Origin of the sequence: Streptomyces chattanoogensis, assembly GCF_001294335.1 — a bacterium.
Taxonomy (GTDB): domain Bacteria; phylum Actinomycetota; class Actinomycetes; order Streptomycetales; family Streptomycetaceae; genus Streptomyces; species Streptomyces chattanoogensis.
Map to the genome: position 1 here is coordinate 1 of NZ_LGKG01000159.1, position 56278 is coordinate 56278.

Sequence of the window (56278 nt, forward strand, 5' to 3'; positions counted from 1 at the left end):
CGCTGCCGGACAGCCCCGCGCAGCGGCAACCAGCCCGCCGCAGGCGCAACGGTGGGAAAGCCCGACACGTCGGCCCAGGCAAAGCGCAGCGGACGGGCCGCAGGCGCAACGGCGAGAAGACACCGCGGCGCCGCAGACGACAACGTGGGGAGAAACCTCAAGCGCAGCGAACCGGTTGCGGCAACTCCATCAACCGCGCCACCAGCTCCGCGAACATCCCGTTCTCCGGCTCGTCCGCCAGCATCCGGCGGACGACCCCGGCCATCTGCTCGTCGTAGGTGGCGCTCACCGCCGCCAGCGCCGCGAAGTCGTGCACCAGCTGCCGCTCCAGCTCCGCACGCGGCACCTGCCGCCCGTCCAGCCACAGCAGCGCGGTGGTCTCGGCCAGCGAGATCCACGAGCGGACCACCAGCGTCAGCCGCGGAGGCGGGTCGGGGACGCCGAGATGGGCGAGGATCTGGTCGTACGCGGCCTGCCGTACGCCGTCGATCAGGGCGCCGGTGCGGCTGCGCGAACCGGTCGCCGGGCCGCCCCGCATCAGCGCGGAGAAGCCGGGGCCGTGGTCGTCCACGAAGTCGAAGAAGCGCTCCATGACGCGCAGCAGGCGGGCGCCGAGCGGGCCCTCGTGCGGTTCCACGAAGCGGGCCGACAGCTCGTCGGCGGCGCGCCGCAGCGCCGCCTCGTACAGCTGCTGTTTGCCCGGGAAGTAGTGGTACACCAGCGGCCGCGATATACCGGCCGCCTCGGCGATCTCGTCGATCGACACATCCTCGGGAGAACGATGGCTGAAGAGCTCGAGTGCGACGCCGATGAGCTGCTCGCGCCGCTCCTCGACGCCCATCCTGCGGCGCGCCCCGGTCGTCATGCGCACCACCCTAACGACCCGGGGCGCCGCGCGGAATCGAACGGTCCCGCCGCAGGGAGGGGGCAGCGCCCCCGGCGTCACCAGGGGTAGGCCGGATCCTCGGTGATCTTCACCTGCTGGGGCGCGTACCGGGGGAAGGTCCAGATGCGGCCCGCGGTACTGGTGGCCGTCACGGCGGTCTCGTCCAGCGTGACCTCGGAGAACGGGTTGGAATAACAGGAGACCGCCAGCCACTCCAGGGTGCGCTCGTCGTCGTCCCGGGCCAGGGCGACCCAGCCGATGCTCCCGTGGGCGCTTGATTCGCCGGCCATGGCACGGCTTCCGGCGTGCGTGCACGAGGCGAACATCCCGTCGATGTCCAGCCAGCCGGTGGGGGTCCACGCCGTGGCCCGCAAGATCTCCTGCCAGTACCACTCCTCGGCCCGCCGGTCGTTCAACCGGTCGTGCGGGGAGGTCCGTACGAGCTCCATCACCGACAGCGAGCCGTCGGAAAACACGATGAAGTCCCCGTACGGAGCCTCCCGGGCGCGCCAGCGGTCGTGTACCGGGCCGGTCACCAGGTCAGCGCCGAGCGGCGCGTTGAAGGAATCCACCTGCACCATGATGACGGTGCGGCGCGGTGCAGGGCAGCGCAGCGCGACCGCTGTCACAGGTCGAGGACGAGCCGTCCGCCGTCGCGGGCCCGCGACACGCAGATCAGCAGTGAGTCGTCGCGCTCGGCGTCCGTCAGGAGTTCGTCGCGGTGCGCCACCTCACCGGCCAGCACCCGCTGTTGGCAGGTGCCGCAGAAGCCCTGCTCACAGCTGTACGGCAGATCCGGCAGCGCCTGGTCGCGGATCGCCCGGAGGATGCTGGTGCCGGCGGGCACGGTGACCGTGCGGCCGGTGCGGTGCAGTTCCACCTCGAACGGGACGTTGTCGGCGGCCGGGGCCGGCGAGGGGGCGGCGGCGGGGGCGAACCGCTCCGTGTGCAGGGTCAGGCCCTCGGGGGCGTCGGGCAGCAGCGCGGCCACCGCGTCCATCAACGGCTCGGGGCCGCAGCAGTAGACCGCGGCATACGGCGGCGCACCGGCGAGCAGGGCCGCCAGATCGGGCCGCCCGTCCTCGTCCTCGGCGACCACCGTGACCCGGTCCGCACCGGGCGCCGCCAGCTTCTCGATCTCCTCCAGGAACGGCATCGAGGCGCGCGACCGCCCGGCGTACAGCAGCCGCCACGGCACCCCTTCCCGCTCTGCCCGGCGCACCATCGGCAGGATCGGGGTGATGCCGATGCCGCCGGCGAGGAAGACATAGGCGTGGCACTCGTCCAGGCGGAAGCGGTTGCGCGGGCCGCGGACCTCCACGGCCGTGCCCTCGTGCAGCCGCTCGTGCACCTCCCGGGAGCCGCCCCGGCCGTCCTCGATCAGCCGGGTGGCGATGGTGTACGAGCCGGGCGTCGCGGGGTCTCCGCACAGCGAGTACTGGCGTATCGCCCCGGAGGGCAGGACCAGGTCGATATGCGCTCCGGGTTCCCAGTCCGGGAGACCGTCGCCCGCCAGGCGCAGCCGGACGACGCCCGCGGCCTCCTCCGTGCGCTCGGCGACCGTCAACTGCCGTGATGTGGTGGTGACTTGGGCATCCCGTCCTTTTCCCGAGACGGGGGTCTCGAGGGCGGGCATGGGCCACAGCGGGGACGCCTTGATGCGGTGGCGCAGCGCCCGGCGGGCCACCAGGGCGGCCGCGGCCGCCACGGCGACGGTGCGGACGGCGCGGGCGGTGCGGGCCGTGGGGGCCTTACGGATCCGGGGTGTACGGGGCATCTCAGGCGCCTCCGGGCGTACGGGATTCGGCCGCCGTCGCGGCGGGGGATCCGGCGAGATAGGCGGCGGCCTGTGCGGTGCTGCCGTACCGGGACGGGTGGTAGGTGCGGCTGAGGTACTGGGGGATGGAGCGCGTCATGGCCCCGGCGGTCGGCAGCACGCCCTGCCGTCCGGCGCGGAGGAACTCCCGGAAGCTCGCCTTTCCGTCGATCAGGGTGGGGTCGTTCTCCATGAAGAAGCGGATGCCTCTCTGCCAGAGAAACACCAGCGCGGTGAATGCGGTTGCCCACGTCCGTACCCGCCGCCGGTAGCCGCCGTCGAGATGGACGAAGAGATCGAAGGCCACCGAGCGGTGCTCGACCTCCTCCGCGCCGTGCCAGCGCAGCAGGTCGAGCATCGTCGGATCGGCGCCCCTGGCGTCCAGCGCCCCGGCGTTGAGCACCCAGTCGCCCAGGAAGGCGGTGTAGTGCTCGATCGCGGCGATGAGGGCGACCCGCTCCAGCAGCCACCACTTGCGCGCCCGCCCCGGCGGCAGCGTCCGGTCGCCGAGCAGCTTCTCGAAGAACCAGTCGACCTGCGCGGTGTACGGGGTGGGGTCCAGGCCCTGCGCCCTGAGGTGCGGCAGCACTCCGTCGTGTGCCTGGGAGTGCATGGCCTCCTGGCCGATGAACCCGATCACGTCCTCGCGCAGCCGGGCGTCGCGGACGTACGGCAGCACTTGCTTGTAGACGTGCACGAACCAGCGCTCGCCGGCCGGCAGGAGCAGATGCAGGACGTTGATCGTGTGGGTGGTGGCGGGGTCGCCGGGGATCCAGTGCAGAGGGGTGTCCGCCCAGTCGAACGCGACGTTGCGGGCCTTCAGCGGGATGTGTTCGGACGCGACCGGCTCGGGCCGCAGCGAGGCCGTATTAGACATGGCGTCAATGTACTGAGGGGTAAGGAATGCCGGTACCCCTCGGACGCGCCTTTCCGGACGCACCTTTCCCGCAGAGTCCGGGGGCCGGGCGCGGGACCTCGGGCGGCCGGGGATCCTCAGCGGAGCGCTTCGACCGTGCTCCCGTCCGCCAGCCGCCCCGTCAGCCGCGCCTGGGCGCCCGCTGCCGCCCTGACCGCCAACAGGCGGCCGGGCTCCTGGCCCCGCACCCCGCCGGCGGCCTTGAGCGAGGTGACCTTCTCGCTGCCCGCGGCCAGCAGCCACCACCGGCCCCCGGCGGCCTTCCACAGGACGCCGGCCAGCGCCCGCGGTGCCCGCGGCCCGCAGGCCGGAGTGCCGTCGACGCGGGCCGCCACCGTCCCCGGTGCGTACGGCCGGCCGCCCGGTGCGGGGGCCAGGAACTGCGCCAGCGTCCGGCTGCCCGGTCCGCGCCAGGTCTCCGCGCGGGTGCACACCCAGTCCGCGCTGCCCGCGCCCCCGGGCAGCGGCTGCTGCGCGAACTTCCAGGAGTTCACGCTCCGTACGCCCTGGCCGCGCACCGCTGCCAGCGCGCAGCCGCCGCGCGCCCAGGCCGTCCTGGCCTGCGGAGTGTTCACCTCGCCCGGACTGCGCGGGGGGCCGTAGGTGAGCCGGGCCGGGGCCAGCTCGCCCAGGTCGGTCAGCAGACGGCCGCCCATGCGCAGTGCGGGCCAGGTGGTGCACTTCTGCTCGGGGCGGGGCATCGGTACGGGGTCGGTCAGGCCGCCGGCGTCGATGCCCACCTGCTGGTCCTCCCCGTCCGGCTTCAGCAGGTCGACCAGGTGGACGGAGGTCACCCAAGGGGCCGTCAGATAGCGGATGTTGCCCGTCGTCCGGTTCACGACCAGGGCGCTCGACGAGGCCGCCGCCGCGCCGTCCGCACGCGCGAAGTCCAGCGCCGCGCCGCTGCCCTCCTCCCGGCCCTCGCCGTCGGCCGCCTCGGCGTAGCGCACCACCCGCAGGCCGTCGTGGAAGAGCACGACGACGGAGTGGTCGACGGCGCCCGCGAACAGCAGCTGCGGGGGACCGGCCGCGGGGCCCGTCGGGGTGCCCGGCGTCGCCGAGACCGGAACCCCGGCGCCCGGCCTGGCCCAGACCGCGAGCGCCCGGCGCAGCAGCGCCCGGTCGCCGACCCGGTCGCCGCGGGCGGGCCACGCCGAGAAGTCCTGGCGCGCCGCGTCCTTCCAGGCGCTCGCCGGGGCCGCCGTCAGCCTGCCGGGATCCAGGGCCGCCTCGGCCGCCGCGTTCTGTGCGTACGGGGGAGCGGCGGCGCCGTCCCGGCCCCAGCCGTCACCGGGCAGCCCCAGCAGCGCCCCGCACACCACCACGGCCGCGCCCGCCGCCAGCGCCGCCCGGCCGTGCTGCCGCCGCCGGATCAGATCCGTCGGCCGGGCCTGCAGCGCGCACGGGTCGAACTCCGCCGACTCCAGCAGCGAACCGTCCCGGCTGCCTGCCGGGAGCTCGGTCCGCCCGGCCTCGTCCAGTGCCTCCTGGGGGTCGGCCACCCCGGCGCCCTCCAGGAGCCGGGCCGTCTCCCGGTCCGTCAGCCCCTCCAGATCGCGCAGCACGAACGCCGCCCGGCCCGGTCCGGACAGCGCCGACAGCGCCTGGTCCAGGGCGAGTTCATCGGCGCCGCCGGAGCGCGGGAAGAGGCGCAGCCCCCAGACCTGGGGGAGGAGGGGCGGGAGCGCGGGGAGGCGCCGGCGGGGCCGTCCGGTGGCGAGCGCGGCCTTTAGCACACGGTGGCGGAGAACGGCATAGCCGGGATCGGCGGTCGCGTCGCCGTCGGCGCCCTGGGCGGGGATACCGGGTCCGGGCGCGGGGGTGTTCCGGTGCGGCAGGGCGCGCTGTACCACCGCATGGGCGGCCAGCACCCGGCGGCCGCGGCCGTCGCCAGGCGGCAGGACGAGATAGGCGAGCCGTACCAGCCGGGGATAGTGCTCCACCAGCGCCGCCTCGGCCTGCTCGACGTCGATGATCCCGTCGACGCCGGGCTCACCGGCGCCGGCCTCACCGGCACCGGCGAAAAGCCCCGGAGAAGTGCGGTCACGGTCCGGACGCGGGGATGCCGCCTGCTGCTGCTCCACGTTCGGTGGAACGAGTGAATCCTGTGATGGTCACCCGTAGTGCGTCTGTTCGCCCCCACGGGTGACCGGCCATCAGGGGGGGCCGGGGGGCGTGGTCACATTCCCGTCGTTCGCCCGTAGGGCGGGGCGCGCGGCGTCCGGTGCGGTGCATCGCAAGGCGGAGGTGCGCCCGCAAGGGGGTCCCCCCGCGCCCTTTAGACGTGGGGGAGGTTCTCTGCGGGTGTGCCGACAACGCCGCGAGGTGCCGTGTCAGGCGCCGCGCGCCAGGCGGGAAGGTGACGACAGCCGCTACGCCAGGTCGAACTCGCCGTCCCGCGCGCCGAGTACAAAGGCCCGCCATTCCGCCTCGGTGTAGCGCAGGACCACATCGGGGTCCGTGGAATTGCGCATCGCCACCGCGCCGCGCTCCAGGAACGCGATCTCCACCGCCTCCTCGGCGTCGCCGGGCGGGCGCTGCCAGACGGCGTCGGAGATGTCGAGGCCGTAGAGCCACTCCTTCTCAGCTGCGGAACCCATACGGTTTTCCCCTCGCTCGTGATGCGTTTCGGCCAGCGTACGCCGTGGTCCGGCGACCGCTCCAGTGGATCGCAGGCGGCCGGTCAGGACATCCGCCAGCGGCGGAATTCGGCCGTTCCGCGGTGCCCCGTCGCGGAGTTGGCGGCGCACTGGTGCAGGCCGGCGTCCTGTGCGGCGGCGGCCCCGGGGACGGTGACGGTGGCGATCTCGCGCCAGGTGGCGCCGCCGTCGGCGGAGCAGGCGCCGGTGTACGTACCGGCGCCGCCGCCGTCCCGTCCGCGGGTGAGGCGGAGCAGCGCCGGGGCGGCGATCCCGGGGAGCCGCCGGTAGGTGTCCAGGGTGCCGTCGCCGGTGGCGTCGTAGGAGAGGACGGCTCCGTTGGCGGGCGTCACGGAGAGGTTCAGGAAACCGGGGGAGGCGGGCCTGGCCAGGTCGTTGCGGACGATGATGCCCGCGCGGGCCCAGGGGCCGGTGCCGTCCTCCTGGCGGGTCACCTCCACCGTCACCGAGCCGCCCGCCCGGAGCGCGCCCGGCCGGTAGACGGCGCCGAACTCCTCGGTCCCCTTCCACAGATCGGCCCCCGCGCCGTCGATCGCGAAGCGCCCGTCCAACTGGCCGAAAACCGCCCTATTGGTGGTGACGGTCTCGAGATCGTCGTCCAGCGGACCGGCCACGAACAGCACGCCGTGGGTGACCGCGCGGACGCGGGGCTCGCCCTTGGGCCCGTACTCGGCCGTCAGGCCGTACGGCAACGGGCGCAGCGGATCCTGCGGCGGCCCCGAGGGGGCGGCCACCCGCCAGCGGGCCTCGCCGGTGCCGCCCGGCGGGAGGGAGGGGAGGGAGAGCGGGCCGTCGGCTCTGGCCTCGAGGCCGGTGAGGGCGAAGTCGACACGGCCGGTGGCGCGCAGGCCGTTGACGTTGCGCAGGGCGGCGGTCAGCGTGGCGTGGCCGCCCGGCGGCATCGCGTGCGGGGCGGCGGTGACCGTGACGGTGCCCTGGTACGGGGCGGTGGCGAGGGTGTCGTGGACCCGGCGGGCGGTGCGGTGCGGATCGGCCGTCGGGCGCAGCGGGTAGTCGTTGCGCCGGCGGGTCCAGGGCTCCTCCATGGCGTACCAGTCGAAGGATTTCGGCGGGCGGTCATCCGCCAGCGCGTCCTCCAGCTCGTCCAGGTACGCCTGCCACTGGGGGAGATGGACGTCGCCGATCAGGCCGTGCCAGTCGCGGTTGGCGTAGTGGGCGAGCGCGCCTCCGTCGGCGGTGGGCCGGTCCGCCCAGGTGGTGATCAGCGCGCGGGCGCTGTGCTCCAGCTGCGCCGCCTCCGCGTCGCCGGACGCCATCGCGCGGGCGTCGGCCAGCCAGGGCCCGAGCAGGAACTGCCGGTGCGCGCCGGTGACCTCGTCGCTCAGCCGCATCAGCCGCAGCCACAGCCGCGCCAGCTCCCGGAACGCCGGGCGGTCCTTGCGGCGGTAGGCCTCCTGGAGCTGGGGGATCAGCTGCCAGGAGCGGTTGGCGAGGGCCTGCCGGGCGGCGTCGGTCAGATCGTGGCGGTAGGCGTCACTGTCGCGCAATGCCGGGCGGATCTTGAGGAGTGCGGCTAAGGCGGTGTCGAAGGCGGCCAGGTCGAAGGCCGGGGTGTGGGTGGCGTAGCGCGTGCCGGAGCGGGCGGCCAGGTCCGGACGGGCGGCGAAGACCGAGTCGTGCGGGCGGCCGTCCGCGCTGCCGATCGCGTACGCACTGGTGCACAGCGCGGCGAAGGCGGCGCGGGCCTGGTCGTCGCGGGCGCCGTAGCGCAGATCGGCGTACCGCGCGAACCATGCGGTGCGGTCCACCGGGCGCTCCCGCCAGGCCAGTTCGCTGAACAGCTCGAAGGCGGCGGGATCACGCTCGGCGGCCTCCGGCATATAGGCGGTCCCGGCCAGCCGGCTGCCCTCTTTGTCCCGCCATACGGTGAAGCGCTTCGCCCACATATGGGTCTTGGCGCCGATGGTGGTCCGGCCGCCGAAATTGGGGATGGAGCCGAAGGCGTACGGCACCCCGCCCCAGTCCCGCTCCCGGTCGGTGACCCGGTCCAGATCGCTCAGGCCGTCCACGATCAGCATCCGGTCGTGGTCGACGGCGTTCAGCAGATCGCGCCGGGGGTTCTCCTGCCAGCCGAGGATCACCCACGTGGCGCCGGGGCGGGCGGTGCGCAGCGCCTTCTCCACGGCGCGGGCCGCCTCCGGCACCGGTACGTCGCCCGGGTCGCCGCCCTCGTGCAGCAGATCCATCTTGAAGTGGTCGGCGGGACCCAGGAGTTGCTGCTGATGGCGGTAGAACGCGGCGGCGACGTCGGCGAAGACGCCGGTCCGGGGGTCGAGCCAGTCGGGGCGCCGCAGGCCGGACCAGGTGCCCTGGGGGACGGTCCGTGCCCCGGGGTTGCGGGCGGCGAAACCGTCCGGGACGGTGCCGAAGTAGCCGGGGAGCACCGGGTGCATGCCGAGGGCGCGCAGCCGGTCGGTGATCCTGCGGCCCAACTCGGCGCGCTTGGCGAGCAGTTCAGGGCTGACGGGGCCGCCGTATCCGCTCATGTTCTGCAGCAGCCACCACGGCTGGTGCGACGGCGCAGGGAGCCACGTACGGGCTTCGGCGTCGGAATAGCCGAAGTCGGTCAGCAGGCGGTGGTAGACGGCTTCGGTGCCCGGGGTGACCAGCACCTCGTTGACGCCGTGCAGCGCGAGGACGTCGATCAGGCGCTCCCAGCGTGCCCAGGTGGCGTAGGGGGCGGTGTAGCCGTCGTGGGTGTCGTTGAGGGCGAAGCGGTGCGGCAGTGCGGTGGACCGCTCGGACGGACCGGCGGGGGCGGGCAGCCGGGCGGGCAGGGCGGGCTGGTCGCCGGCCCAGGAGAGGTGGGCGTGGCAGGTGTATTTGAGGTACCAGTGGACGCCGGTCAGGAGCGTGGCGGGGGTCGTGCCGGCGACGGTGATCCGGCCCGCGGTGCCCTCGACCCGGAAGCGGTCGGTGGTGCCGTCGGGGGCCAGCGGGCGGAGCCGGAACTGACCGGCGTGGCCGGGCAGCAGCCGTTCGAGGGCGGCCCGCGCCGGGGCCGTGTCGAACGGGGCGGCCTGCCCTCGGCGGGCCCCCGGCGGTGGCGGTCCGCCCGGGGCGGGGGCGGCGGCGCCGAGTGCGGCCCCCGCGCCGATCGCTCCGGCGGTTCCCAACAGCGTGCGTCGTGACGGCTGGCTCACGTGTGCCCCCCACTGCTCGGCAGTAACAACGGACCCGTGCGGGGGGCACGGTAACGCTCGGCCGGTCTCGCTCCAAGTAGGCCGCAACGGCCGTCGGCGACCAGTGTTCCGCGGACCCTCATCCGTACGCTCCCTGCGCTTCATGCGCCCGGCCGTCGGGCACGGGAACAGTTTCCTGCGAAGAGAAGGCCAGGTCATTGGGGTAAACCACAGATTTTCGGTGGTGCGCACACCACCGTCCAAGGAGGGCTTCCATGCGCTCGGCACCGACCGCGTCCACCGCCGCCCCGGCACCCGCCACTCCCGCCACTCCCGTCTCTCCCTCCCTTCCCTCCCAGGACACCGCTCCCGCCGCCGACCCGGCGGCTGCCCCCGGCTACACGGCCGTGATCGCCGACACCCAGGAGCAGATCCGCGCCGCCCAGCGCCTGCGCCACCGCGTCTTCGGCGAGGAGATGGGCGCCACCCTGCACTCGCCGCTGGCCGGCCACGACATCGACGCCGTCGACGACCTCGCCGACCACCTCGTCGTCACCCACACCGCGACCGGCGAGGTGGTCGGCACCTACCGGCTGCTGCCGCCCGGCCGCAGCCCGCGCCTCTACTCCGACGGCGAGTTCGACCTCTCCGCCCTGGAGGAGCTGCGCCCCTCCCTCATCGAAGCGGGCCGCTCCTGCGTCCACCCCGACCACCGGGGCGGTGCGGTGATCAACCAGATGTGGGCCGCGCTCGCCCGCTACACCCTGCTCTCCGGCCACCGCTATCTCGCCGGCTGCGCCTCCGTCCCGCTCGCCGACGGCGGCACCGCCGCCGCCCACGCCTGGGAACTGGGCCGCACCCGCTACGCCGCCCCGCACGGGCTCCGGGTCACCCCGCACCACCCCTGGCACTCCACCGTCCCCGTCCCCGACCGCCCCAGCGCCGCCCAGCTCCCCCCGCTGCTCCGCGGCTATCTGCGCATCGGCGCCGTCATCTGCGGTGCGCCCGCCCATGACCCGGAGTTCGACGTCGCCGACTTCTTCGTCGTCCTGGACATGGAACGGCTCGGCGACCGCTACCGGCGCTTCTTCCTGGGGGAGCGGTGAACCCGGCGGCCGCCCCCGGGCGCGCGGTGCACGGACCCTGGGACGTCTGGTCCGGCTGTACGCCGGACTGTGCCACGCACGCGCTGCCGCGGGTTCCGGCGGCCGAAACCGCCCGGCGCACCGCCGCGTTCGCCCGCCGGGTCGGCCGCGCGCTGACGGACGGCGAGCGGCTGGCCGATCCGGTACGGCTGCGCGCGCACGCCCGCGGGCTGCTCGATGCGCTCGGCATACGGGTCGAGGGGGCGGCCTCGCTGACCGCGGGCGGCGGGCCGGGCGGCGGGCCCGGCACCCTCATCGTCGTCAACCACATCTCCTGGCTCGACATCCCCGCACTGCTCGCCGTCGAACCGGTCACCCTGCTCGCCAAGCGCGAGGTCGGCGGCTGGCCGGTCGTCGGCGGCCTCGCCCGCCGCGCCGGTACGCACTTCATCGACCGCACCAATCCCCGCCAACTTCCTCATGCCATAGACGAGTTGACCGGACTCCTCGCCTCCGGGCGTTCGGTCGCGGTCTTCCCGCAGGCCACCACCTGGTGCACCACCGGCCAGGGCACCTTCCGCCGGGCCACCTTCCAGGCCGCCCTCGACGCGGGCGCCCCGGTCCGGCCGGTGACCCTCGGCTACACCCAGGGCGGCCGCCCCAGCACGGTGGCCGCGTTCTGCGGCGAGGACACCTTCGCCGCCTCGCTGCGGCGGGTGCTTGCGGCCCGCGCGCTGGCCATACGGGTCACCGCGCATCCGGCACCGGCGGGGGAGGGGCTCGACCGGCGCGGCCTGGCGGCCCTGGCCGAGCGCGCCGTACTGGGCGGGCGGGGACCGGCCCGGGAGGGCGCGCCCGCGGTGTCCACGTCTGCGGTGTCCATGCCTGCGGTGTCCGCGCCCGTGGTGCCGTCGCCGCGACGGCACCCCGAACCGGCGGCCCGCCACCATGTCTGACCTGCTCGGCCAGCTGGCGCAGCTGGACCGGCTCGCCGAGCCGCTCCGGGACCTGCTGCACTCGCCCTGGCTGTGGCTGGTCGTCCTGCTGGTGTCCGGCCTCGACGCGCTGCTGCCGTTCATGCCGAGCGAGACCACCGTGGTGCTCGTCGCCGTGCTGATCGGCCCGCATCCGCCGCTGCTGGCGCTGCTGGCCGCCGTCGCGGCGGCCGGCGCGCTGGCGGGCGACTGCCTCGGCTACTGCGTCGGCCGCTACGCCGGTCCCCGCGCCACCGCCCGGCTGCTGCGCGGCGAACGCGGCCGGGCCCGGCACGCCCGCGCCCGTACGACGGTCGAACGGCACGCCGCCACGCTCGTCATCGCCGGCCGCTTTCTGCCCGGCGGGCGGGTGGTCGCCGCGCTCTCCACCGGGAGCGTGCGCTTTCCGCTGCGCCGCTTCGTCCTGCTGGACGCGGTGGGCGCCGCCCTCTGGGCGCTGTTCAGCACGGCCCTCGGGGGCCTCGGAGGGGCGGCGCTCACCGATTCCCCGGTGACGGCGCTGCTGATCGCTTCGGGCACGGGGCTGGTGGTCGCGGCAGGTGTGGCGTCCTGCCGGCGGAGGGGTCCGTGGCGGGTTGTCCGGGAGGGCGTACGGGACGGGGCCTGACCCCGTCCCGCCTGCTCATCCGGAGTCGCTCAGCCCTGCACGCCGGGCACGTACTTGTAGCCGACCCGGCGTACGGTCACGATCGACGCCCGGTGATCGGCGCCCAACTTGCGGCGCAGCCGGGCGACATGGACATCGACGGTGCGGCCGTCGCCGACATGGCCGTACCCCCACACCGTGGTCACCAGCTGGTCGCGGGTGTGCACCCGGTGCGGATGCGCCACCAGGTGGGCCAGCAGCTCGAACTCCAGGTACGTCAGGTCCAGCAGTCTGTCCTGGACCCGTACGGTGCGCTGCTCGGGATCGATCCGTACGATCCCGTCGCCGGTCCACGCCGCGGACGCGGCCCGGTCCGCGGCCGCCGCCGTCGGCTCGGCGGCCGACTGCGGGGCGGCGGTCTGCGGGGCGGCGGCCCGGGTGGCCTGTTCGGCCGGTACGAGGACCAGGTAGCCGACCATCGGCGGCTGGCCGGGCAGCGCGGGCAGGCTGTGCTGGGGCGCCGGCAGCCAGGTCGCGCCGGAGTTCAACAGCTCGGCTACGGGCGGTACTTCGTCGGGGGACACGGCGCGCAATCGGTGGCGGTGCGCGGTGGTGCGGTCGGACAGGGGGGCCGTCGCGGAAGTGGCAGGAAGGGTACGGACGTTCGTCATCGGGATCAGCTCTTTCGCGCAGGGGGCGTCGGGGACGTCGTGCGCGCGGGCAGGGCTGGGGACGCCGGTCAGCGGCGTCGGAGAGGCATGTGCGGGCCCGCGCTCAGTGCGCGCGGCAACACAGACGATCGAAAGCGTGCGCCTGCCGGGACGGCCAGAAGGGCTCGAGGTCGCTGCGACCCGTCGCGGTGTGAGGAAGGCTGGCCATGGCCCTATTGAACCAGACGGCCGAGGCGATGGGGAACGGAGTTGACCGACGTCACGGCGCTGTCCCGCATCGTGGACCGTGCTACCGCGGCCTGTTGCGGGCCGGACGTGTCCCGGCCCCCGCTGTCCCCGCCCCTGCCACCCCGGCCGTCCGTATGCCCGTGCCCATCGCCGCCCCGAGCGCCAGCGCCGTCAGATGGCCGGCGTCGGTGAACGTCCGCCCCCGGCGCAGCACCGGACGTATCCCCAGCGCGAGCAGCCCGGCCGTCGCCGCGGCCCGCGCGCCGCGGTGCGGAACGGAGGCGGCGAGGGCGCCGAGCGTGGCGTTGAAGCCATAGCTCGCGCCGACATCGACGGCCCGCGCCGTCGCGTCGGGAGGGTCGGTCCGGACCCGTCCGCGCAGGCCCGCGTAGACCAGCAGGCTGGCCCCGATGTGCCCGGCCGCGAACACCCCGGCGGCGCGTGCGGTGCCCCAACGCGCCTCGGCCGTACCGAGCGTGGCCAGCAGCGCGGCGCCGTACGGCAGCGGCAGCGGCTCCTCGACGAAGGCCGCGCTGGTGACCAGCGTCCGCCACCGTCCGGCCCGCAGATTCGCGACGTTGGTGGAATGCGCCCGCAGCACCTCCGTGCGCCGCTCCCGGGGCAGCCGCGCCATGGCGTACGCGCCGAGCTGGAGGGCACCGACATACAGCGGCGCCGCCCAGGGGACCACCGGGCGCCTGCGGTACGTGGTCATCTCAGGCCCCCGTCGGCAGCCGCTTGCGCCACTCCAGCGGGGCGACTTCGATGACTTTGTTCGGATTGCCGTCCCACTCCACCGGCAGGCCCGCCTCGGTCAGCGCCGCCGACACCGTCCGCCCGACCTCGGCCCTGTCCTCGTCGGAGCCCCCGTACGCGCCGTACCGGACCGAGAGGCCATGGCCCGCGGCGACCGACTCCGTGTCCTGGTAGTGGAAGAAGACGAAGCCGTGGTCGGCCTCGGCGCGCTCGGCGCCGATCTCGGCCAGCCCGCAGCCGCTGCAGCAGGTGAAGTTCATCCGCGCCGTCAGCCCCTGGCGCTCCAGCGCGGCGAACGCCCCGGCCACCCGGTCCGCGTCGGTCACCTCGGGCCATGCGGCCTGCTCGGCGAGGCGTTCCTGCCACGGGCCGGTGGCGATCCGCGCCGCCTCGTCCATCGAGAGCGAGGACACTCCGGGGTCGTCGAAGACGTCACAGAGGTTCTGTGCGACCTGATGGAAGGTCCAGAAGCCGGACCGGACGGCCTTGCGCGCCTGTTCCTCGGCGTCGGCGCGGAGCTCGGGCGGCACGCCGGGGGTGGACACCAGGTCGTCCAGGTGCCACTCCAGCGCCGTACGCCAGGACTCCCCGCCCCGGGCCCAGTCCAGGAACACCGCTATGACCTGGTCGGCATCGGCACATCCGGCGCGGAAGTGCTGCTCCGGGCCGCCGTCGCGGTACTCCACGGTGAACGGCCCGTCGTCCTCCCGCCAGGCCTGCAGGAACTGCCGGGGCTCCTCCGGGATCCGCTCGGCGACCGCGAAATGGTCGTCGTCGGCGCCGATCCGCCGCAGCAGGGCGGTCAGTTCGGCTTCGGCCGGCCGAACGAGGTCCGGTCCGCTCTCGGTCTTGACGGTGATCGCAAGCATGTCCACAGCCTGCCACCCGCCACTGACAACCGGCCCCCGGCCCGGTACGCGGAAGGGGCCGGACCATGGCGGCCCGGCCCCGACTCGGCTTTTCCTGCGGTGTCCTGCGGGTCTCGGAACGGTGTGTCTCAGACCTGCTCGCGCTTGGCCAGCTCGGTGCAGCAGGTGTCCACGATCAGGCGGGTGACCACATACGGGTCGACGTTGGCGTTCGGCCGCCGGTCCTCGATGTAGCCCTTCTTCTCGACCTCGACCTGCCACGGGATCCGCACCGAGGCGCCGCGGTCCGAGGCGCCGTAGGAGTACTGGTCCCACGGGGCGGTCTCGTGCGCGCCGGTCAGGCGGTCCTCGATGCCGGTGCCGTACTGGCGCACGTGCTCCAGCGGCTTGTCGCCCTGGCCCAGCGCCTCGCAGGCGGTGATGATCGCGTCGTAGCCCTCGCGCATCGCCCGGGTGGAGAAGTTGGTGTGCGCGCCCGCGCCGTTCCAGTCGCCCTTGGCCGGCTTGGCGTCGAGCGAGGCGGTGACGCCGTACTCCTCCGCCACCCGGTGCAGCAGCCAGCGCGCCACCCACATGTGGTCCGAGACCTCCAGCGGCGCCAGCGCGCCGACCTGGAACTCCCACTGGCCGGGCATGACCTCGGCGTTGATGCCGGACAGGCCGAGCCCGGCGGCCAGGCAGAGGTCGAGGTGCTTCTCGACGATCTCCCGGCCGAAGATCGCGTCGGCGCCCACACCGCAGTAGTAGTCGCCCTGCGGAGCCGGGTAGCCGCCGCCCTCGGGGAAGCCGAGCGGGCGGTCACCCTTGAGGAAGGTGTACTCCTGCTCGATGCCGAAGATCGGCTCCTGCGCGGCGAACTTCTCCGCCACCGGGCGCAGCGGGGCGCGGGTGTTGGAGACGTGCGGCGTGAGGTCGGTGTTCAGGACCTCGCACAGGACGAGAAGGTGGTCGCCGCCGCGGATCGGGTCGGGGCAGCTGAACACCGGCTCCAGGACGAGGTCCGAGGAGTGGCCTTCCGCCTGGTTGGTGCTGGAGCCGTCGAAGCCCCACCGCGGCAGCTTGCTCGCGTCCGTAAGGATCTTGGTCTTGGAGCGGAGCTTGGCGGTCGGCTGGGTGCCGTCGATCCAGATGTACTCGGCCTTGATGGTCACGGGGTCCTCATATACGGGTAGGTGCGGGTACGCGTGCGGGCGTACGGCTGCACTCTGGCAATGGGCCGTTTCCCGTCCGTTGCCCGTATGTGAACCACAGGTTACTCAATCGGACATCGGGTTACCCTTTGATTTAGCCGCTGCGAGCCCTCTGTTTCCTTGCATTGTGTTGCCGGGTGGGGTGTGTGGCCTCGAAGATGCCCCTTCAGTGGCCCACCGCCCCTCCGGTACGCCCGGCGTACGGCGTTGTCAGTGGTGCGCGCGACACTTGCTCCATGACCACTCCGGCCCCGGCTCCCCGCATCGGACTCCTCGGCACCGGCCCCTGGGCCCGGCGGGTGCATGCGCCCGTCCTCGCCGCCCACCCCGACGTCGACCTCGTCGGCATCTGGGGGCGCAGACCCCAGGCCGCCGGGGAGCTGGCGCAGGCCCACGGCACCCGGGCGTACGCCACCCCCGAGGAGCTCTTCGCCGACTGCGATGCCGTCTCCCTCGCCCTTCCGCCGTCCGTCCAGGCCCCGTTGGCGATACGGGCCGCCGAGGCCGGCTGTCACCTCCTCCTGGACAAGCCGGTCGCGACGACGGTGGCCGAGGCACACGCCGTGGCCGATGCCGCCGAGCGCGCGGGCAGCGCCTCGGTCGTCTTCTTCACCGCGCGCTTCGGGGAGCGCGAGGGCGAGTGGATCGCGGCCCAGGAGGCGGCCGGCGGCTGGTTCACCGCGCACGCCGACTGGCTCGGCTCGGTCTTCGCCGAGGACAGCGACAGCCCGTACGCCGATTCGCCCTGGCGCCGTGAGAAGGGCGCCCTGTGGGACGTCGGCCCGCACGCCCTGTCCGTACTGCTCCCGGTCCTGGGCGACGCCGAGACGGTCACCGCCACCCGCGGCCCGGCCGACACGGTGCTGCTGGCGATCCGGCACGCGAGCGGTGCGGCGAGCTCGGCGACCCTCAGCCTGACCGCCCCCGGGCCCGCGTCCGGCGTCGAGGTCACCCTGCGCGGCACCACGGGCACCACCGCGCTGCCCCGCCGCCTGGCGGGCCCGGAACCGGCCTTCCACCGGGCCGTCGACGCCCTGCTGACCGCCGCCCGTACGGGGCTGCCGCATGCCTGCGGCCTCCGCTTCGGGGTGCGGGTGACCGAGATCCTGGCGCGGGCGGAGGAGCAGCTGCGATGAGCGGACGGCTCCAGGGGTGGCCGGGCCCGCCGGGGCGGTTACTTGATCACCGCGTTGGCGACCGCGATCGCCACCCCCAGGGCCAGGTCGGCCGACCCGATCAGCACGGCACTGTGCCATCCGTAGCCGCTGCGCCGCGCCGACAGCGCCCCCAGCCCGAACAGCAGCGCCGCGTTCAGGCTCAGCCCGGCCAGCGTGCTGGACTCCTCGGGCCAGCCGGACACCCCCGCGGCCAGCAGCAGCATCACCGTCGGCACACAGGCGGCCACCAGCGGCCACTCCGCCCACAGCCGGCGCGCCAGGATGCGCCAGCGGTGCCCGGCGGACTCCTCGCGGTGCGCGGACATGTGGTGGGCGTACCCGTGCGCCAGCGCCGCCATGACGGCCGTGACCAGCACCCACATGGCGTCGTAGTACGGCGTGTACATCTCGCCCGCTCGCTGGAGAGCGGCCAGCAGCGCGCTGGCCAGCAGAGTTCCGTAGACAGCGCTGAACAACGCGCGGCGGGCCGCCGTCTGCCCGGGCGTCATGTCCCGGGGCGTCAGGTCTGGGGACGCCATGGACCGACCTCCGATCTCGCCGCGCCGGTGCGCCGCGTCCTGCGATCCTCGGGGCCGGCCGCACCAGGCGGCGCCGGCGCCGCCTCGCCTCGGCGAACCGGCCCGGATCAACCAGCCGAAAGGGCGACAGCCCTGCGCCGCCCGACGTCGTGGAAGATCGGACGGACGGCCGGACGACCGGCCGCCTTCACCAGCCCACCCAAGGAGCCGCGCCCATGACACACAGCGCCCAGGCCCTCCCCGCCAGCTACGTCCAACCCCTCCTGGCCGCCCTGACCCGCGACCCCGACCGCCCCGTACTGACCGGCGCGGACGGAGCCCAGCTCACCGCCGGCGCCTTACACGCCACCGTGCACCGCATGGCGGCCGTCCTCGCCGCACGGGGCATCGGCCGCGGCCGGACCGTCTCCCTCCTCAGCGGCAACCGCTCCGAGGTGCTCGCCGCCCGTTACGCCGCCAACCTCCTCGGCGCCCGCGTGGTCTTCCTCTACGTCGGCATGGCCCCCGAGATCCTGGCCCGGATCGCGGCGAGCGTGGAGACCGCCCTCCTCCTGGCCGACCCCGACCTGCACGACACCGCACGGGCGGTCCTCGGCCACCTCGACGGGCCGGCCCCCGAGGTCATGACCCTCGGCCCGCTGCCCGCCCCCGTACCCGAGGCGCCGCAGGACACGGCGGCCCTCGGCCCCGACCTCCTGGCCGCCTGCGCCGCCCTCCCCGCCACCCCCGAGATCGCCTGCGCCGCCCGCCCCGAGGACGAGTGGTGCATCCGCCACACCGGCGGAACGACCGGTATCCCCAAGGGAGTACGGATGGCCAACGGTCCGTACGCCGCGATGTTCGCCCAGCAGCATCCGGTGGCCACCGGCGAACGGCCCCGTTTCCTCGCCTGCACCTCGCTCGCCCACCTGGCGGGCGTCCTCACCGACGTTGCGCTCGCGGCCGGCGGCTCCGCCGTGCTGCACCGCGACTTCGACCCCGCCGCCGTGCTCGCCACCATCGCCCGCGACCGCATCACCCACCTCTGGCTGCTGCCCCCGCTCCTCTACCGCCTCCTGGACGACCCCGCCCTCCCCGGCACCGACGTCAGCTCGCTCACCAGCATCACCTACGGCGGCTGCGCGGCCTCCCCGTCCCGGCTGGCGGACGCCGCCAAGGCCTTCGGCCCGGTGCTGTACGGGATATACGGCATGTCCGAGGCGATGTCGATCACCGTCGCCCTCCCGGAGGACCACACCGCGACCGGCCCCGGCGGCCGGATCACCGCCGGCCGCGCACTGCCCGGCGTCGAGCTCGCCATCCGTGACGCGGACGGGCGGGACCTGCCTGCGGGCGAGCAGGGAGAGGTGCACGTCCGCTCCGACGGCGTCATGGCCGGCTACTGGAAACAGCCCGAGCTGACCGCGCAGGCGCTGACCGGCGACGGGTGGCTGCGCACCGGTGATGTCGGCTGCCTGGACGGCGACGGACGGCTCTACCTCGTCGACCGGCTCAAGGACGTGATCATCGTCGTCGGCGGACATGTCCACCCGGCCGATGTCGAGGACCTCCTGCACACCCATCCGGCCGTCGCGGAGTGTGCGGTCTTCGGCATCCGCACCGCGGACGAGACCGAGGAGGTCCATGCCGCGATCGTCGCCGCCCCCGGCCATGACATCGACCCGGACGCCATCCGCGCTTTTGTGGAAGCCCACAAAGGCGCCCTGTACGTCCCGACGGCCGTCCACGTCGTCGGCACCATCCCCCTCACCCCCGTCGGCAAGCCCGACAAGGCCCGTCTGCGGTCCGCCGTGACGGGCTCCTGAGGCCTCCCGGAACCAGCCGGGAACGGGGCCCGGACCGGCCCCGTTCCCGGGCTGCCGAAAGTCCCCAAATCCCCGCTGGCCAGGGGCTTTTGTCAGTGCCCGACGGTAGAATGGGAAGCAGTCAAGGAAGAAGTACCCGGGCTCGCCCAGCACTCCAGGAGGTCGCCGATGGCCGCTGCCGCACTCATGACGAAGCCGCTCCCGACCCACTCGCTGCCCAAGAAGCCGCTGCCCGCCGGATGGCCGCGTGAGAAGTACGAATCCCACAACCGCCGCCTGAAGGCGATGCGTCTGGCCATAGCCCTGCTCGACACCGGCGTCTACCGCCCCGAGCAGGCCCACAACCACAGGATCCGCACCACCGCGGCCGCCATAGGCGTGCACGCACCCTCCGACACGACCTGCCGCCTGGTCCGCGCCCTGATCTACGACAACTGCTGACGGGCGGCCGGTGCGCGGGCCGGGGTCACTCCCCGGCCCGCACGCCGGTGTCCGCGCCCGAGCCGGCCTCCCCGTCCGCCTCCGCGTCCATGTCCGCGACCTCCGCCAGCGCCTCCTCCAGCCACTGGACCCAGAAGGTCTCCAGCCCGATCCCGGCGCGCAGGACGAGCCGCCGCAGCCGGTCCTCCGGGTCGGCCACGGCGCCGAAATCGCGGCTGTCGATCTCCTCGTACTCCGCCAACTGCCGTTGGTGCAGCGTCAGATGCCGCCGCAGCTCGTCGTCGAGTCCGGCGCGCCCGACCACCGCCGCCGCCCGCAGCCGCAGCACCAGCGCATTGCGGACCGGCTTGGTGTCCTGCTCGCCGGACGCCCAGGCGGTCAGCTCGGCGCGCCCCGCGGGCAGCACCTCGAACTCCTTCTTCTGCCCACGGGCCGGCCGCTCGGACGGCAGCGCGCGAATGAACCCGGCCTGCTCCAGCTTCCCGAGCTCCCGGTAGATCTGCTGATGCGTGGCCGGCCAGAAGTACCCGATCGACCGGTCGAACCTGCGGGTCAGCTCCAGTCCCGACGACGGCTTTTCGAGCAGGGCGGTGAGAATCGCATGCGGAAGGGACATGGGGGAATCCTAGGCACGGCCGCGGCCGGCCACCGTGCCCAGGATCGGCCCGCCGCGGTCACAGGGCCGCCGCAAGCTCCGTCCCCTGCTTGATCGCGCGCTTGGCGTCCAGCTCGGCGGCGACATCCGCACCACCGATGAGATGCACGGCCCGCCCTTCCGCGCGCAGTTCCTCGTACAGATCCCGCCGCGGCTCCTGCCCCGTGCACAGCACCACCGTGTCCACGGCGAGCGTCGTGGCCTCGCCGTCGACCGTGAGGTGCAGCCCCTCGTCGTCGATCCGCTCGTACGTCGCCCCGGCGACCATCGTCACGCCGCGGTGCCTGAGCTCCGTACGGTGGATCCAGCCGGTGGTCTTGCCGAGCCCGGCGCCGACCTTCGAGGTCTTGCGCTGGAGCAGATGCACCCGGCGCGGAGCCGTGGGCCGCTCGGGCGCCCGCAGCCCGCCCCGCTCGCCGTACGCCGTGTCCACACCCCAGGCCCGGAAGTAGGTCTCCGCATCCCGGCTCGCCCCGTCCCCGGCATCGGTCAGGAACTCCGCGACATCGAAGCCGATCCCGCCCGCCCCGATGATGGCGACCCGCTCGCCCACCGCCACGCCCTCGCGCAGCACGTCCAGATAGCTGACCACGCTCGGATGCCCGATCCCCTCGATCTCCGGGACCCGCGGCGTCACCCCCGTGGCAACGACGATCTCGTCGAACTCACCGAGATCCCCGGCCGTCACCGCCGCGCCCAGCCGCACCTCCACACCGCGCAGCCCGAGCTGTGTCCGGAAATACCGCAGCGTCTCCTCGAACTCCTCCTTGCCCGGCACCCGCTTGGCGATGTTCAGCTGCCCGCCGATCTCCTCCGCCGCGTCGAACAGCGTCACCGCATGCCCCCGCTCGGCTGCCGAGACCGCACACGCCAGCCCGGCCGGCCCGGCCCCGACCACCGCGAGCCGCTTCCGGCGCCGCGTCGGCGAGAGCACCAGCTCCGTCTCATGGCAGGCCCGCGGATTCACCAGACACGACGTGATCTTCCCGCTGAAGGTGTGGTCGAGGCAGGCCTGGTTGCACCCGATGCAGGTGTTGATCTCCTCGGCCCGCCCCTCCTTCGCCTTGCCGACGAACTCCGGATCGGCGAGGAACGGCCGGGCCAGCGACACCATGTCCGCCCGCCCGTCGGCGAGCAACTCCTCCGCCACCTCGGGAGTGTTGATCCGGTTGCTGGTCACCAGAGGCACGGAGACCGCACCCATCAGCCGCTTCGTCACCCAGGTGTACGCACCGCGCGGCACCGACGTCGCAATGGTCGGGATGCGCGCCTCGTGCCAGCCGATGCCCGTGTTGATGATCGTCGCTCCCGCCGCCTCGATCTCCTTGGCGAGCGCGATGACCTCCTCCAGCGTCGAACCGCCCGGGACGAGATCCAGCATGGACAGCCGGTAGATCAGGATGAAGTCGGGCCCGACCCGCTCCCTGGTCCGCCGCACGATCTCCAGCGGGAAACGCACCCGGTTCTCGTACGAGCCGCCCCACCGGTCCGTACGGCGATTGGTCACCCCGGCAATGAACTCATTGATCAAATACCCTTCCGACCCCATGATCTCCACGCCGTCGTACCCGGCCGACTTGGCCAGCTCGGCCGCCCGCACATAGTCCTCGACGGTCCGCTCGACCTCGTCGTCCGTGAGCTCATGCGGTGTGAAGGGGCTGATCGGCGCCTGAAGCGCGCTGGGAGCGACCAGTGCGGTGTGATACGCGTACCGCCCGAAGTGCAGAATCTGCATCGCGATCCGGCCGCCCGCCGCATGCACCGCCTCCGTCACGACCCGGTGCTGCGCCGCCTCCTCCTCGGTGGTGAGCTTGGCCCCGCCGTCGTACGGCCGCCCCGCCTCGTTCGGCGCGATACCACCGGTCACCATGAGCCCGACGCCGCCCCGCGCACGGGCGGCGTAGAAGGCGGCCATCCGCTCGAACCCGTTCTCGGCCTCCTCGAGGCCGATGTGCATGGACCCCATCAGCACCCGGTTGGGGAGCGTGGTGAATCCCAGGTCGAGGGGGCTCATCAGGTGGGGGTACGGGCTCATGCGGCGGCTCCTTGGGCGGTGGTCGTCAGCAATGTTGTAGACGAGTCGAAGGCCGTTCTGCAACAAGTTGCATAAACCTGGGCCCGCGATGAAGGTCACAACCGGAGGAGCCTTCGGCCTCCAACGAAAAAGGGGACCCCCACAACCGCACTGCGGGCGGGTCCCCATGCGGCCGACCACTCGACCGCGGCACGCGACGGGCGGCCGGCCTGGATTCCATGCGTACGGAAGACGAGACGCCAAGACGCTCCCGGCTTCACGCACGCTCGGTCAGCACCCCGTCACGTCTCCATCTCCGTGACCAGCTCGGCGAAACCGAGCGCGCGCAGCACGCTGCCTGCCGCGTCGACCACCCGCGCACTGCCGACGATCGGCGCGATCGCCACACAGACGGCCTTGGCGTCTTCGGCGGTCAGCCCGGCTTCCTTCGCCACGCTGAGATTGGTCAGGTACGAGGCGGGCGCGGCATCCATCGCGATGAGCGAAGCCAGCCGTACGAGGTGGTAGGTGCGCTCATCGAGGCCGGAATTGGGCAGCGTTTCGATGGTCATCCGCGCGAGCTGCTCAAAGACCGGGTGCTCACCGTGAGCAAGGGCGCCCAGGGTCCGTTCGGGAGCTTCTGCTGTCATGATCGCCACCTTCTCGCTCGTTGTGTCGAGGACGGTCGCGAGAGGAGACGGGTGCACGATGCACCCTTTGCGCAGCAAGGTCCTATACGGGTGATTCCATTGCTCACTCGCCTCAAACCGGCGGAGGCCGCCGCCCCGGGGGTGGGGCGGCGGCCTCCGTGGTGTTTCTGACGTCGATTTAGATGTCGAAGTACAGCTGGAGAAGTGCTCTGACCTGCACCGATATCTTGCTGATGGGCAGGACGGTGCACAAGCGGTGCACTGGAGGAGCGTTAGACGGAATCGGTACGTCTCTTGTGGCGTCGGCGGTGTGCCTTGCGGTACTTGCCAGCGACTCGTCGCTGCCGTACGACCGTCCCGACGGTGCGGCGGCGGTGCTCCAGGATGGCGATCCACCATGCCAATCGGTCACTGGACTTATCTGGGATGAGCAGTCGCAGGGCCCGGAGACAGAAGAAGACCAGGCTAGTGAATGCGACGACCAGGCATGCTGCCCACCAAGGCATGCTGGTGCCCACGGTCCCAAGGATCTCGATCACGACGCGGGTGCTTTCTGTCGGTAGCTCAGAGGGACGAATGGTGTGCGGCGGCTACGCACGTCGCGAGCGAAGGCGGAGCGTAGCGTTTCCGAGCGTGATGGCGAGATGGTCGGGTGCCGATACCGTCCTGGTCCCGGGAATGCCGATGATCGGATCAGTCATCGACGCGGCCAGGTCGTCCGGATAGGGGTATGAGTCCCATCGCAGCTCCCAGCTGTCACCGGCCCCCTGAAGCTTCCGGTCTTCGCCAAGACTGCGGTCGCTGTCGAGCCAGCCTGGGCGCCGCAGGGGGTCATAGAACCAGTTGCCGATTGCCCACCTGCGGTGAGGGTCTCGTGCTGAGATGCGGCAGAAGACGCCAGCCAGAAGACACTGTGCGTGCTCAGTCATGGGAGGCACGCTGGCCAGCTGTTCGCGTTCGGCAGGAGTGAGCGGAGCATCCATGGTGAAGAAGTCGACGTAGGACTCGCTTCGTGCGCCGGCAGGTTTCCCTGATGGATTATCCGTGACTACGAACTGCGCGTTGGTAGGCAGATGCCGCATGATGTAGGTGCCGTACCCGCGATGTTCCTCAACCCGCAGACCCGGCAACCCGCCAACCCCATTCGGCTCCGGGAGCAGGTAGTCGACCACGTTATGGGGCACGTCAGTGATGAGCACCATGCGATCGAATCGTGGGGACGCCGTGATGGTGTACGCGGAGAGGGCGGCCATGTGCCACCCGGCGGGAGTGCTGTAGTCGTACCCGCGGTTCAGCAAGCCGAGCGCGAGCAGCGCACGTAGCTCTCGTTGCCCCGGGACACAGACATCCACCCCGATGGAGTGGTCGCGGGCGATGCCGGCTTTGGCTGCGGCGAACTTCTCGCCGGTGTATAGCGAACGAGTGCGGGCCGCCATGTTTCGCTGGCTTTCGGGCATGCTTCACCTCACCGCTGCCCGGTCAGCGCATCAGGGCCACATACCTTGTGAAACCACGCGTCGTCTGTTGCGTCGCGGAGTAGGTGCTCCACACCCTGCACAGCTTCCGTGAGTACCGGGCTCACATACTTCTGCTGGCGACCGGGCCTCCGCGGACCGGCATCTGCTCGCACTCTACCTGACGTCTGCCCGGTTTCGCGTTGAGTTGCCGGAGGTCTCAGCGTGAGAGGGACGTTCGTCTCTGCCTCTGGCCTGCATGATGCGGAGAGCAGTGCCCATGGGGTTTGGGGCCTGGCCAGGTGCGCATATTGCCGTTCATGACCGACTCGCCGAAGGAAGACCTCGACGCCCTGATACAGGCTGTCGCAGAGCTGCATGGGTCCAATGTCCGGGGCAAAGAAGCCCGAGCCGCGGCGGAGGCCGCGGCGAACCTCCACTCCGCAAGTGGGTTCCTTTATGCACCCGGGGAGGTGTTGGACACCTTCGACCGGGCCATCGAAATCGGCTATGCCGCCGCACTTCGAGGAGCCCGTGAGGGGAAGTTCGACGAGGAAATCCGGGTCTGGCGTCCGGGACTCATCGGCTGAGGCACCGTCATGCGTGAGAGGCCAACGAGGTGCTTTGGCCCCGTCGGCCCCTCCTCCAGTGGCGCTTTTGGCGATTAGGCAGCCAGTCGGTAGCGGTGCCCGATTGCCTTGCGTGCCTTCTCCACAGCGCCGGTCACACGGTGTACGTACCGCCGCAACGTGAACGCCGGATCCTCGTGGCCGAGCAGGTCGGCGAGCGTGTAGACGTCCACGCCCTCGTTGATCGCCTCCGAGGCGAAGAGGTGCCGGAGGGCGTGCATCATCTTGTCCCGGCAGGGCTCCCACCTGCGGCCTTTGCCGGTCGGCTTGTCGTTCACCGCCTCGATGGCACCGATCGCCTCAAGGGCCGCCTTCCAGAGGTAGTTGAAGTAGTTCTTGTTGAGCACCTTGCGCTCGCGTGTGGTGAACATGAGGCATACGGTGACCAGCTCGCCATCCTTCTCCAGCCACGGCAGCGTGACCTTGACCGGAGGAAACTCCCGCATGTGCTCGCGCAGCAGTGTCGCCAAGTCCTCGTCGAGGGGGACGTAGCGGTCTTTCGGATCGTCCTTGGTGCCGCCCTTGGGCGGCGCGAAGACGAGCGTGCCGCGGTGATGCGTGATCTGACGGCAGATGCGGACGGTCTTGTCGTCCTCCGACCAGTCCACGTCGTCCGGGCTGAAGCCGAATATCTCACCTTGCCGCATACCGAGCCCACGGCCACAGTCGACCGTGGCTTGGTATCGGTCCGGCAGCTGCTTGCGCAGGTCATCCGTCTGCTCCCAGGAGAGCGGCACGTTTTTGGCTGACTTCTTCGACCGCCTGGGCTTCACGCGCTTGACCGACCCGGTCTCGCACGGGTTCTTCGGGACCAGGTCGTCGTCCACCGCCATGGCGAGGATCGACGACAGGTGGGTGAAGATCAGGCCGACAGTCGTCTCGTCGAGCACCTGTAGCCGGCGCTTGATCCAGGTCTGGATCGTGGATGGCTTGACCTGCCGCAGCTTGAGATCCCCCAAGGGGCCAATGACGTGGTTGCGGACACGGGATTCGTACTGGTGGTACGTCCGGGGGTTGTCGAACGTCTGGTTCGTCAGCCACTGCTCGGCGATGCTCTTGAGTAGCGTGTCGCCCTTCTTCGGGGCGATGTACGTACCGTCGTCGACGGTCCCCAGCATCCGCGTCAGGTGCTGCCGGGCATCCTCATACCGCTCGAAGCTCTCGCTCTGTTGCTGCCCGTCGGGGTCCCGCCAGCGTGCCAACCAGCGCTTACCGCGCCCGTGCTCGCGGGATGGCACCTTGCCGTGGGCCCTGCACTTCTCCTCCCCCGACTCCGGCCGCTTCTTGTGCCAGCGGTCGTAGGGCTCAGCCACGGTGACCCGCTTCCTGCACGGCGCCCGATGGCAGCAAGAGGGCCATGGGAGAGATGCCGAGGGCAGCAGCGATGGCGGCGAGTTCGTCGACGTCGCAGCGTCGACGGATGCGCTCGATGCGAGAGATCGAGGTGTGGGGCAGGGGGTGGCCTAGCTCGGCGACGAGGGCGGAGAGCTGGCGTTGGCTCACGCCGTGAGCGCGTCGGAGGCTTTTGAGTTTGTGGGCGGTTTGGATTCCAGTGGGGCCGATTTCGACGGGGTGTTTTGGCATGGCGATGTTGTAGCTCGCGTTCCCGGGTTTGGGGAAACTGTATTTCCGCTGTATAAGGAGGCGCCCTTCGCGCCGCGTGGGTACTGTCGCTGTGCGTCTGAATGGTTACGGAATTGGCGGCCGGATTCTGTGATATGGTCCCGCACCTTTCGCCCGCAGGGGGTTGCCGGTGACTCGTTACACCTCCATGGCCTGGCACTTCGGTCAGGATCCGGCGTGAAGCGGAGCGCACCAGCAGGGCATCACGAAGCTGACACCAGGAAGTGGACTGGTCGCTCTCGACTGTGTGGAATGGGGCTCACTCTCACTGCTTCGACGTCCTGTGTGGATGCTGTTTGGTGCGGCCGTGAATTGTCTGCAAGATAGCGCTGGATGTTGCGGAAGATGCGTGGCTATGTTGGCCACACCGCCCGCCCAATTCAGCGAAGGGAAGCAAATGAAGCACACCGAGTCCCGCCAGGACGCTGGCAAGCACCGTCGCGCGCTGGCGAGTCCGCAGGAGATCTCCGACTACCTCTGCATCCCGGTGCGGACGCTGTACCAGTGGAAATACCGGGGCACCGGCCCGAAGGTCCACAAGGTCGGAAAGCATCTGCGTTACCGGTGGACGGAGGTCGACGCATGGCTCCAGACCCAGTCCCTGGATCTGGTCGCCTGAACCGCCGGATGACGAAGCGGCCCTCGGCGCGCCAACGCCGAGGGCCGAAGAGTCCCCAACCGACCGCCCGTACCTGAACGATGATGACGGTGGTGCGGAGCCTGCACGCTTCGTACCACCGGGTGAGGAACGTCCTTGAACCACCCTATGACGGCGCAGCCCGCCGTCGCATCCCACCAACCCGCCTGGCCACCGGTCGCCATCCCCGGGCAGGCCGGTGCCCACCGCGCTGCAGTGCCCACCGGTGACCGGGATTCGTCGCCCCCACCGGGCAGTGCAACGAGTGCCTCAGACACCGACGACATCCTGGCCGAGAACCGGTCAACGGATAGCACCGACCGCCCCGCCACTCCGTTCGTTGGCCCACTGACCGAGGGCGCTGACCTGCTGGCTGAACTGCGGTCAGCGATCGAAACGTTCGTGGTCTTGCCCCACCGGCAAGCCCTGGACGCGGTCACCTTGTGGGTTGCCGCCACACACCTGCAGCCTGCCTGGCAGCACGCCCCGCGCCTGGCGGTGGTGGGCCCGGCGAAGCGGTGCGGCAAGTCGAGGCTGCTGGACGTGTTGCACGAGACCGTCCACGACCCGTTCATCACGGTCAACTCGACCCCGGCGGCCATCTTCCGCTCCATCACCGCCAACCCGCCCACCCTCCTGGTGGACGAGGCGGACACCATCTTCGGCAGCCCCAAGGTGGCGGAGAAGAACGAGGAGATGCGCGGTCTGCTCAACTCCGGCCACCACCGCAACCGGCCGACCACCCGGGTCGCGGGAAATGACCACCAGCCCACCAAATTCCGCACCTTCGCGATGGCTGCCCTGGCCGGCATCGGGGACCTTCCCGACACGATCATGGACCGGTCTGTGGTCATCCGCATGCGCCGCCGTGCACCGGGCGAGAAGGTGCGGCCCTACCGCTCACGCCGCGACACTCCTGCCCTCAACGCCCTGCGGCATCGGCTGGCGGCTTGGCTTGGCCCACACCTGGAGGAGGCTGCCGACTCCGAGCCGGTCATGCCGGTCGAGGACCGCGCGGCTGATACCTGGGAGCCGCTGATCGTCGTCGCCGACCTGGCGGGAGGCCCCTGGCCTGCCTGGGCCCGTACCGCCTGCCAGATGATGACCGCATACGAGCAGGGTCAGGAGGAGGACCACGGCGGGCTGAAGATCCGCATCCTGACGGACATCCGTCAGGTCTTCGCCTCCTACGGCAACCCCGACGCGCTGCCGACCGAGAGCCTGCTCGCCGCCCTGCGAGTCGATGCGGAAGGGCCTTGGGCCGAGTACGGCAACGGTGGGCTGAGCGCACGCGGCCTGCAACTCCTTCTGGCCGACTACCAGATCAGGTCCGCCAACCACCGCTTCGGCGACATTGGCCAGCGCAAGGGCTTCTCACGCAGCCAGTTCACCGACGCCTGGATGCGTTACTGCCCTCCACCCGCACGCACTGCCCCGTAACCCGGCCTCACTCGTCCCACTCGTCCCCGCGCAGGTCAGCGCGGGGACGACTCTCTGCGTGGGACGAGTCCACCCGTCCCGCATATCGGACCGACCTTGCGCCGATACGAGTCGACCCGTACCACCGGATGCGACCCTCCGCGCCCTGACCAGGCATGCAACGGGTGGGACGGGTGCAAGGCCGCCCGGCACGGAAACTGACGCGGCTGCCACGCCCCAACCCACGCAGCAAGCTGTAGCTTCCGAAACTCCTCCGCAGCCCGTGGCCGCGGAGGAGTTTCGGAAGCGCATGCCCCGCCCGGGAGGGGCGGGGAAGCCCGGCACCAGCGGGCGCTGGGGGTCGAGGCAGCGACCGGGGGCGGATCGCAGCGAGAAGGGCACTGCTCAGCATCTCGCCGTTGCTGCAGTCCCTGCATCGTGGAGTGGCTTCCCAGTCGCCCACTTCCGCACCGTCGCCAAGTGCTCCGGTAGCAGCCCGATGTACGGATCCGGCTGTACGAGCAAGGTAGGGGTGCCGCCGGCATCGCGCTCCGCTGCCCATTCCTGGTCGAGGTCGGTGAAGTCGTCGTCGATCCAGGCGACCGGCGCGTCCGCGATCCAGGCGTCGACGTGGTCGCGTTTCCACAGGTAGCCGTTGGGGTGGCTGGTGGTGATCTGCGGACGCGGGAGGTCAACGTACGGGAAGGACGGGAGACAGAGGAGCGGTCCGATCAGGGTGGTGGCGTCCTGGCGCCAGCTGGTGCACCAGACCGGGGTGACCAGGCCGCTCCGGATCACATCCATGAGCAGGGGGCCATGGGCAGGGTTGAGCCAGACCGTGACCGCGTCGTCGGCGCTACGGCCAGCGGGGACGACGTCGTGGCGGGCATGAGTCGGCGGGCTGGTCCCGATGGCGGCGGGGAAAGGTATGAGGACGCCGTCAATGTCGAGGAGCAGGTAGGGCAGGCGCATCCGTTCCTCCGTAGGGAGCCGGGGCGGGGTCAGAGTTTGCGCGCGGTGATCAGCAGGGTGGTGGGCCGGCGGCCATTGCGGGCGTCGTTGAACTCGTGGGCCGAGGTGAGCGAGAGGCCCGCGCGAGCGAGGTGCTTGTCCCAGCGTTCGGTGTCGAAGTCCCAGCGGGCGATCGGGAGCCGGGTGCGGTCGGGGAGCGTGACGAAGTCGCGGCGAGGCCGGTCGTCGGTGGCGCGATGCCGGTGGCCGCGCTGGGGGTGCGGAACGGAGAAGGCAAGCGTGCAGCCGGGCTTGAGGCGCTGCGCGATGGCCGGTAGCAGGAGTTCGGGAGCGACGAGGCCGATGGCGCCGAAGACCGAGTAGATTGCGTCGAACTGCTCATTGGACGCCTGCAGGTAGTGAAGTGCGTGGCCGGCGACGAAGGTCAGGTTGTTAAGCCGTCCGTAGTGCGAGCGTGCTCGGCGAATCTGAAGACCGACCTGGTCGACGCCGGTGACACGAGCACCGTGACGGGTGGCGAGGCACGCGGCGTTGTGACCAGGCCCGCAACCTAGTTCCACCACACGCTTGCGGCGCAGGTCGGGGCCGAGGATCTCGGCGCCGGGGCCGTTGCCGCGCCGTGTGGTCCATTCCACCCGTGCTGGCACGGCCAGCGGCTCGGCAGGGCTGGCCGCAGTGCGTTGCAGCGCGTGGGCGTACCACGGAGAAGTCTGGGCGAGCACCTAGACAGCCAGAAGTTGGAGGACGTCGGCCAGGTGACGGCGTACCGTCCTGATGTACGCGGGGTCGTGGACGGGGCAGTTGATCCAGCGGATGGACTGCTCCATGAACCACTCGACGGCCCACATGCGGTGCCAGCCCAGCGCCCATTTTTCAGCAGGAAGCCCACCGCGCTCGGCGAGGGCTTCGGGGGTTCCGCCCTCGGTGACGTATGCCTCCAGGAAGACGCGCAGGCGTACGGGGTCGGGGGCATCGAGGGTGCCGTGGTAGCTGGCCAGGTCGAGCAGGCCGGGGCCGGTGAAGGCGCGGGCGAAGTCCAGCAGCCGCCAGCCGCGCTGGCCGATGTGGAGGCTGGTGGGGTGGAACTCGGAGTGCACCCAGCCGAACGGGGCGAGTGTGGCTCCGGCTGCGCGGTCCTCGGCGGCCTGGGCGATCTGGTTGAGGGCGTGCTCGATGTCGTCGGTGTCCTGCCAGCGCTCTTCCTTGCGAAGCCGGTCGAGGTGGTCCAGGGCTCGGTTCGGCAGTGCCCGCAGAGCCTCCTCGCCGAGGACGGGGAGGGCGGGTGCGGTCGGAGTGCGGTGAAGGACTACCGCTGCGGCGGCTCCATCGAGGTCGTCGGCATCACGGATGGGATTGCCGAGGTCTTCCAGCAGCATCCCGAGCCAGTCGCCCGTGACCGCGGAGGCGTGCACGATGGGCACGGGAACACCGAGCGTGTGTGCCAGTCGGAGGACCTGGTCCTCACTGTCGAACGGCCTCTTGGCGTACTTGAAGATGCGCGTGGTGCCGTCAGGGAAGGAGAGCCGCTCGACGCCGGACATGGACCACACCCGGACCTCGGTCCGTTCGGGCTGTGGCTGGCCGGTGATGGTGAGCAGGTCGTCCAGGAGTGCGGCGTTGAGGTTCGTGTCCATAGGGGCTCCAGTGCTGTGGAGGCATCCGGGGCGGGTGCGAGAGCGGGCCCGCCCCAGAGCCTGGTCGTACGGGGGTTATGCGGGATCGGTCACGCGGTGGGCGTAGACCTGCTCGATCCATCCGGCCTTGAAGGCCGCGAGGTCGTCGCGGAAGGTGGCCATCGAGGCACCGTAGGGCGCCACGACGCCGCCGGACTGGTCCGGCACGGACTGGCAGCCGTGCACGAGCCGTCCACCGAGGGCGGTGTGGGCCTTGATGGACTCGATACGGCGGTGCTCGTTGAACCAGCCGCCGTGGTAGACCTCGTCGAGCAGCCCGCCCATCTCCTCGTCCAGGTCGAAGACGACCGAGGTGGCGGCGGGGAAGAACCAGCAGGGGCCGACGTTGGAGATGTGTCCGTCCAGCTCGACCTTGTTCAGTGCCATCAGCGTGGCCGCCTCACGCAGCATCCGCAGATGTTCGGCGGTGATCTGTGACAGGCCGAGGCCGGCGAGGTGCTCGTCGCGGAACAGGTACGCGTACACCTCGTACGCGGTGGCCAGAACCAGGGCCGCGTCGGAGGTGGACTCACCGTGGGCCTTGATGAAGTCCAGCGCGAGCTGTTCGACCGCGCTCTCAGCCGTCTCCTGCACTTCCATGAGCTGGGACTTGACCAGCTCCCAGTCGGCGACGAGCCAGGTGTGCGACTCGAAGCGGAAGAAGTACTCAGCCGGGTCGATGGTGATGCGCCGGCCGTCGACCTGGATGCCGGGCAGGCGGCTCCAGCGCGTGTCGAACGCCTCGGGGAGCTCGACCGTGATGGCCGTGGTTTCGATGGTGGTCACCGTGTCTCCGTCTCTGTTCGGCCGGATCAGGCATACGCATGCCCGAACTCGGTGTAGGCGTACGGAACTTCGGGAAACCGCCCGAACCAAGGGGGAAGCCTGGGTTACGGTCGCGCCGTTCCGGTCGGCTGGTGTTCAGTGAACCCCTCGTCACGCGCAGTGGGTACGGTGAGAGGCAGTTGGAGCGGTATACGCGGTTTACAGCCCCGGATCGGAGGCGGTCGTGGCAGCGCAGAGAGAACCCAACTCCCGTCTGCGCGAGACCATCGATGCGACCAGCTGCACGTATGAGGCGCTGGCGAAAGATGTCCGTCGAGTCGCCGCGGAGAACGGCGAGATCCTTCAGACCAACAAGTCGGCCGTCTCCCACTGGGTGAATGGCACCCGCCAGCCCACCGGCCGCACCGGCCAGTACCTCGCCGAGGCACTCTCCCGTCGAGCGGGCCGCACGATCACCCAGATCGAAATCGGCCTGCGGGCGCCGCAAACAGAGGCGACGGACGAGCCGGACCCCGTTCTCGCCGCCACCGACCTGGGCCGCGCCGACGTCGAACGCCGCCGCTTCCTCGCGGTGGCTGCTTTCACCACCGCCGGCGTTGCCATGCCGCTCGCATACGACCACGAGGCCACTGCTCGTATGCTCCGTACCCGCACTGGCATGGTCATGGCCGGCGTGGAAGACGTGGACGTCGTACGGCAGGTCACCGTAGCCTTCAGCGCCGCCGACGAACGCCTCGGCGGAGGCCATGGCCTGACTACCGTCACTGCCTACCTCGCCGACACCGCCGCACCCATGCTCCGCGGGCGATTCCCCAGCGAAGCCTTACGCCGCGCTGCCTTCGGCGCGGTCGCCGAACTTGCCTACCTGGCAGGCTGGAAGCACCACGACCTCGGCCAGGAAGGCGCTGCCCAGCGCTACTACCAGGTCGGATATCAGCTCGCCTACGAAGCTGACCCGCATGGCCACGCCGCTTGGATGATGCGAGCCCTCGCCCACCAGGCCCTCAGCCTCAAACAGCCCCACCACTGCGTCGACCTCGTCGAAGGCGCTCTCGCCCGTGGTCTCGGCCACATCGACGGCCAGACCGAAGCCCTCCTCCACATCACCCACGCCCGTGCCTACGCCTCCGTCGGCGAGAAGCCCGCCGCAGCCCGTGCCCTCCTCGCCGCTGAAGACGCCCTGCTCCGCGACGATGCACCCCAGCCCAGCTACTCCCGCGTCAGCGGCCCAGCAGCCGGGACCGTCGCAAGCCACACCGCCCGCACACTTACCGACCTCGCTGACCACGTCGGCACCGAACAGCAGCACCGCGACGCCCTCGTCCGCTGGGACCCCGAAAAGTACAAGCGGGTCCACGCCCTCACCTACGCCGACCTCGGCGACAGCCTTGCCGCCCAGGCCCGCGCCGACGAGGCGGTCGCCGCCTGGTCCCAGGCTCTGGCCCTCATGGAGGGCATGACCTCGGACCGCACCCGTAAGGCCATCACTTCACTGAGATCGACCCTTGCCATCTACCAGCGGCGAAAAGTACCCGGAGCCGCCGAACTCGCCCGCCGCGCACGCGAGGCGCTCGCCTAACATGCCCACCAACCCGGCCGACGAAGGGACCACTGTGGCTCAGCCGACAACCGACGACCAGCCCAAAGCCCTCAAGCCCGCGCTCGAATCCATGACGCTGCTGGTCGCCGCCGTCATCGTCCACGACAAGGCCACAAACCGCGTTGTCCTGCTCCAGCGCAGCGATCGGGCCAAGTTTGCCCAGGGCATGTGGGACCTTCCAGTCGGAAAGAGCGAACCCGGCGAACCCATCACCGAAACCGCCGTCCGTGAGCTCTACGAAGAGACCGGCCTCACGGTTAAGCCGGAGTCCCTGAAGGTCGCCCACATCATCCACGGTGCCTGGGGCGTCGAAGCTCCCAATGGCTTCCTCACCGTCGTCTTCGCCACCCAGGAATGGATCGGCGAACCCGAAAATCGTGAGCCACGCAAACACGCCCAGGTCCGATGGGTCAACACCGACGCCATCCCCGAAGAGTTCGTGGACACCACCGCCAGCGCGCTGCACCGGTACCTTATCGGAGGGCCCCAGGTGTCCCTCGACGGCTGGGGGTAACCAGTCCTCATCAGCCATCGACCACGCGTTTCAGCGTCCTTACTGGAATCAGCCCCGTTCAGTGGGCTGATTCCCACCAGCCTGGTTCGTCCGAGCGTGGCTGCCAGTGCGCCGCTCTGGGACGCAAGCGCTCAAGGCACGGGTGGACTTGGGGGCTGTGCCTGGGCAGCGGCGTTCGTGGCAGTCCGAGCGCTACGGGCCACAGCTTTCATGTCGGCGGTGTCGCTTCGCCGTAGCACGAAGATCTTCGCCAGCGCGATCAGGCTTGGCCCGCAGAGCAGCGTGGCCAGCCACCACACCTCTTTGGCGATGTATACACCGGCGCCAAGCATCGCCACACTGACGACTGCTCCTGCGTACAGGCTCGTCATTTGGAAGGCGTGTTGGCGCCGTTCGCGGATCTCGCGGTTTTTCCGCTCTGCGGCTCTTGTGGCAGCTGCCGCCGCCCGTTGGGTGGACTCCCGTTGTAACTCCAGTTGCCTGAGCCGGATTTGATGCTCCCTCTTGAGCTGGGGTTCCAGTGCTTCCAAGGCGACCTTGAGCTGCTCCGGTCCGCCCAGCGCCGCTCCCCATTTCATTGCGATTTCGATCCCTGCGGAAACGACCGGGTCGCTATTCGGGCCAGGAAGAGCGTTGCTGTCTTCCACGTTCACTGTTGCGCGCCTCCGTCGCCGGTTCCAGCTGGTGTGTAGTCAAGCTCGGTGGGCTCGGGAGGGGAGCCCAGTCGCACGAAGAGCCGCGCCAGAGTGTGCTCGAGTGTCTCCACTGCCGTCTCGGCCATGGCTGCCGTTTCATCATCCGGCATGGCGCTCGAGCCGGGGGAAGCCGATGCCGATGTCGTGTCCGTGCGGCCCGCGTCCGATCCCGAGGCGCTCCTGAGCGGACCGTCCGGCCCGTATCTGGCCGGCAGCGGACCGATGTGGTCGAAGACCTCGACGACCTCTTCCTCGATCGTCGCGTCCGGCAGCATCTCGACTGCCGCCAGGAGCAACTTTCGTGCCCCGGCAGCCGTCTTGAACCGGGATTCCGGGGTTGGGTGCACCAGGGAAGCTAACACCTGCCACAGCTGCTCCGGCACGCCCTCGGGCGCGTCGGGGATGCCGTTCTCGAAGTGCCCGATGAGCGCCTCGGGGTCCGGCTTGGTCCCTGTCAGCAGGTGGATCGCCACCAGGCCGACTGCGAAGAGGTCCGCGGGGAAGTCCGGTTCGGCGCCGAACATCTGCTCCGGAGCGAAGTAACCAGGCGTACCCACCACATAGTTGCCCTCGCTGAGCAGCCGCTCGCCCTTGCGAATCGCGATGCCGAAGTCCGACAGCCGCAGATGCGGTCGGCCGGTGCCGGTGGCCTCCAGAAGGAGGTTCGCCGGCTTGATGTCGCGGTGCACTACCCCCTCCGCGTGCACCGCGGTCAATCCCGCCAGCAGCTGGTCCAGCAGCGTACACACGAACCGCGGCGGAAGCGGGCCGTAGTCGGCGATCAGGTAGGCGAGCGAGCCGCCGGCGACGAGGTCCATGATGATTAGGACTCTGTCGTTGTCGACGGCCCAATTAATCGGCGCGAGCACATTGGGGTGATCGATTCGCAGCCCCTGCTCACGGACGAAACGCGGCAGGGTGCCTGCATCGCTCTGCTGAAGGATCTTGGCGGCCACGTAGCGGCGCTGTTGATGGTCCCAGGCTCGCCAGACGATACCGACGCCGCCGCGTCCGATCGGATCGACCAGCTCGTATCGGCCGGCGAAGACTCCACCCATGGTTCCGCGTCGCTCCCCCTTCGGCTGATTCCCCCTAGGGTCCCAGTTCCGAGACCCGCAACGCCACTCGCGCGATCAGTGAGCACTGACCACGAACTCATTATGTTCCACCATGCCCTGGACGCGGCCGACCTGTAGCCCCATACCGAGATCAGGTTGGGGCATGCTGTTGCGCTCCCTCAGGGGCAAGCTGCCGAATCAGCGAAGGTCGCTACCCACATACGGGGTAGCGACCTTCGCTGTCGTGGCTGACATCAAGTCAGAGAATTGGCCGGGCGGTGCACACCCGGTGCACAAGCCCCTGGAAACCAGCCGGGAACAATGGGAACCACTGAGCAGCGTTTTCCCAGCTCACAGCAGGTTTCCGGAGCCTAGGCCCAGGTCACCCGACCCCGCTTCTTAAATGTCGAAGTACAGCTCGAACTCGTGCGGGTGCGGCCGCAGCTGGATCGGGGCGATTTCGTTGGTGCGCTTGTAGTCGATCCAGGTCTCGATCAGGTCGGAGGTGAAGACACCGCCCTGCTGGAGGTACTCGTTGTCGGCCTCGAGGGCGTCGAGGACGGCAGGGAGGGAGGTGGGGACCTGGGGGACGCTCGCGTGCTCCTCGGGGGCGAGCTCGTAGAGGTCCTTGTCGATCGGCTCGGCGGGCTCGATCTTGTTCTTCACGCCGTCGAGGCCCGCGAGGAGGAGGGCGGAGAAGGCGAGGTAGGGGTTCGAGGACGGGTCCGGGGCGCGGAACTCGACGCGCTTGGCCTTCGGGTTCGAGCCGGTGATCGGGATGCGCATGGCTGCGGAGCGGTTGCGCTGGGAGTAGACCAGGTTGACCGGGGCCTCGAAGCCGGGGACCAGGCGGTGGTAGGAGTTCACCGTCGGGTTGGTGAAGGCCAGCAGCGACGGAGCGTGCTTGAGGATGCCGCCGATGTAGTAGCGGGCGGTGTCCGAGAGGCCCGCGTAGCCCTGCTCGTCGTAGAAGAGGGGCGCGCCGGCCTGCCACAGCGACTGGTGGACGTGCATGCCGGAGCCGTTGTCGCCGAAGATCGGCTTGGGCATGAAGGTGGCGGTCTTGCCGTTGCGCCAGGCGACGTTCTTCACGATGTACTTGAAGAGCATCAGGTCGTCGGCGGCGGCGAGGAGGGTGTTGAACTTGTAGTTGATCTCCGCCTGGCCGGCCGTGCCGACCTCGTGGTGCTGGCGCTCGACCTGGAGGCCGGACGCCTCCAGCTCCAGGGAGATCTCGGCGCGCAGGTCGGCGAAGTGGTCGACCGGCGGGGCCGGGAAGTAGCCGCCCTTGTAGCGGACCTTGTAGCCGCGGTTGTCCTCGACCGCGCCGGTGTTCCAGGCGCCGGCCTCGGAGTCGATGTGGTAGAAGCCCTCGTTCGACGTCGTGTTGAAGCGCACGGAGTCGAAGACGTAGAACTCGGCCTCGGGGCCGAAGTACGCGGTGTCCGCGATGCCGGTGGAGGCGAGGTAGGCCTCGGCCTTCTTGGCGATGTTGCGCGGGTCGCGGCTGTACTGCTCACCCGTGATCGGGTCGTGGATGAAGAAGTTGATGTTGACGGTCTTGTCGCGGCGGAACGGGTCCACCCGGGCGGTGGAGAGGTCGGCGCGCAGAGCCATGTCCGACTCGTGGATGGCCTGGAAGCCGCGGATCGAGGAGCCGTCGAAGGCGAGCTCCTCGGCCGGGTCGAAGGCCTTTGCCGGGATCGTGAAGTGCTGCATCACACCGGGCAGGTCGCAGAACCGGACGTCGATGAACTTGACGTCCTCGTCCGCGATGAACTTCTTGGCCTCGTCGGCGTTCTGGAACATCCAACTCCTCCTAGCCCGGTCACCGGTCGGCGGACACGGGGTTGCCGGGGTTGCTACTCGGAGCGCGTCCATGTGCGGTGGCGCGCTCGCCCGACCATAGGCAGGCGGGATTTCCCAAGCATGACCCATTTGTTTCGCCGAGGTTAACCGCCGCGCGGTCCCTTTTGTCCCCTAGTGTGCGCCAAAGAGAGGCAATGGCGGGTGGCCCCCGTGCGCCTGTTGCGAAGGCCGCCCGTCCGCCCTGTACCGGCCCTCCGGAAGGGAACGTATGCGCTCGCAGTACCGTGGACGGGTGGACAACAGGCAAGCAATCGGATCGTGGATCTCCGGGCCCCGCGCGACGGCCGAGGACATGGGCGTCGACTTCGGATACCGCGGCGAGCGGCTCGGGCTGCCGGAGCAGGGGCCGGGCTCGATCGCGCGGTTCGGGCGCCGGCTCGCCGCGATCTTCATCGACTGGGCGCTGTGCATGCTCATCGCGTACGGGCTGCTCAGCGGCGGCAAGGCACAGGCGACGAGCAACTGGGCGCTGGTGGTCTTCGGGGTGCTCAGCCTGCTGACGGTCGGCACGGTCGGCTTCACACCGGGCAAGCGGCTGCTGGGCCTGCGGGTGGTCGCGGAGGGCGGCGGGCGCATCTCGCTGCCGCGGGTGGTGCTGCGGACCCTGCTCCTCATGCTGGTCATCCCGGCCGTGATCTGGGACCGCGACGGGCGCGGGCTGCACGACCGGCTCGCCCGTTCGGTGCAGGTCCGGATCTGAGCGCCGGGCCGTACGGGCCGCCGCCGCGTACGCCCCGTACCCGCCCCTGACCGGCCTCGTATACAACGGCCCGCATCCGCTGACGCGGACCGGCACGGAACGCCCCCCGACCGACGAAGAACGCCCCGGAGCCGACGGCTCCGGGGCGTTCTGACGGATCGGGTCGGGTCGGGTTCAGCGCCCCTTGCCGTTGCCCTTCGGCATCCGCATGCCCTTCGGCATCGGGCCCTTGGGCACCGGCATGTTGCTCATCAGGTCGCCGAGTGCGCGCAGCCGGTCGTTGACGGCCGTCACCTGGGCGCCGGGCAGGACGCGGGGGAGCTTCAGGAGGGTGGTGCGCAGCTTCTTGAGGGGCACCTGGCCCTCGCCGTCGCCGACGATGATGTCGTGCACGGGGGCGTCCGCGACGGTGCGGGCCATCCGCTTCTTCTCGGCGGCCAGGAGCCCGCGCAGACGGTTCGGGTTGCCCTCGCCCACCAGGACGATGCCGGCCTTGCCGACGGCGCGGTGCACCACGTCCTGGCTGCGGTTCATGGCCACCGCGGGGGTGGTCGTCCAGCCGCGGCCGACGTTGTCCAGCACGGCCGCCGCAGCCCCCGGCTGGCCCTCCATCTGCCCGAAGGCAGCACGCTCGGCGCGCCGTCCGAAGACGATCGCCATCGCGAGGAAGGCCAGGACGAAGCCCAGAATGCCCGCGTAGACGGGATGGCCGATCATGAAGCCGATGGCAAGGAGAACGCCGAATACGACGATGCCCACGCCAGCGACGACCAGACCGACCTTGGAGTCGACCCGACGGGTCATCTTGTAGGTCAGGGCGATCTGCTTCAGCCGCCCGGGGTTCTCAGCGCCGGCAGCGCCGTCAGAGTTCCTCGCCATACAGCGAAGTTTACGTGGCCTGCGGATGGCCGGTCGCCGCGGCCTCCAGTACGTACTGGGCCTCGCGCCGGTCCTTGGCGCGGCGGCGGTCCTCCAGGACCGATGTCCACGCGTTGCGGCGGGCGGTGCGCTGGCCGCCGCGCAGCAGAACGGCTTCGACCGCGCGCAGCGCGCCGGTCACGGAGGGGAGAGGACGGGACGGGGCGCGAAGCGGCGCGGCCTGCATGGTGATGGACTCCCTCGGGGAGGTCGGAGGAGCGATGGCTGCGGGAGCAGTGTGTGCATCCATCGTCACGGAACGGTGTTACCAACGGATGACCTGCTGGTCAAACACCTATGAAACGTTGACGCGGCCCGCAGTCCCCAGCCTTGGGGAGTGCGGGCCGCGTCCTCACAGCATGTGCCACGATTCACATGTCGGCGCGCCGGGCGGCTCAAACCGCCTGACTGGACGCCTCGACCTCGCGCCGCTCTATGGCCTGCTGGTAAAGGCGGCCGGCGCGGTAGGAGGAGCGGACCAGCGGGCCGGACATGACACCCGCGTAGCCGATCTCCTCGGCCTCCTCCTTGAGCTCCACGAACTCCTGGGGCTTGACCCACCGCTCGATGGGGTGATGCCGCACGGAGGGGCGCAGGTACTGCGTGATCGTGATCAGCTCGCAGCCCGCGTCGTACAGGTCCTGCAGCGCCTGGCTGATCTCCTCGCGCTCCTCGCCCATGCCCAGGATCAGGTTGGACTTGGTGACCAGGCCGGCCTCGCGGGCCTTGGTGATGACCTCCAGCGACCGCTCGTAGCGGAAGGCGGGGCGGATGCGCTTGAAGATCCGCGGAACGGTCTCGACGTTGTGGGCCAGCACCTCCGGGCGGGAGGAGAAGACCTCGGCCAGCTGCTCGGGGACCGCGTTGAAGTCGGGGATCAGCAGCTCGACGCCGGTGTCCGGCATGGCGGCGTGGATCTGCCGCACCGTCTCGGCGTAGAGCCAGGCGCCGCCGTCCTCGAGGTCGTCGCGCGCGACGCCGGTGATCGTGGCGTACTTCAGGCCCATGGTCTGGACGGACTCGGCAACCCGGCGGGGCTCGTCGCGGTCCAGCTCCTTGGGCTTGCCGGTGTCGATCTGGCAGAAGTCGCAGCGGCGCGTGCACTGCTCACCGCCGATGAGGAACGTCGCCTCGCGGTCCTCCCAGCATTCGAAGATGTTGGGACAGCCCGCCTCCTGGCAGACCGTGTGCAGGCCCTCGCTCTTGACCAGGCCCTGCAGATGGTTGTACTCGGGACCCATTTTCGCCCGGGTCTTGATCCACTCGGGCTTGCGCTCGATGGGGGTCTGGCTGTTCCGGACCTCCAGGCGCAGCATCTTGCGTCCGTCGGGTGCGACAGCGGACACGTCCGGCTCCCTACGACTTCGTTGCTTTGGCGTCCACAAGGGTACGCCCGAAAATTCGCACGTATTTACGCGCATGTGCCAACCCCCTGGGACGGGGGTGCATTCCCGGCGGCGGACCGGCTGCCCGGGGCAGCCGTGCGGTCACACCGCGCGGGGCAGGAGCTCGGCGCCCTCCAGGACGTCGCGCAGATGCTTCTCCACGACGGGCACCACCTCGGCGATGGTGACGTCGCGGCCCAGCTCGCCCGCGAGCGAGGCGACACCGGCGTCACGGATGCCGCACGGCACGATCTTGTCGAACGAGGTGTTGTCCGGGTTCACGTTCAGCGCGAAACCGTGCATCGTGACGCCCTTGGCGACGCGGATGCCGATCGCGGCGAGCTTGCGGTCCTCGCGGCGCTGGCCGGCGTTGGAGGGGGCGTACTCGGGGCCGTTCAGCCGCGGGTCGAACAGCTCGTCCGCCACCCGCGGGTCGAAGTCCAGATCCAGGCCGCCCAGGGCCGCCCGCTGCTCCGCTGCGCCCATGGCGTCTCCCAGCACCCAGACGCCGCTGCGCCCCTCGACCCGGCTGCTCGCCACGCCGAACTCGGCACAGACCCGGATCAGCGCCTCCTCGAGGCGGCGGACATGGGCGACGACGTCGACCGGGCGCGGCAGCTTCTGGATGGGGTAGCCGACCAGCTGGCCGGGGCCGTGCCAGGTGATCTTGCCGCCGCGGTCCACATCGATGACCGGGGTGCCGTCCAGCGGACGCTCGTCGTCGGTCGTCCGGCGGCCCGCGGTGTACACGGGCGGATGCTCCAGCAGCAGACAGGTGTCCGGGGCCTCGTCGGCGAACCGGGCGGCGTGCACCCTGCGCTGCTCCTGCCACGCGGTCTCGTAGTCCACGGCGTCCGCACCGAAGCCCAGATGCACAAAGCGCAGCCCCTCGGGTGCGGGGGTCTCCCCCCGAGAGATCGCAGTCACGGCAGCTCCTCTTCGCACTTTCGTCTCCCGCTGCTCGGTGTCGCACCAGGAGAGCCACATCGCGCCCATGCCACTGTACGACCGCGCCGCCCGCCCGCCGCAGGCGGCCGGTTCCGGGCGCCCGGCACGGCCGCCGGTGCCCTGCTCACACGATCGGATGAACGCGGGGCACAGGCCGTCAGAACGGCGCCGAAGGCCGTTACATTCACGCCGTCCCACAAGGGCGAAGGAGCGCGTGCCGGTCAGGGTGAGCCGAGCCCGGCGGCCAGGCCCGGAAGGCAGGAGACCGGTAAAGCTGATGACGGAACGACCCCCGCACCACACGCCCAACCGCCAGCTCGCCGCGCTCATCGCGGAGGCGGGGTTCTCCAATGCAGGACTGGCCAGACGGGTGGATCAGCTCGGCATCGAGCACGGCCTCGACCTGCGCTACGACAAGACCTCGGTGACGCGCTGGCTGCGCGGCCAGCAGCCCAGGGGCACCACCCCCGCGCTGATCGCCGAGGTGTTCACCCGGCGGCTGGGGCGCCGGCTCTCGGCCCAGGACCTGGGCCTGGACGCCTGCGCGCCGGTGTACGCCGGGCTCGAATTCGCCGCCGGGCCCGCCGAGGCGGTGGACATCGTCAGCGGCCTGTGGCGCAAGGACTCCGGCAGCCATGCCGAGCTGCGCAAGATCGCCTTCACCCCGGCCGGGCTCGTGGTGCCCAGCCGGGACTGGCTGATCGGCCGCGCCGACGAACGCGTCGCCCGCGGCGACCCCTCCCAGGAGGGCGGCCGGGTGCCCGCCCAGGGCGGCCGCACCTCGGTGCCCCGCCAGCGCCGCACCGACCGCGTCGACCGCACCCCGGGCGCCCGGGTCACCTCCGGTGACATCGCGGCGCTGCGGTCGGTCGGCGAGCTGTTCCGGGCCCTGGACCACGCCTACGGCGGCGGCCACGCCCGCCAGGCCCTGGTGCGCTACCTGGAGCACGAGCTCGAGCCGATGCTGCGCGGCACCTACGGCGAGGCCACCGGCCGCCGCCTCTTCGCGGCCGCCGCCGATCTGACCCGGCTGGCCGGCTGGACCTCGTACGACATCGCCGCGCACGGTCTGGCGCAGCGGTACTTCGTGCAGGCGCTGCGGCTGGCCCAGGCGGCCGGCGACCGGGCGTACGGCTCCTACGTCCTGGTGACGATGAGCCGGCAGGCCGTCTACCTGGGGCACGGCAGGGAGGCCGTCCAGCTGGCGCGGGTCGCCCAGCAGGGGGTCGGCAGCGGTGCGCCGCCCGCCGTGCAGGCCCTGCTGCACTCCGCGGAGGCGCGCGGGCACGGCCTGATGGGCGAGGTCCGGGCGTGCACCTCGGCCCTGGCCCGCGCGGAGCGGGCGCTGGAGGCCGCCCGGCCCGGGGACGAGACCCCGTACTGGGCGCGGTTCTTCGACGAGGCCCAGCTGGCCGACGAGCTGGCGCACTGCCACCGCGACCTCCAGCAGTACCGCGCGGCCTCCCAGCACGCCGAGCGCTCGCTCCAGCTGCGGGCGGCCGGTTTCGCCCGCAGCCGGCTCTTCTGCCGGGTGGTGCTGGCGACTGCCCGGCTGGGCCTGGGCGAGCTCGAGCAGGCCTGCACGCTGGGCGCGGAGGCGGCGCTGCAGGCGTCCGAGATGCGGTCCGTACGCGCCCATGAGTACGTCCGGGACTTCGAGCGCCGCCTCGAGCCGTACCGGGACGCGGCGGCGGTGCGCGGATACCGGGACCGGGTCGCGGCCCTGGGGTGAGCGCCCGCGTCCCCGGAGGCGGTTCAGGCCACCGGGTACAGCGTGCGCGGTTCGACGAGGGCCGGCAGGCCGAAGTCCCGCAGGAGGGCGCGGGCGGCCCGGCGGCCCGAGTGCAGCGCCCCCTGGAGCGTGCCGGTGTCCCGGTGGTCGCCGCACACATACAGCCCCGCCAGCACCCGCACCGGCCGCTGCGGATCGTACGGCGCGGGCATGGCCGGTACCGCGTACGGGTCGTGATGGACGCTCAGCAGCCGCCAGTCGTCGGTCGCCGCGCCGTGGAGCTTCTCCAGCTGCGGCCGGACGGTCTTGTCCAGGACGGACGGGGGCAGCGCGGCGGCGGCGCCGAGCACGGTCGTGGTGATCAGCGAATGGCCGGGCGGTGTACGGGACGGGTCGATGGCCCCGGCGGCGTAGGTGTGCGCCACCGGGCCCTCGGTCGGCAGGATCAGCGCCGTGTCGCGGGACGGCGCGAGGCCGTTGCGCGGGCCGGGGGCGGTGCCCGTGGTGTGGTGCAGCACGGTCATCGGGTGGAAGGCGGGCACCCGCAGCCCCGGCAGCAGTCCGGCCGCCTCGCGCGCCCCGGTGGCCACCAGGACGGCGCGGCAGCGCAGCCGTTCGTGTCCGGCGGTCAGGACCGTGTTGGTCGAGACGGCGGTCGCGCGGACGGACGTTCGGACCGTGCCCCGGGGCAGCCCGGCGGCGAGGAGTGCGGGGACGGCGCTCGCGCCGCCGGCCGGCAGACACAGCCGGCCCTCGGCGAAGTCGCGCAGTACCCGGGCGGCTGCGCGGCTGGAGCCGCGCAGCCGGGGGTCGCAGGTCAGCGCGGCGAGCAGCGGGCGCAGGAAGGCGTCCTGGGGGCGGGGCGGGAAGCCGGGGCGGCCGGTGAGGGCCGCCAGGACGTCAACTGCCGGGCGGTCGGCGGGCGCCGGGCGGGCCGTGCGGTCCCCGTTGCGGTCCGAACGGCGGTCGGCGCGGCGGTCGGCGCGTGAGAGGGCGCGCGCCGCGCACAGTGCGCCCCTTGTGCTCCGGGGCGAGCTGATCCGCTGCGCCCGCTGGCCGTTGTGGAGACACAGACCGGGGGCGAACGGCCGCAGCGCCAGCGCGCCGAGGCCGGGGGTGCGGCGCAGCTCGGCGATGGAGACCGCCAGCGGGCGGCCGCTGCGGTCCAGCCGGAAGCCGTCGAGTTCGTCCGTGGCGGCCCGGCCGCCGATGTCCGGCGCGGCCTCCAGCACGGTGACCGACACTCCGGCGTCGGTGAGATGGCGGGCGGCGGCGAGTCCGGCCGGACCGGCTCCCACTATGACGACGTCCACGGTCGATGCCACGTGCCCTCCCGGGGGGTGTTATCCGGTGGTCTGTCCAAGGACCGTAGGGAGGGGGCGGGGGTGGGCGACAGGGGGCGTCCAGGGGCGCGTCGTTGCGCCCGTGGCGCCGCATCCCACGTTGCCGGGTGCGGCGCCGTTTTTCGTCGGTTGTTCCGGGCCCGCCTTCGGCGGGAGCGGGGTCGGTTTCGGGGTTGGCCGCGGGGTGTGTGGTGGTGGGTGCGGGGCCACCCCTGAGTGGGGAGTTGGGTGGGATGTGGTTACGCGGCTCGTACGGCGTCCATGATGCGGGGGTGGGCGAAGGTGAAGCCGGAGTCCAGGAGGCGTTGGGGGATGATGCGCTGACTGGACAGGACGTCGTCGGCGAACTCGCCCAGGGCGATGCGGAGAACGGGCGCGGGGACCGTGAAGAGGGTGGGGCGGCCGAGGTACTTGCCCATGACCGCGGTCGCCTCGCGGTTGGTGACGGGCTCCGGGGCGGTGAGGTTGACGGGGCCGGTGAGGTCGTCGGTGTCGATGAGATGGCGGAGTGCGGCGATGTGGTCGTGGAGGGAGATGAAGCTCCAGTACTGGCTGCCGTCGCCCAGCCGGCCGCCGAGCCCCAGGCGGAAGACCGGGAAGAGCCGGCCCCAGGCGCCGCCCGAGCGGGCCACCACCAGGCCGGTGCGCGCGAAGACCGTGCGGATACCCGCGTCCTGGGCGGGCCTGGCGGCGGCCTCCCAGTCGACGCAGACGTCCGGGAGGAAGCCCGTACCGGCCGATGCCGTCTCGTCCGTACGCCGGTCGCCGGTGTCGCCGTAGTAGCCGATCGCGCTGCCGCAGACGAAGACCCGGGGCGGGGTGTCCATCGCGGCGAGGGCGGTGGCGACGGCCCGGGTGCCCAGGACCCGGCTGTCGCGGATCTCGCGCTTGTACGACGCCGTCCAGCGGTGGTCGCCGACGCCCGCGCCCGCCAGGTGGACCACGGCCGTACAGCCCGCCAGGCCCGCCGTGTCGACCTCCTGGCTCCGGGGGTCCCAGCGCACTTCGTCGGGGGCCGAGGGCGGGCGCCGGACGAGCCGGACGACGTCGTGTCCGTCCGCCCGGAGGGAGCGCACGAGTGCGCTGCCGATGAGACCGGTCGAGCCGGTGATCGCGATCCGCATGGGGTCATACTGCCCGCCGGGGTGACGCACGGGCGGCACCCGGGGGTGGGGTGTGGCTCCCCGGGGCGTGGCACCTACGCCCGGAAACGGTCCCAGAGCCGGGGGAAGCGCCCGGCCAGGGTGTCGTCGTCGTCGAAGTCGAGGTAGGTGCCGAGCGGTTCGCGGGGCGGCGCGGGCAGGCCGAGGTCGGGCATCACCGTGCCGGTCATCCGCTCGTACGCCTCGTCGGCCGCGTAGCCCAGCTCCTCCGCGTCGCCGTCGACCTCCTCGTCGAAGTCCGCGACGAGCTCGGCGAGGTGGTCCGGGTCGTGCAGCGCGCCCTCGAAGACCTCCCGGCCCTGTCCGATCAGCCAGCAGCGGAAGTAGTCGAAGACGTCGTCGCTGGCGCCGTCCAGCATCACCGCGGCCGCGGCCCACAGGTCCCAGGTGTACGCCCGGTTGTACCGGGACTCGAAGTGGCGGGCGAAGTCCGTGACGGTGTCCGGGTCCAGGCCCATCAGCCGCTCGACCAGGGCGTCCGCCTGCTCCTCGGGGTCGCCCTCGGCGGCCTCGCGGGAGGCGTCGACCAGCTCCCAGAACTCCGTCTCTTCCATCACCGCTCCAGCATCGGCCCTGCCGCCGCGCCGCGCACGCGGAGTCCCCCGGATGCGGACACGGCGCGCGGTGCACTCATCCGGACCGGTGATCCGCGGTGGGCCGCCTGGTCCAGTGACCGTCCCAAGAATCACTCGTTGGAAGGCGTGCAACGAGTGATTCTGCGGCATTTCCCCCCATACGCGAAGGGCTGTTTCAGGCCATGCCCATGGACGAAAGAACTCGGGCCGAAGTCGAGCGGGCGGAGGCGGCCCTCGTCGAGCACTATCCGCGGCTGGTGCGCCTCGGCTACCTCGTCCTGCCGCCGTCGATGGGCCGGCACCGGCGGGTCCTCGCCGCGCACGGCCTGGTCCAGCGGGCGCTGCCCCGGGCCGTCGGGCGCGGCCGGGGCGGCGGCGCCCTGCCGGCCCAGCGCGGCCCGGAGACCGCATCCGGCTACGACCTGGTACGGCTGCGCACCCTGCGGCTGGCGCTGTCGTACGAGCGCCGGCCCGTCCGGCCGCTGCCCGCCGTGCCCTTCGTCTGGGGGCTGCGGCTCTTCCCCCGGGCCGGCGGCGTCGATGAACTCGCCCTGGACCGGGCGCTGTCCGCCGTGCCCGCCCCCGTACGGGCCGCCGTCGGGCTGTGGCATCTGGAGGGGCTCGACCGGGAGTCGGCGCGCGCCGTCCTGGCGGCGGCCGGGGCCGAGGACCCGGGCGCGGCGCAGCGGGCGGCCGGGCAGCTGGACCGGGCCGTCGGGGCGGGCGCCGCGGCGCTGCTGAACTCGGGGGAGTTCGACCCCTGCACGGTGCAGACCCGGCCGACCGACCTGCTGCGCCGCCGCCAGCGGAGGCGGGTGGCGGTGGCCCTCGCGGCCGTCGTGGCGGCCGGCGCCGCGGTGGCCGCACTGGCGGGCGGCGACGGCGCCCGGCCGCGGCACGAGACCGTCGCGCAGCAGGCGCTGGACCCGGCCCGGCTGCTGCGTACCCCCAACGACCAGTGGGCCGACACCTCCCGGGTGGACTTCACCGCCTGGCCGCCGCGCGGCCGGCAGGCCGGCGACCGGGAGCTGCTGGGCCGGGCGCTACGGGTCTGGGCGGCGCCGCCCGACGGCACACGGATCACCGCCTCCGCCGGGACCTCCACCAGGCCGCCGGACCAGCCGCCCCGGCTGCTCTACGCGGGCCTGATCGACAACGTCATGGTGGCCGTCTTCCACGACGGCGACCGCCTGGTGCGCTACGCCGAACCGGAGGACACCACCCCCACGCTGCACTTCGCACGGGTCGACGACGCGGACCTGACGACGGCGGGCGCGCTGGTGATCGGCCGCGGCAACGGCTGGATGCGCTATCTGATCGCGCCCTGGGTGTCGGCCGTCACCACCCGGGACCTGCTGGTACCGGACGCCCCCGAGCGCGGACTGCATCTCGCCCCGGACGGGGTCACCGACCGCATCCCGACGCCGCCCGGGGGCAGCGGCGGCTGCGGGAGCTGGCCGGTGGCCCGGCTGCACACCTCGGCGCGGATCGCCGACCACCCTGCCTTCCTGGTGACGGACCTCAACGATCTCGCCCCCGTCCATCTCACCCAGCTGCCCGCGGTGCCCGGCGCCGGCGGGCCCGGCGAGGTGACCGACGCCCCCGCGCTGCGGAGCTGGGCCCGCACCGCCTGCTCCCTGCGGTCGCTGCGCGGCGCCGGCGTACGGTCCGTCAACAACTGGGCGTACGCCGGGCAGCGCCTCCCGGAGAACGGCGGCAGCGCCACCTGGCTCTGCACCCGCGCCGACACCTGGAGCGGCCCCGGCCGGGTCACCGTGCAGTTCCAGCCACCCGCCGCACACCCGGCGGACCCCGGGCGGATCACCGGACGGGCCCTCAACACCGCCGCCTGCAGCCGTTTCGGGCGACCGGTGGTCGGCCGGATCCACTGGCAGGCGAAGTCGGGGAAGGGGTACGTGCTCGCGGCGGGCAGCCCGGGCGTCGGCGGGATCGACGTCACGGGCGGAGTACGGGCCGGGGGCACGGCGCCCACGCTCGCCGTACCGGCGCCGCCGGGTGCACCGGCCGAGGTGTCGGGGCGGCTGGCGGACGGGGCGAGGGTGCGGGCGGTGGGGTCGTGAGCGGTGCGCCCGCTACCAGAACAGCCACAGCATCATGGCGACGGGTGTCAGGACGCCCGCCGGCCCCGGCACCGGGAGCGCATGGCCGAGGATCTTGACGGCCCGGTTGCGCTGTGCCCGGCAGGCCGCGGAGCAGGTGAGGCAGACGATTCCGAAGGCCGGCAGCATCATGAAGGTCATCCCCAGCGCCCACATGGCCATCCCCTTTTCCCTGGTGGGCGGATTTTCCTGGTGGGCGGAAGGTGATGTGAGGCCGCCCGGGATTCCTGACAGAAGGTGTCGGGATTCGCTGTCAGGGTCGCGAGGTACGCAGCGGCACGGCGGCGTGGCACCGAGGGGTGCGACGGGCGCCCGAGGACGAGGAGTGGCGGATGACGGGACACACGGGACCGGGCGAACGGCCCGCGACGGGGGACCTGACCGGCAAGGTGGCGCTGGTCGCCGGGGCGACGCGGGGCGCCGGGCGGGCGATGGCCGTGGAGCTGGGCCGGGCCGGTGCGCTGGTCTATGTCACCGGGCGGACGACCAGGGACCGGGTCAGCGAGGTCGGCCGGCCCACGGAGACCATCGAGCAGACCGCGGAGCTGGTGACCGCAGCGGGAGGCACCGGGATCGCCGTACCGACGGACCATCTGGAGCCGGCACAGGTCAAAGCCCTGACCGAGCGCATCGACCGGGAACAGGGGCGGCTGGACATCCTGGTCAACAGCGTCTGGGGCGGCGACCATCTGATCCAGTTCGACACCAAGGTGTGGGACCTGGACCTGGCCGGCGGGCTGCGGATGTTCCGGCTCGGCATCGACACCCACATCATCACCAGCCACTTCGCGCTGCCGCTGCTGATCCGGCGGCCCGGCGGGCTGGTGGTCGAGATGACCGACGGCACCGTGGAGTTCAACCGCACCTACCGCGACAGCCTCTGCTTCGACATCACCAAGAACGTCCCGCACCGGATCGCCTTCGGACTGGCCGGCGAACTGAAGGAGTACGGCGGCACGGCGGTCTCGCTCACCCCGGGCTTCCTGCGGTCCGAGGAGATGCTGGACCACTTCGGGGTGACGGAGGAGAAGTGGCGCGACGCGGTGGCCAAGGAGCCGCACTTCGCCATCGCCGAGTCGCCCGCGCTGGTCGCCCGGGGCGTACGGGAGCTGGCCGCCGACCCGGACAAGGCGCGCTGGAGCGGGCAGTCGCTCTCCAGCGGCCGGCTGGCGAAGGAGTACGGCTTCACGGACGCGGACGGATCCCGGCCCGACGCTTTCGGCTACTTCGAAGAGGTGGTGTTCGGCGGGAAGGACGCCACGGCGGCGGACTACCGGTAGACCCGGCGGCCGGGGCTACCCGTACAGCGCGGCGGTCCGGCGGGCGGCCGCCGCGAACCGCTCGCGCAGCCCGGCGGGCGCCAGCACCTCGCCCTCCGGGCCGAGCGCGAGCAGCTGGGAGTAGGCGACGTCGGCGGACTCCACGGCCAGGGTGACGGTCAGCAGCCCGTCCTCATCGGGCCCGCCCGCCGCCTCGGCCCCGGCTATCGCCTCCCGGGCGGCCGCGCGCTCGGTGACGTACGGCAGCTGGAGCACACCGCGCGAGGAGAGCCGGAGCACCACCTCCTCGCGCAGGAGCGAGCGGGCGAACTCCGCCGCCCGCTCGGCCCAGAACGCGGGGAGGTCGAACTCCTCGTCCCGGCGGAAGCGTTCCGCACCGGCTTCGGCGGCGACGAAGCGGTCCACCCGGTAGACCCGGCAGCTTCCGTCCACGCGCGCCGCCAGATACCAGACCCCCGCCTTCAGCACGAGCCCGTACGGCTCCAGCTCCCGCCGCACCTCGGTGTCCTTGCGGGCGTAGCGGACGGTCAGCCGGCGGTCGTCCCAGACCGCGTCGGCGACGGCGGGCAGCAGGGCGGGGGTCTCGGGCTCCTGATACCAGCCGGGGGCGTCGAGATGGAAGCGCTGGGCGGCGCCCGACGCGGCGTCCCGCAGCTCGGGCAGCAGGGCGGCGGAGACCTTGAGGCGGGCGGCGGAGGCGGCGTCGGCGAGGCCCATCTCGCGCAGTGCGCAGGGCACTCCGGACAGGAAGAGCGCCTCCGCCTCGCTGCGGCCCAGGCCGGTGAGGCGGGTGCGGTAGCCGCCGACCAGGCGGTAGCCGCCGGCCCGCCCGCGGTCGGCGTAGACGGGCACACCGGCCTCGGAGAGCGAGAGGACGTCCCGGGCGACCGTGCGCTCGGAGACCTCCAGCTCGCGCGCCAGCTCGCCGGCCGTCATCGACGGCCGCGACTGGAGCAGCAACACCATCTTGATCAGCCGGGCAGCGCGCATGCCTTCATCAGGTCTCCTTCGTGGATACCCCCGGCTTCAGCCGGGGGAGGAAGCGAAGCTCCCGCGGAAGCGGGGCAGGGAAAGCCGATTCGACGACAGGGTGGATCGGCGTACACCAAAACCGCTGGTGAGGGACACCGTACAGAGCATTCGGTCTCAACTGTCAGTCCCCCCAGGTAGGTTCGGATGCATGACGACAGAAGCGACCACGGAGGTGACCGGTCATTGCCGGTACACCTACCGTCTGCGCGTGTCGTCCACGGCCCGCACGGCTCTTGAGGCGGAGTGGGACCGGTTGCGCTGGGTTTGGAATGAGTGCGTCGCCAAGTCCAAGGCTGTCCATGAGCACAACCGGGCGACCGGCGAGAAGGCCACGTGTGGGCCGGTGCAGCTTGCGGCGATGCTGACGGAGGCCCGCGCCCGTACCCCGTGGCTGCGGGAGGGCGCCTGTGTTCCTCAGCAGCAGTTGATACGCGACTTCGGCAAGTCCCGTGCGAAGGCGCTGGGGGACATCAAGGCCCGGTTGCCGATGCGGCAGCGTGCCGGGTTGCCGAAGTTCAAGAAGAAGCGCGAGGCGCTGCCCACCCTCGAATACACCCGGCGTGGCTTCCGCCTCAAAGACGGCCATCTGCACCTCGCGGGCGGGATCGTCATGCGCCCGGTGTGGTCGCGGGAACTGCCCAAGCCCCCGTCCAGCGTGCGCGTGTACCGCGATGCGGTCGGGCACTGGTGGGCGTCGTTCGTCGTGTCCACCGTGACCGAAGAGCTTCCCGCGACCGGCCGTGTGATCGGTATCGACTGGGGCGTGAAGGAGACCGCGACCACCACCAGCGACGCCCACGACCTTGCCCACCCCCGGCACGGCAAGGCGGCGGCGCAGAAACTCGCGAAGTACCAGCGGATGATGGCCCGGCGCCGTCCGGCGAAGGGCCAGGCCGGATCGAAGGGCTACCGCGAAGCGAAGCGCCAGACTGCGAAGCTGCACCGCAAGGTTGCGGCCCAGCGGACCGACGCCGGCCGAAAGTGGGCCAAGCGCGTGGTCCGTGACCACGACGCTTTGGCCGTGGAGGACTTCAAGCCGAAGTTCCTCGCGAAGTCGACCATGGCGAGGAAGGCCGCCGACGCCGCGATCGGCGCGACCAAGGCGGCGCTTGTCGAGATGGCCAGGAAGCACGGCCGGACCGTGCACCTGGTCCACCCCGCGCACACCACGATGGACTGTGCGCAGTGCGGAGCGAGAGCCAAGCACGCACTTCCCCTTTCCGAAAGGACGTATACCTGCACCGCGTGCGGGTTCGTGTCGCCCCGCGACAAGAACTCCGCCCGCGTGATGCTGGTCCGGGCTGGTCTTCAACCCGGCTAGTGCTGATCGTGTAAGACCTGCACCTCCGCTGGGGGCAGGCGACGTGAGCTAGGAATCCCCCTCGTTTACGAGGGGGAGGAGTCAAGATGCCGGGCCCCACTGACAGCGCCCGCGGCCGATGCCGGACGCCCCCACGGACCCGGCCGATGACCAGGCCGACGTCCCGACCGACGGACCAGCGTCCCGATCGACGACCAGGCCAAACGTCCAGACCAACGACTGCACCCGCCCACCCCCCGAAGGGGGGTGGGCGGCGGGGAAACAAGGAAGCGGTGGGCGGCGGGGAAACCAAAGAAGCGGTGGGCGGCGGGAAAAGCGGAACCGGCCCGGCCGAGTCAGGGCATGGCCGGCCGGGCCGGTGGGTTCCCGTGCGGAGGCTCCGGGCGCGGGAAGGTCGCCTCCGCACGGGAGTTGAGGGAGGACCCGGCGAAGGGGCCCTCAGGTGCGGGCGGCCCTCCCGGTGCCGCCCGCCCCGGGTCTCACAGCCCGTACCGCTGCCGGGCCTCCTTGACCGTCTCGGGCTTGACCTCGCCCCGGCGTGCCAGTGCGGCCAGCGTCTGGACGACCACCGACTGCGCGTCCACGCCGAAGTGCCGGCGGGCCGCCTCGCGGGTGTCGGAGAGGCCGAAGCCGTCCGTGCCGATGGAGACCCAGTCCTGCTCGACCCAGGGGGCGATCTGGTCCGGGACGGCCCGCATCCAGTCGCTGACCGCGACGACCGGGCCGGGGGCGCCGGCCAGCGCACGGGTCACGTACGGGATGCGGTCCTCGCCGTCGAGGCGGGCGGCGTCGCACGCGAGGGCGTCGCGGCGCAGCTCGCCCCAGGAGGTCGCGGACCAGACGTCGGCGGCCACGCCCCAGTCGGCGGCCAGCAACTCCTGCGCCTCCAGGGCCCAGTGGATCGCGGTGCCGGAGGCCAGCAGCTGGGTCCGCGGCGTCTCGGAGGTCGCGCCGGCGGCCTCCTTGAAGCGGTAGAGGCCCTTGAGGATGCCCTCCTCGACGCCCTCGGGCATGGCGGGCTGCACTTTGGGCTCGTTGTAGACCGTGAGGTAGTAGAAGACGTTCGAGTCCTCGCCGGGGGCGGTCTCGCCGTACATCCGGCGCAGACCGTCCTTGACGATCACCGCGATCTCGTAGGCGAAGGCCGGGTCGTAGTTGAGCGACGCCGGGTTCGTGGACGCGATCAGGTGCGAGTGGCCGTCGGCGTGCTGCAGGCCCTCACCGGTCAGGGTCGTACGGCCCGCGGTGGCGCCGACGATGAAGCCCTTGCCGAGCTGGTCGGCGAGCTGCCACATCTGGTCGGCGGTGCGCTGCCAGCCGAACATCGAGTAGAAGATGTAGAAGGGGATCATCGGCTCGCCGTGGGTCGCGTACGACGTGGCGGCGGCGATGAAGTCGGCCATGGCGCCGGCCTCGGTGATCCCCTCGTTGAGGATCTGGCCGTCGGTGGCCTCCTTGTAGTACATCAGCTGGTCGCGGTCGACCGGCTCGTACGTCTGGCCCTTCGGCGAGTAGATGCCGGCCGACGGGAACAGCGACTCCATACCGAAGGTACGGGCCTCGTCGGGGACGATCGGCACCCAGCGCCGGCCGGTCTCCTTGTCCCGCATCAGGTCCTTGGCGAGGCGGACGAAGGCCATGGTGGTGGCCATCTCCTGCTTGCCGGAGCCCTTGTGGAGGGCCTTGAAGGCGCGCTCCTCGGGCTGCGGCAGCGCGGCCGAGGCGTGCAGGCGGCGGGCCGGGGCCGGACCGCCGAGCGCGGCGCGGCGCTCCTGGAGGTAGCGGACCTCGGGGGAGTCGGCTCCCGGGTGGCCGTAGGGCACCAGGTCCTCGTCCAGCCTGGAGTCCGGGATGGGAAGGTCGAGCAGGTCGCGCATGGCGCGGAACTCCTTGCCCGAGAGCTTCTTCATCTGGTGGTTGGCGTTCTTGGACTCGAAGCCGGGGCCGAGGGTGTAGCCCTTGACGGTCTGGGCGAGGATCACGGTCGGCGCGCCCTTGAAGCCCACCGCCGCCTTGTACGCCGCGTACACCTTGCGGGCCTCGTGGCCGCCGCGGGAGGTGTGGAAGCACTCGGCGATCTTCGCGTCGGTCAGCACCTTCGCCATCTCGGCGAGGGCCGGCTCGGCGCCGAAGAAGTGCTCGCGGACGTAGGCGACATCGCGGGTGGCGTACGTCTGGAACTGGGCGTCCGGGACCTGGCGCAGCCGGCGGACCAGCGCGCCCGTGGTGTCGAGCTGGAACAGCTCGTCCCAGGCGGAGCCCCACAGCGACTTGACGACGTTCCAGCCGGCCGCGCGGAACTGCGACTCCAGCTCCTGAACGATCTTGAAGTTGGCGCGGACCGGACCGTCGAGGCGCTGCAGGTTGCAGTTGATGACGAAGGTCAGGTTGTCCAGGCCCTCCCGGCCGGCCAGCGCGAGGGCGGCGGTCGACTCGGGCTCGTCCATCTCGCCGTCGCCCAGGAACGCCCAGACGTGCGAGTTGGCGGTGTCCTTGATGCCGCGGCCCTGGAGGTAGCGGTTGAAGCGGGCCTGGTAGATCGCCGACAGCGGGCCGAGGCCCATGGAGACGGTCGGGAACTCCCACAGCCACGGCAGCCGCCGCGGGTGCGGGTAGGAGGGCAGGCCCTTGCCGCCGGACTCCTGGCGGAAGTGGTCGAGGTGGTCCTCGGTGAGGCGGCCGTCGAGGAAGGCGCGGGCGTAGATGCCGGGCGAGGCGTGGCCCTGGATGTAGAGCTGGTCGCCGCTGCCGTCGCCCTCCTTGCCGCGGAAGAAGTGGTTGAAGCCGGTCTCGTACAGCCAGGCCGCGGACGCGAACGTCGCGATATGGCCGCCGACGCCGAACCGCGAGCCGCGCGTCACCATGGCGGCGGCGTTCCAGCGGTTCCAGGCGGTGATCCGGGCCTCCATCGCCGGGTCGCCGGGGAAGGCGGGCTCGGCGGAGGTCGGGATGGTGTTGACGTAGTCCGTCTCCAGGGGCGCGAGCCCGGGGGCACCGTTGTGCTCCAGGGCGCGGCGCATCAGATACGTCGCGCGGTGCGGGCCCGCGGCCCTGGTGACGGCGTCAAGGGATGCGCGCCACTCGGCGGTCTCCTCGGGGTCCCGGTCCGGGAGCTGGTCGAGCTGGCTGTACGGCAGGCGTACGGGTTCGGGCATGGGTGGCCCCTTTCCGGACGGTGGGTGCGGGAGTGCGAGTGGTGCTTGGCAGGCAGGGGTGTCGCGCCCCGACGGAAGACGATACGCCCCTGATCGATGATCGATCAACGCTGCGCGAGGGAGAAACCGCAGGTCGGCACCGCGTGCCGCACAAATCGGCACGCGGTGCCATAGAAAAAACGGGGCCCGAAGGCCCCGTCGGCACGCCCCTCAGACCCTCGGCGCGCAGCTCAGCACATGTGCCTTCAGCAAACCGCCGATTTTGGGATCCCGTCGCCGGAATGCGTCCACGATCTCCTGGTGGTCCTGCGCATGTGACCGGGGCTCCGGGCTGAACCAGCGGATCGACAGCGTCGTCCAGACCTCGATGCCCAGCGACTCCCAGGTGTGCAGCAGCACCGAGTTCCCGGCTGCCCGCACGATCTCCCGGTGGAAGGCCACCGTGTGCCGCACCTGCGCCTCCCCGTCACCCGCCCGGTCCGCCTCCCGCAGCGCCGCCACCTCGCGCTCCAGCGCCGCCGTGTCGTCCGCCAGCCGGCCCGCCGCCAGCTCCGCCGCCACCTGCTCCAGCCCGGCCCGCACCGGGTAGCTCTCCTTGAGGTCGTCGGCGGTCAG

Annotated in this window: 50 protein-coding genes and 2 pseudogenes (1 of these 52 cut by a window edge); 16 read left to right on the plus strand and 36 right to left on the minus strand. The window is 71.6% G+C overall.

Annotated features, from left to right (window positions below):
- Nucleotides 1-157: 157 nt before the first annotated feature.
- The 7 genes from ADL29_RS28495 to ADL29_RS28525 all read right to left on the minus strand — a co-directional run bounded on the left by ADL29_RS28495 (nt 158) and on the right by ADL29_RS28525 (nt 9442).
- The gene (locus tag ADL29_RS28495) at nt 158-865 is read right to left on the minus strand and encodes a TetR/AcrR family transcriptional regulator (protein ID WP_053926449.1); all 708 of its coding nucleotides are present in this window, start codon (nt 863-865) and stop codon (nt 158-160) included.
- Between the two features lie 77 nt (nt 866-942).
- The gene (locus tag ADL29_RS28500) at nt 943-1515 is read right to left on the minus strand and encodes a hypothetical protein (RefSeq protein WP_245689674.1); all 573 of its coding nucleotides are present in this window, start codon (nt 1513-1515) and stop codon (nt 943-945) included.
- Nucleotides 1512-2663: a PDR/VanB family oxidoreductase gene (locus tag ADL29_RS28505; protein ID WP_053926450.1), complete on the minus strand. Its 1152-nt coding sequence runs from the start codon at nt 2661-2663 to the stop codon at nt 1512-1514. The genes ADL29_RS28500 and ADL29_RS28505 overlap by 4 nt, the downstream gene beginning before the upstream one ends.
- Before the next feature lies 1 nt (nt 2664).
- Entirely contained in the window at nt 2665-3579 is a 915-nt protein-coding gene (locus tag ADL29_RS28510) for a metal-dependent hydrolase (RefSeq protein WP_053926451.1), read from the minus strand.
- Nucleotides 3580-3695: 116 nt separating this feature from the next.
- A complete protein-coding gene (locus ADL29_RS28515; protein ID WP_053926452.1) occupies nt 3696-5702 on the minus strand; it encodes a hypothetical protein in 2007 nt (668 codons plus the stop codon).
- A 288-nt stretch (nt 5703-5990) separates the two neighbouring features.
- Nucleotides 5991-6218 carry a DUF397 domain-containing protein gene (locus ADL29_RS28520; RefSeq protein WP_046928382.1) on the minus strand — a complete coding sequence of 76 codons (228 nt, stop codon included), beginning with the start codon at nt 6216-6218 and terminating at the stop codon, nt 5991-5993.
- A gap of 83 nt (nt 6219-6301) precedes the next feature.
- Nucleotides 6302-9442, minus strand: coding sequence for an alpha-N-acetylglucosaminidase (locus ADL29_RS28525; protein WP_053926453.1), 3141 nt, complete (start codon nt 9440-9442; stop codon nt 6302-6304).
- Between the two features lie 254 nt (nt 9443-9696).
- Here ADL29_RS28525 and ADL29_RS28530 point away from each other — a divergent pair, with 254 nt between their 5' ends.
- From ADL29_RS28530 to ADL29_RS28540, 3 genes are read left to right on the plus strand one after another with little or no spacing between them, the layout of a single operon-like run.
- Nucleotides 9697-10527, plus strand: coding sequence for a GNAT family N-acetyltransferase (locus ADL29_RS28530; RefSeq protein ID WP_078971356.1), 831 nt, complete (start codon nt 9697-9699; stop codon nt 10525-10527).
- Nucleotides 10524-11462, plus strand: a complete 939-nt coding sequence (locus ADL29_RS28535) for a lysophospholipid acyltransferase family protein (protein ID WP_245689675.1) — start codon at nt 10524-10526, stop codon at nt 11460-11462. The genes ADL29_RS28530 and ADL29_RS28535 overlap by 4 nt, the downstream gene beginning before the upstream one ends.
- Entirely contained in the window at nt 11455-12108 is a 654-nt protein-coding gene (locus ADL29_RS28540) for a DedA family protein (RefSeq protein ID WP_078971357.1), read from the plus strand. The genes ADL29_RS28535 and ADL29_RS28540 overlap by 8 nt, the downstream gene beginning before the upstream one ends.
- 29 nt (nt 12109-12137) lie before the next feature.
- On the opposite strand, the gene ADL29_RS28545 is transcribed toward ADL29_RS28540, so the two are convergent.
- From ADL29_RS28545 to glnII, 4 genes are all read right to left on the minus strand, one after another.
- The gene (locus tag ADL29_RS28545; RefSeq protein ID WP_053926454.1) at nt 12138-12758 is read right to left on the minus strand and encodes a winged helix-turn-helix domain-containing protein; all 621 of its coding nucleotides are present in this window, start codon (nt 12756-12758) and stop codon (nt 12138-12140) included.
- Nucleotides 12759-13047: 289 nt separating this feature from the next.
- Complete coding sequence (locus tag ADL29_RS28550) at nt 13048-13701, minus strand: rhomboid-like protein (RefSeq protein WP_053926455.1); 654 nt, start codon at nt 13699-13701, stop codon at nt 13048-13050.
- Between the two features lies 1 nt (nt 13702).
- Nucleotides 13703-14611, minus strand: coding sequence for a DUF6891 domain-containing protein (locus tag ADL29_RS28555; RefSeq protein WP_053926502.1), 909 nt, complete (start codon nt 14609-14611; stop codon nt 13703-13705).
- Between the two features lie 128 nt (nt 14612-14739).
- Complete coding sequence (gene glnII, locus ADL29_RS28560) at nt 14740-15762, minus strand: glutamine synthetase (RefSeq protein ID WP_053926456.1); 1023 nt, start codon at nt 15760-15762, stop codon at nt 14740-14742.
- Nucleotides 15763-16037: 275 nt separating this feature from the next.
- Here glnII and ADL29_RS28565 point away from each other — a divergent pair, with 275 nt between their 5' ends.
- Nucleotides 16038-16937 carry a Gfo/Idh/MocA family protein gene (locus tag ADL29_RS28565; protein WP_053926457.1) on the plus strand — a complete coding sequence of 300 codons (900 nt, stop codon included), beginning with the start codon at nt 16038-16040 and terminating at the stop codon, nt 16935-16937.
- Nucleotides 16938-16975: 38 nt separating this feature from the next.
- Here the strand turns inward: ADL29_RS28565 and ADL29_RS28570 are convergent, their stop codons facing one another.
- On the minus strand, nt 16976-17497 hold the full coding sequence (locus ADL29_RS28570) for a hypothetical protein (RefSeq protein WP_245689676.1): 522 nt from the start codon (nt 17495-17497) through the stop codon (nt 16976-16978).
- A 215-nt stretch (nt 17498-17712) separates the two neighbouring features.
- Here ADL29_RS28570 and ADL29_RS28575 point away from each other — a divergent pair, with 215 nt between their 5' ends.
- A complete protein-coding gene (locus ADL29_RS28575; protein ID WP_053926459.1) occupies nt 17713-19302 on the plus strand; it encodes an AMP-binding protein in 1590 nt (529 codons plus the stop codon).
- Nucleotides 19303-19470: 168 nt separating this feature from the next.
- Nucleotides 19471-19743, plus strand: coding sequence for a hypothetical protein (locus ADL29_RS28580; RefSeq protein ID WP_053926460.1), 273 nt, complete (start codon nt 19471-19473; stop codon nt 19741-19743).
- A gap of 25 nt (nt 19744-19768) precedes the next feature.
- On the opposite strand, the gene ADL29_RS28585 is transcribed toward ADL29_RS28580, so the two are convergent.
- The 4 genes from ADL29_RS28585 to ADL29_RS28600 form a co-directional block, all read right to left on the minus strand.
- Nucleotides 19769-20359: a PadR family transcriptional regulator gene (locus ADL29_RS28585; protein WP_053926461.1), complete on the minus strand. Its 591-nt coding sequence runs from the start codon at nt 20357-20359 to the stop codon at nt 19769-19771.
- Between the two features lie 58 nt (nt 20360-20417).
- Nucleotides 20418-22433, minus strand: coding sequence for an NADPH-dependent 2,4-dienoyl-CoA reductase (locus tag ADL29_RS28590; RefSeq protein WP_053926462.1), 2016 nt, complete (start codon nt 22431-22433; stop codon nt 20418-20420).
- A 281-nt stretch (nt 22434-22714) separates the two neighbouring features.
- Entirely contained in the window at nt 22715-23062 is a 348-nt protein-coding gene (locus ADL29_RS28595; RefSeq protein WP_053926503.1) for a carboxymuconolactone decarboxylase family protein, read from the minus strand.
- Nucleotides 23063-23652: 590 nt separating this feature from the next.
- On the minus strand, nt 23653-24519 hold the full coding sequence (locus ADL29_RS28600) for a hypothetical protein (RefSeq protein ID WP_053926463.1): 867 nt from the start codon (nt 24517-24519) through the stop codon (nt 23653-23655).
- A 317-nt stretch (nt 24520-24836) separates the two neighbouring features.
- Here ADL29_RS28600 and ADL29_RS28605 point away from each other — a divergent pair, with 317 nt between their 5' ends.
- Nucleotides 24837-25106, plus strand: a complete 270-nt coding sequence (locus ADL29_RS28605) for a hypothetical protein (protein WP_157878597.1) — start codon at nt 24837-24839, stop codon at nt 25104-25106.
- Between the two features lie 74 nt (nt 25107-25180).
- On the opposite strand, the gene ADL29_RS28610 is transcribed toward ADL29_RS28605, so the two are convergent.
- Together ADL29_RS28610 and ADL29_RS28615 are read right to left on the minus strand one after the other, a co-directional pair.
- Nucleotides 25181-26383, minus strand: coding sequence for a tyrosine-type recombinase/integrase (locus tag ADL29_RS28610; protein WP_245689677.1), 1203 nt, complete (start codon nt 26381-26383; stop codon nt 25181-25183).
- 67 nt (nt 26384-26450) lie between these two features.
- Nucleotides 26451-26729 carry a helix-turn-helix domain-containing protein gene (locus ADL29_RS28615; RefSeq protein WP_053926466.1) on the minus strand — a complete coding sequence of 93 codons (279 nt, stop codon included), beginning with the start codon at nt 26727-26729 and terminating at the stop codon, nt 26451-26453.
- Nucleotides 26730-27165: 436 nt separating this feature from the next.
- On the opposite strand from ADL29_RS28615, the gene ADL29_RS42965 reads away from it, so the two are divergent.
- Together ADL29_RS42965 and ADL29_RS28625 are read left to right on the plus strand one after the other, a co-directional pair.
- A complete protein-coding gene (locus tag ADL29_RS42965; protein WP_107095111.1) occupies nt 27166-27387 on the plus strand; it encodes a helix-turn-helix transcriptional regulator in 222 nt (73 codons plus the stop codon).
- Nucleotides 27388-27534: 147 nt separating this feature from the next.
- Nucleotides 27535-28845: a DUF3631 domain-containing protein gene (locus ADL29_RS28625; RefSeq protein WP_078971359.1), complete on the plus strand. Its 1311-nt coding sequence runs from the start codon at nt 27535-27537 to the stop codon at nt 28843-28845.
- Nucleotides 28846-29229: 384 nt separating this feature from the next.
- Here ADL29_RS28625 and ADL29_RS28630 read toward each other — a convergent pair whose 3' ends face one another.
- From ADL29_RS28630 to ADL29_RS28645, 4 genes are all read right to left on the minus strand, one after another.
- Nucleotides 29230-29796, minus strand: coding sequence for an HAD domain-containing protein (locus ADL29_RS28630; protein ID WP_053926467.1), 567 nt, complete (start codon nt 29794-29796; stop codon nt 29230-29232).
- Between the two features lie 29 nt (nt 29797-29825).
- Nucleotides 29826-30518 (minus strand): class I SAM-dependent methyltransferase, encoded by a 693-nt coding sequence (locus ADL29_RS28635; RefSeq protein WP_053926468.1) that lies wholly within the window; start codon nt 30516-30518, stop codon nt 29826-29828.
- Entirely contained in the window at nt 30519-31430 is a 912-nt protein-coding gene (locus ADL29_RS28640) for a phosphotransferase family protein (protein ID WP_053926469.1), read from the minus strand.
- Nucleotides 31431-31505: 75 nt separating this feature from the next.
- Nucleotides 31506-32255, minus strand: coding sequence for a hypothetical protein (locus tag ADL29_RS28645; protein ID WP_053926470.1), 750 nt, complete (start codon nt 32253-32255; stop codon nt 31506-31508).
- 223 nt (nt 32256-32478) lie between these two features.
- Between ADL29_RS28645 and ADL29_RS28650 the strand changes: the two genes are divergently transcribed.
- Nucleotides 32479-33834, plus strand: coding sequence for an NsdA family TPR-like regulatory protein (locus tag ADL29_RS28650; RefSeq protein ID WP_053926471.1), 1356 nt, complete (start codon nt 32479-32481; stop codon nt 33832-33834).
- 1 nt (nt 33835) lies between these two features.
- Nucleotides 33836-34369 carry an NUDIX domain-containing protein gene (locus ADL29_RS28655; RefSeq protein WP_053926472.1) on the plus strand — a complete coding sequence of 178 codons (534 nt, stop codon included), beginning with the start codon at nt 33836-33838 and terminating at the stop codon, nt 34367-34369.
- A gap of 131 nt (nt 34370-34500) precedes the next feature.
- Here the strand turns inward: ADL29_RS28655 and ADL29_RS41810 are convergent, their stop codons facing one another.
- The 3 genes and pseudogenes from ADL29_RS41810 to glnA all read right to left on the minus strand — a co-directional run bounded on the left by ADL29_RS41810 (nt 34501) and on the right by glnA (nt 37931).
- Nucleotides 34501-35022, minus strand: coding sequence for a hypothetical protein (locus ADL29_RS41810; RefSeq protein ID WP_078971360.1), 522 nt, complete (start codon nt 35020-35022; stop codon nt 34501-34503).
- A gap of 220 nt (nt 35023-35242) precedes the next feature.
- Nucleotides 35243-36122 (minus strand): annotated as a pseudogene (locus ADL29_RS28660) (serine/threonine-protein kinase); the annotation flags it as partial.
- Between the two features lie 399 nt (nt 36123-36521).
- Nucleotides 36522-37931, minus strand: coding sequence for a type I glutamate--ammonia ligase (glnA, locus tag ADL29_RS28665; RefSeq protein WP_046928402.1), 1410 nt, complete (start codon nt 37929-37931; stop codon nt 36522-36524).
- Between the two features lie 292 nt (nt 37932-38223).
- Between glnA and ADL29_RS28670 the strand changes: the two genes are divergently transcribed.
- A complete protein-coding gene (locus ADL29_RS28670) occupies nt 38224-38691 on the plus strand; it encodes an RDD family protein (protein WP_211274407.1) in 468 nt (155 codons plus the stop codon).
- Between the two features lie 174 nt (nt 38692-38865).
- Here ADL29_RS28670 and ADL29_RS28675 read toward each other — a convergent pair whose 3' ends face one another.
- The 4 genes from ADL29_RS28675 to lipB all read right to left on the minus strand — a co-directional run bounded on the left by ADL29_RS28675 (nt 38866) and on the right by lipB (nt 41870).
- On the minus strand, nt 38866-39570 hold the full coding sequence (locus ADL29_RS28675) for a DUF4191 domain-containing protein (protein ID WP_053926473.1): 705 nt from the start codon (nt 39568-39570) through the stop codon (nt 38866-38868).
- 10 nt (nt 39571-39580) lie between these two features.
- Complete coding sequence (locus ADL29_RS28680; RefSeq protein ID WP_053926474.1) at nt 39581-39796, minus strand: SCO2195 family GlnR-regulated protein; 216 nt, start codon at nt 39794-39796, stop codon at nt 39581-39583.
- A 208-nt stretch (nt 39797-40004) separates the two neighbouring features.
- On the minus strand, nt 40005-40955 hold the full coding sequence (gene lipA / locus ADL29_RS28685; RefSeq protein WP_046928405.1) for a lipoyl synthase: 951 nt from the start codon (nt 40953-40955) through the stop codon (nt 40005-40007).
- Nucleotides 40956-41096: 141 nt separating this feature from the next.
- A complete protein-coding gene (gene lipB / locus ADL29_RS28690; RefSeq protein ID WP_425424291.1) occupies nt 41097-41870 on the minus strand; it encodes a lipoyl(octanoyl) transferase LipB in 774 nt (257 codons plus the stop codon).
- A 349-nt stretch (nt 41871-42219) separates the two neighbouring features.
- Here lipB and ADL29_RS28695 point away from each other — a divergent pair, with 349 nt between their 5' ends.
- Entirely contained in the window at nt 42220-43674 is a 1455-nt protein-coding gene (locus ADL29_RS28695; RefSeq protein ID WP_046928407.1) for an NsdA family TPR-like regulatory protein, read from the plus strand.
- A gap of 23 nt (nt 43675-43697) precedes the next feature.
- On the opposite strand, the gene ADL29_RS28700 is transcribed toward ADL29_RS28695, so the two are convergent.
- The 3 genes from ADL29_RS28700 to ADL29_RS28710 form a co-directional block, all read right to left on the minus strand.
- Entirely contained in the window at nt 43698-44999 is a 1302-nt protein-coding gene (locus ADL29_RS28700) for an NAD(P)/FAD-dependent oxidoreductase (protein WP_053926476.1), read from the minus strand.
- A 257-nt stretch (nt 45000-45256) separates the two neighbouring features.
- Nucleotides 45257-46141: a TIGR01777 family oxidoreductase gene (locus ADL29_RS28705; RefSeq protein WP_053926477.1), complete on the minus strand. Its 885-nt coding sequence runs from the start codon at nt 46139-46141 to the stop codon at nt 45257-45259.
- A 74-nt stretch (nt 46142-46215) separates the two neighbouring features.
- Nucleotides 46216-46734: a DUF4240 domain-containing protein gene (locus ADL29_RS28710; protein WP_046928410.1), complete on the minus strand. Its 519-nt coding sequence runs from the start codon at nt 46732-46734 to the stop codon at nt 46216-46218.
- Between the two features lie 209 nt (nt 46735-46943).
- Between ADL29_RS28710 and ADL29_RS28715 the strand changes: the two genes are divergently transcribed.
- The gene (locus ADL29_RS28715) at nt 46944-48836 is read left to right on the plus strand and encodes a hypothetical protein (RefSeq protein WP_078971361.1); all 1893 of its coding nucleotides are present in this window, start codon (nt 46944-46946) and stop codon (nt 48834-48836) included.
- A 12-nt stretch (nt 48837-48848) separates the two neighbouring features.
- On the opposite strand, the gene ADL29_RS28720 is transcribed toward ADL29_RS28715, so the two are convergent.
- Nucleotides 48849-49037: a hypothetical protein gene (locus ADL29_RS28720; protein ID WP_053926479.1), complete on the minus strand. Its 189-nt coding sequence runs from the start codon at nt 49035-49037 to the stop codon at nt 48849-48851.
- A gap of 170 nt (nt 49038-49207) precedes the next feature.
- Between ADL29_RS28720 and ADL29_RS28725 the strand changes: the two genes are divergently transcribed.
- On the plus strand, nt 49208-50155 hold the full coding sequence (locus ADL29_RS28725) for an SDR family oxidoreductase (protein ID WP_053926480.1): 948 nt from the start codon (nt 49208-49210) through the stop codon (nt 50153-50155).
- A 15-nt stretch (nt 50156-50170) separates the two neighbouring features.
- Here the strand turns inward: ADL29_RS28725 and ADL29_RS28730 are convergent, their stop codons facing one another.
- Nucleotides 50171-51145 (minus strand): helix-turn-helix transcriptional regulator, encoded by a 975-nt coding sequence (locus ADL29_RS28730; RefSeq protein ID WP_053926481.1) that lies wholly within the window; start codon nt 51143-51145, stop codon nt 50171-50173.
- A gap of 190 nt (nt 51146-51335) precedes the next feature.
- Between ADL29_RS28730 and ADL29_RS28735 the strand changes: the two are divergent.
- A pseudogene (locus ADL29_RS28735) lies at nt 51336-52560 on the plus strand (RNA-guided endonuclease InsQ/TnpB family protein).
- A gap of 427 nt (nt 52561-52987) precedes the next feature.
- On the opposite strand, the gene aceE reads toward ADL29_RS28735, so the two are convergent.
- Together aceE and ADL29_RS28745 are read right to left on the minus strand one after the other, a co-directional pair.
- Complete coding sequence (gene aceE / locus ADL29_RS28740) at nt 52988-55663, minus strand: pyruvate dehydrogenase (acetyl-transferring), homodimeric type (RefSeq protein WP_053926482.1); 2676 nt, start codon at nt 55661-55663, stop codon at nt 52988-52990.
- Nucleotides 55664-55873: 210 nt separating this feature from the next.
- Nucleotides 55874-56278, minus strand: partial view of a GntR family transcriptional regulator gene (locus ADL29_RS28745; RefSeq protein ID WP_046928415.1) — the 3' portion only. It continues 219 nt past the right edge of the window; the window shows 405 of its 624 coding nt (coding positions 220-624); the start codon falls outside the window, past its right edge; it ends in the stop codon at nt 55874-55876.

Coding starts and splice junctions, on each gene's coding strand:
- ADL29_RS28585 (WP_053926461.1), bottom strand. CDS start 20,359: ATGTCCCTTCCGCATGCGATTCTCACCGCCCTGCTCGAAAAGCCGTCG.
- ADL29_RS28580 (WP_053926460.1), top strand. CDS start 19,471: ATGGCCGCTGCCGCACTCATGACGAAGCCGCTCCCGACCCACTCGCTG.
- ADL29_RS28575 (WP_053926459.1), top strand. CDS start 17,713: ATGACACACAGCGCCCAGGCCCTCCCCGCCAGCTACGTCCAACCCCTC.
- ADL29_RS28550 (WP_053926455.1), bottom strand. CDS start 13,701: ATGACCACGTACCGCAGGCGCCCGGTGGTCCCCTGGGCGGCGCCGCTG.
- ADL29_RS28630 (WP_053926467.1), bottom strand. CDS start 29,796: ATGCGCCTGCCCTACCTGCTCCTCGACATTGACGGCGTCCTCATACCT.
- ADL29_RS28565 (WP_053926457.1), top strand. CDS start 16,038: ATGACCACTCCGGCCCCGGCTCCCCGCATCGGACTCCTCGGCACCGGC.
- ADL29_RS28595 (WP_053926503.1), bottom strand. CDS start 23,062: ATGACAGCAGAAGCTCCCGAACGGACCCTGGGCGCCCTTGCTCACGGT.
- ADL29_RS28605 (WP_157878597.1), top strand. CDS start 24,837: ATGACCGACTCGCCGAAGGAAGACCTCGACGCCCTGATACAGGCTGTC.
- ADL29_RS28555 (WP_053926502.1), bottom strand. CDS start 14,611: ATGCTTGCGATCACCGTCAAGACCGAGAGCGGACCGGACCTCGTTCGG.
- ADL29_RS28695 (WP_046928407.1), top strand. CDS start 42,220: ATGACGGAACGACCCCCGCACCACACGCCCAACCGCCAGCTCGCCGCG.
- ADL29_RS28675 (WP_053926473.1), bottom strand. CDS start 39,570: ATGGCGAGGAACTCTGACGGCGCTGCCGGCGCTGAGAACCCCGGGCGG.
- ADL29_RS28615 (WP_053926466.1), bottom strand. CDS start 26,729: ATGCCAAAACACCCCGTCGAAATCGGCCCCACTGGAATCCAAACCGCC.
- ADL29_RS28505 (WP_053926450.1), bottom strand. CDS start 2,663: ATGCCCCGTACACCCCGGATCCGTAAGGCCCCCACGGCCCGCACCGCC.
- aceE (WP_053926482.1), bottom strand. CDS start 55,663: ATGCCCGAACCCGTACGCCTGCCGTACAGCCAGCTCGACCAGCTCCCG.
- ADL29_RS28530 (WP_078971356.1), top strand. CDS start 9,697: ATGCGCTCGGCACCGACCGCGTCCACCGCCGCCCCGGCACCCGCCACT.
- glnA (WP_046928402.1), bottom strand. CDS start 37,931: ATGTTCCAGAACGCCGACGAGGCCAAGAAGTTCATCGCGGACGAGGAC.
- ADL29_RS28495 (WP_053926449.1), bottom strand. CDS start 865: ATGACGACCGGGGCGCGCCGCAGGATGGGCGTCGAGGAGCGGCGCGAG.
- ADL29_RS28520 (WP_046928382.1), bottom strand. CDS start 6,218: ATGGGTTCCGCAGCTGAGAAGGAGTGGCTCTACGGCCTCGACATCTCC.
- ADL29_RS28640 (WP_053926469.1), bottom strand. CDS start 31,430: ATGGACACGAACCTCAACGCCGCACTCCTGGACGACCTGCTCACCATC.
- ADL29_RS28715 (WP_078971361.1), top strand. CDS start 46,944: ATGGACGAAAGAACTCGGGCCGAAGTCGAGCGGGCGGAGGCGGCCCTC.
- ADL29_RS28680 (WP_053926474.1), bottom strand. CDS start 39,796: ATGCAGGCCGCGCCGCTTCGCGCCCCGTCCCGTCCTCTCCCCTCCGTG.
- ADL29_RS28625 (WP_078971359.1), top strand. CDS start 27,535: ATGACGGCGCAGCCCGCCGTCGCATCCCACCAACCCGCCTGGCCACCG.
- ADL29_RS28705 (WP_053926477.1), bottom strand. CDS start 46,141: ATGCGGATCGCGATCACCGGCTCGACCGGTCTCATCGGCAGCGCACTC.
- ADL29_RS28725 (WP_053926480.1), top strand. CDS start 49,208: ATGACGGGACACACGGGACCGGGCGAACGGCCCGCGACGGGGGACCTG.
- ADL29_RS28655 (WP_053926472.1), top strand. CDS start 33,836: ATGCCCACCAACCCGGCCGACGAAGGGACCACTGTGGCTCAGCCGACA.
- ADL29_RS28540 (WP_078971357.1), top strand. CDS start 11,455: ATGTCTGACCTGCTCGGCCAGCTGGCGCAGCTGGACCGGCTCGCCGAG.
- ADL29_RS28510 (WP_053926451.1), bottom strand. CDS start 3,579: ATGTCTAATACGGCCTCGCTGCGGCCCGAGCCGGTCGCGTCCGAACAC.
- ADL29_RS42965 (WP_107095111.1), top strand. CDS start 27,166: ATGAAGCACACCGAGTCCCGCCAGGACGCTGGCAAGCACCGTCGCGCG.
- ADL29_RS28720 (WP_053926479.1), bottom strand. CDS start 49,037: ATGGCCATGTGGGCGCTGGGGATGACCTTCATGATGCTGCCGGCCTTC.
- ADL29_RS28590 (WP_053926462.1), bottom strand. CDS start 22,433: ATGAGCCCGTACCCCCACCTGATGAGCCCCCTCGACCTGGGATTCACC.
- ADL29_RS28570 (WP_245689676.1), bottom strand. CDS start 17,497: ATGGCGTCCCCAGACCTGACGCCCCGGGACATGACGCCCGGGCAGACG.
- ADL29_RS28710 (WP_046928410.1), bottom strand. CDS start 46,734: ATGGAAGAGACGGAGTTCTGGGAGCTGGTCGACGCCTCCCGCGAGGCC.
- ADL29_RS28600 (WP_053926463.1), bottom strand. CDS start 24,519: ATGCCCGAAAGCCAGCGAAACATGGCGGCCCGCACTCGTTCGCTATAC.
- ADL29_RS28730 (WP_053926481.1), bottom strand. CDS start 51,145: ATGCGCGCTGCCCGGCTGATCAAGATGGTGTTGCTGCTCCAGTCGCGG.
- ADL29_RS28545 (WP_053926454.1), bottom strand. CDS start 12,758: ATGACGAACGTCCGTACCCTTCCTGCCACTTCCGCGACGGCCCCCCTG.